The following is a 56577-nucleotide window of genomic DNA, read 5'->3' on the forward strand; positions in this document are numbered from 1 at the left end:
CGCGCCCCGGTTGTGCGTCAACCGCTGACGTTCAATCAGCTCTCCGCGCCCGCCGTCCGGTACAGCGCCGCGGTGACCTTGGGGTTGAGCAGCAGCACCAGCCCGGCCAGGCCGGCCAGGCCGACCACCACCCCGATCGCCGCCATCACGCCGCCGGCCCCCCACATGAACCAGGCCACCGGCAGGCAGAGGGTGTGGATCAGCACCGCCGGGGAGCGGCCCCAGCGGCGCAGCCGCAGCAGCGCCCGCCCCGCCAGCAGCGGCAGCACGCCGAGCAGCAGGATCACCACCCCGCCGTACTCGGCGAGCCCCTGGTTGCGGGTGGTCTCGACCAGCGCGGCAACGATGATGTAGGCGCCCGAGAGCACCAGTGCGGCGCCCTCGGCGACGGTCAGAGCCACCCCGGCCAGCAGCGAGGCGGGGCGCGCGGGGGACGCGGCGGGAGCGGTGGTTTCTGCGGTCACTGAAGCAGGGTAACCGCCGGGCCGCTCCGACCGAGCCGTAGGCTGATGCCCATGCGAGCGCTCCTGGTCGTGAACCCGAAGGCCACCACCACCAGTGGCCGAACCAGGGATGTCCTCACCCATGCGCTGCGCAGCGAGCTCAAGCTGGAGGTCGCGGTCACCGGCTACCGCGGCCACGCCCGGGACCTGGCCCGGTCCGCCGCCGCGAACGGCACGGTGGACCTGGTGGTGGCGCTCGGCGGTGACGGCACGGTCAACGAGGTGGTCAACGGGCTGCTGGCGCACGGCCCGAGCGAGAAGCTGCCGCGGCTGGCGGTGGTGCCGGGCGGCAGCACCAACGTCTTCGCCCGGGCGCTCGGGCTGCCCAACGACCCGGTGGACGCCACCGGCGTGCTGCTGGACGCGCTGGACAACGGCCGGCAGCGGGCGATCTCGTTGGGCAAGGCGATGACCGACGGGCTGCCGGACCGCTGGTTCACCTTCACCGCCGGGCTGGGCTTCGACGCGGGCGTGGTCGGCCGGGTGGAGGAGCAGCGCCGGTCGGGTCGCCGGTCCACGCACGCGCTGTACGTGCGCGAAGCGCTCCGGCACTACGTGACCGAGCGCGAACATCGCAAAAACGGCCCGGTCACGCTGGAAATCCCGGGCCGGGCACCGCAATCCGGACTGGTGATGTCGATAGTCTCGAACACCTCGCCGTGGACGTTCCTCGGCAACCGCCCGGTGCTGCCCTCGCCTTCCGCCTCCTTCGAAACCGACCTTGACGTCTTCGGCATCACTCGAATGACAGCGTTCGGAACCGCTCGGACGATCCGTCAGATTCTGCGCCCGCACACACCTTCGGAACAGTCGGGCAGGCCGCCGGGGCCGACCGGGAAACACGTCGTCTCCTACCACGACGTCCGGCACTTCACCTTGGTTTCACAGGAACCGGTCCCGTTTCAGGTCGATGGGGACCACCTTGGAGACAGGAGCCGCGTCAGTTTCACAGGCGTACGACGGGCACTGCGTGTGATTGTGTGACCAGAAGGGTCCCCTACCCTTGTTCTCGAACGTTCGAGCCCCCTTCACCCCATAGAAGTACCGCCTGTGAGGTAGGCGACACCGAAGAATCAAAAATTCCTCCTCGAAGGGGGTTGTATCCGAGCCTGAGGTTTGCGAACCTCTACATGGCGATCGGGACGCGACGCAGCGGGACTGCGAAGCGACCCCCCGCTGATCCGACTCGGCTTCCGGCTCGTGATCGCGGGATTCGCCCGAACCCCCTCAGCACAGACGCCAGGCCGTAGAGGCCGTAGGGCCCTATTGCCGTTGCGGGATTCGTGAAAGCGTTCACATTCACAAGACGTTTCGATAGTGCTGGTGGGCCCCCGTCCACCGGCAGGAGGAGTTGGACGACCATGGACTGGCGCCACCGCGCTGTCTGCCGCGAAGAGGACCCGGAGCTGTTCTTCCCGATCGGGAACACCGGTCCTGCTCTGCTGCAGATCGAGGAAGCCAAGGCCGTCTGCCGCCGCTGCCCCGTCATGGAGCAGTGCCTGCAGTGGGCGCTCGAGACCGGCCAGGACGCCGGCGTCTGGGGCGGCATGAGCGAGGACGAGCGTCGTGCGATGAAGCGCCGCGCCGCCCGCAACCGCGCCCGCACCGCCTGAGCGATCGCGACACAGTCGATCGCTCCGTGAGGACCAGCAGTTCGGCAGTACCGATCAACACATGATCACAGGCTTCGGCCGCGACTTCGTCGAAGCCTTCCGCAGGAGCAACCGCGCCCTGGCAGCACTGCCGGTGCGGACCGCCCCGACTGCGACTCACCCCGGTCCGGCTACTTGCCACTGCTCACGCAGAGCAATAGTGTGGACCTGCGACGCTCACCGTAAGCGATAGAGCTGGGCGTCACACCCAAAGAGCCCCCGTTCCGGCCGACTCCCCCCGACGGCCGGAACGGGTTGAGAGGCCCCGCCGACCCTCCCCCCCGGTCGGCGGGGCCTCGTTTCTCCGTCTCCCACCCGCCGTGCCGAGGGGTCTGCCGCTCCAGGGCTAGCGGACCGGGATCTCCAGCACCACCCGGGTGCCGCCGCCCGGCGCGGCCACCATGTCGAAGGTGCCGCCCAGCTCCCCGGTGGCCAGGGTCCGCACGATCTGCAGGCCCAGGTTGCCCGCCTGCTGCGGATCGAAGCCCTCCGGCACGCCGCGGCCGTCGTCCTGCACGGTGATCATCAAGTACTCGTCCGGCCTGGCCCCCTGGGTCCAGCCGTCCGACCGGCCCTTGCCACCGGCCGGCGCCCGCCCGCGCAGCGCGCTCACCGAGACCGTGCCGCCGGCCCGGCCGCCGAACGCGTGCTCCAGGGCGTTCTGCAGCAGCTCGGTCAGCACCATCGCCAGCGGCGTGGCCACCTCGGCGGAGAGGATGCCGAAGCTGCCGGTGCGCTTGGCGGTGACCTGGCCGTCCTGGGACAGCTCCATCACCATGGCCAGCACCCGGTCGGCGATCTCGTCGAAGGCGACCTGCTCGTCCAGGTTCTGCGAGAGCGTCTCGTGCACGATGGCGATCGAGCCGACCCGGCGCACCGCCTCGTCCAGCGCGGCCCGGGCCGAGTCGTCGCCGAGCCGACGGGACTGCAGGCGCAGCAGCGCGGCGACCGTCTGCAGGTTGTTCTTCACCCGGTGGTGGATCTCCCGGATGGTGGCGTCCTTGGTCATCAGCTCCCGGTCGCGGCGCCGCAGTTCGGTGACGTCGCGGCAGAGCACAAGCGAACCGGTGTGCGTTCCCTTGGGCTTCAGCGGGATCGCCCGCAGCGTCACCACGCCGCCCTGGGCCTCCACCTCGGCCTGCCGGGGCGCCCAGCCGCTGGCCAGCTTGACCAGTGCCTCGTGCACCGCGCCCCGCGAGGGCGGCGCCAACTCGGCCGTGGTGCGGCCCAGGTGACCGCCCACCAGATCGGTGGTCAGGCCCAGGCGGTGGTAGGCGGAGAGCGCATTGGGGCTGGCGTAGGTGACGATGCCGTCCGCGTCCAGCCGGATCAGCCCGTCCCCGACCCGCGGGGCGGCGTCCATGTCCACCTGCTCGCCGGGGTACGGGAAGCTGCCGGCGGCGATCATCTGTGCCAGGTCGGAGGCGCTCTGCAGATAGGTGAGTTCCAGTCGGCTCGGGGTGCGCACGGTGAGCAGGTTGGTGTTGCGGGCGATCACTCCGAGCACCCTGCCCTCCCGGCGGACCGGGATCGACTCCACGCGGACCGGCACCTCCTCGCGCCACTCCGGGTCGCCCTCCCGGACGATCCGCCCCTCGTCGAAGGCGGCGTCCAGCAGCGGGCGGCGGCCGCGCGGGACCAAGTGGCCGACCATGTCGTCCTGGTAGGAGGTGGGACCGGTGTTGGGCCGCATCTGGGCCACCGAGACGTAGCGGATGCCGTCCCAGGTGGGGATCCAGAGCACCAGGTCGGCGAAGGAGAGGTCGGAAAGCAGCTGCCACTCCGACACCAGCAGGTGGAGCCACTCCACATCGGCACCGGTGAGGGTGGTGTGGCGGCGGACGAGTTCGTTCAGCGAGGGCACACCGCCGAGGGTAGCCAAACCCGGGCGCGGCCGAGGTCACGGCAGTTGGTTCCAGACCAGTTCCGGTAGTGCTGCCCGGCCCCTGCGGCCCCCGGTCCGGGGCCCGCAGGGGTTCAGCGACGGACCGACGGCCGGCCGGTGAGCACCTCCACGGCGGCCAGTCCGCAGGCGCGGGCCGCGCCGTGGGTGGCGATGTGCAGCGCCCCGACCGGTTCGGCCTGCGGCACCCCCATCTCCACCACCAGCGCGTCCGGCCGGGCGTTCAGCAGCAGGCGCAGTGCCGCTGACATCCAGTCGTGCCGGTGCACGTCGCGGACCACGAGCACCAGCCGCCGGCCCGCCGCCCCGGCCAGCAGCTCGGCCACCAGCGCGTCCAGCCGGTCCGCGCCCGCCTGCTCCGGGCCGACGGCGCGGGTGCGGGTGCCGGGGAACCGCTCGGCCAGCATCCCGGCCACGCCCCACGGCGTGTCGTCGCCGACCGCAATATTGGACTCCGGCGAGAACGAGGCGACGAACGGGCGGTCGGTCACCGGCTCGAAGGGCCGTGCGGGATCGGCGGTCACCTTGAGGGCCCGGCGGGCCGCCCGCAGCCCGATCGACAGGTCCGGCTCGACCAGGGCGGCCCGGGCCGCCGACTCCGAACGGCTCCGCCGCGCCCAGTCGCCCAGCGCCCGCACCCGGCCGGCCGCGTCGGCCAGCCGCTCCCGGGACAGCCGGCCCTCCCGGACCGCCGCCACGACGGCGTCGCGCAGTCGCAGCACGGTCTCCTCGTCGCACAGCCCGCCGCCGACGCAGATCGCGTCGGCGCCCGCCACCAGCGCCAGCACCGCGCCCTCCACGACGCCGTACCGGTCGGCGATGGCGCCCATCTCGACCGCGTCCGTGACGATCAGCCCCCGGTAACCGAGCCCGCCCTCGCTCTCCGGGGCCCGCAGCAGCCCGCCGAGCACCGCCTTGCTCAGGGTGGCCGGGTGGTCCGGGTCGAGCGCAGGGACCATGATGTGCGCGGTCATCAGCGCCTTGACGCCGGCCTCCACCGCCGCCCGGAACGGCGGCAGGTCGCGGGAGCGCAGCAGCTCCTCGGCCACGTCGATCAGCGGCAGCCCGCGGTGCGAGTCCACGTTGGTGTCGCCGTGGCCGGGGAAGTGCTTGGCGCAGGCGGCGACCCCCGCCGACTGCAGCCCGGCCACCCAGGCGGCGGTGTGCCGGGCGCACAGCTGCGGATCGGCGCCGAACGAGCGCACCCCGATGACCGGGTTGCCCGGATTGGAGTTGACGTCGGCGGTCGGCGCCCAGTTGAAGTTGATGCCGCATTCGGCCAGGGCCCGGCCCAGCTCGTGCGCCACCTCCCGGGTCAGCGCCGGGTCGTCGACCGCGCCGAGCGCCAGGTTGCCCGGCCAGGAGGAGCCGGAGCCGACCTCCAACCGGGTGACGTCGCCGCCCTCCTCGTCGATCGCGATCAGCAGCTCCGGGTTCTCCCGTCGCAACCCGGCGGTGAGCGCGGCCAGCTGCGCGTGGTCGGTGACGTTGCGCCCGAACAGGGCGACCGAGCCCAGGCCGGCGGCGATGTGCCGGTGCACCCAGGCGGGCGCGGTGCGGCCCTCGAACCCGGGCTGCAGGACGGTGAGCGCGTCGCGGTGCAACTGGTCGCTGTCCGGGACGCTCGGGATGAGGATGCTCAACGGTCAGCCCTTCACTGCGCCGTCGGTGAGACCGCCGACGGCCTTGCGCTGGAAGATCAGGAAGATGATCAGGACCGGGACGGCGAAGAGCGTGGCGGCCGCCATGGTGGCGCCCCAGTCGTCGCCGAAGGTGGTCTGGAACGAGGTGAGCCAGAGCGGCAGGGTCTGCGCGGTGCCCGGACCGGTGGCCTTGTTCAGCACCAGGACCAGGGGGAGTTCGTTCCACGCGGTGATGAAGCCGAAGAGCGAGGTGGACATCAGGCCGGGGGCGAGCAGCGGGAAGATGATCCGCACGAAGGCCTGCGGGCGGGTGCAGCCGTCCACCATGGCGGACTCCTCCAGTTCCTTCGGCACCGCGGCCATGAAGCCGCGCAGCGTCCAGATGGTGAAGGGCAGCACCATCATCAGGTAGAAGGCGGTCAGCGGCACCAGGCTGTTCAGCATGCCGTCGTCGCGGACGATCATGTAGATCGAGATCGTCATGACCTCCCAGGGCGCCATCTGGGCCATCATGATCACCAGGACGAAGGCCTTGCGTCCCCTGAACCTCATCCGGGTGACCGCGAACGCGGCCAGGGTGGCGATCAGCAGCGAGCCCGCCACGGCGGCCAGCGTCACGGTGAGGCTGTTGCCCACCATGGTCCAGAACCGGTCGGCGCCGGTGGCCCGGGAGAAGTGCTCCAGGGTGCCGTGCAGCGGCAGGAAGACGGGGGTCCTGCTGATGATGTCGCGGTCCTGCTTGAAGGCCGTGGTGACCATCCAGTAGACCGGGAACGCGAAGAACACGAAGAGGACGACCGCGACGGCGTTGGGCCAGCCGCGGCCCAGGACGGAGCGCCTCACAACTCCTCCTCCTGCCTGAGGACGATCCGGAAGTAGTACGTCATCAGCCCGCCCAGCATCACGATGGTGAGCACGGCGATCGCCGCGCCGGTGCCGTAGTGCTGGTTGCCGATGCCCTCGACGAAGGCGTAGACCGGGAGCGTCTCGGTGAGCCGCTCGGGGCCGCCGGCATTGATCGCGAAGACCTGGGTGAAGCACTTGAACACCCAGATGACCTCCAGGAAGGTCGTGGCGAGGAAGAACGGCCGCAGGCTCGGGAAGATCACCTGGGTGAAGACCTTGGTCGCTCCCGCGCCGTCCATCCGGGCCGCCTCGTACAGCTCCTTCGGAATGGTCGTCAGGCCGGCGTAGGTGTTGAAGGCCACGAACGGGATCGAGCCCCAGACGATCAGCAGCACGATCACGAAGAAGGTCGAGAGCTGGGAGCCGTACCAGTCGTAGGTGGCCATGCCGTGCCATCCGAGCTGGTCCAGGAACCAGTCGACCACGCCGTAGCGGGAGTCGAAGAGCCAGGTGTAGACCGTGGTGCTGGCCACGAACGGCATCGCCCAGGCCAGGATCAGGCCGATCGAGAGCAGCAGCCGCATCGTGCCGCCCAGCCGGTTCAGCAGCAGGCCGACCAGGGTGCCCCCGGCCATGATCAGCACCACGTTGACCGCGGTGAAGGCCACCGACCGGCCGGCGGTGTGCCAGAACTCGCCGCTGGTCAGCTGGGCCCGGTAGTTGTCCAGGCCGTTCCACTCGGTCAGGTGCAGGATCAGCTGGCGCTTGTTCAGGTTCTGGAACGACAGCAGCAACGTCTCGGTCAACGGCCAGACGAGCAGCACCAGCGTCGCCGCGACCGCCGGGAGCAGCAGCAGGTAAGGAGCGGTGCGGCTGAGCGGGCCGCGGCCGGCGACCGGTGCCGGCCCCTCGGGGGCGTCACCGCCGGTCCCCGGCCCCGGGGCCGTGACCCGCGCCGGTTCCGACTGAACAGCCATCGGTTCTCTCTTCCTCGCGCCGGGCCCTGGGGGCGGCCGCGCACAGGGCGGCGGTGCCACCGGCCGCCTCGCGGGCCGGTGGGCGCACGCCGCCGGGGTCTTACTGGCTCTGGCCGAGACGCTTGGTGATCTCGTCGTCGTACTTCTTGGCGGTGCTGTCGTAGTCCGCGCCCTGCAGGACGGCCGCCAGGAAGCCCTTGATGGGGTTCGGGTCGTTCTCGACGTTGGCCCAGCTCGCGATGTTCGGCGTGGTGGCGCCGTTGGCGGAGGCCTGGACCACGGCCTTGGCCACGTCGGTGGAGGCCAGCGAGTCCAGCGAGGTCTTGTTGGGGACGTCGCCGGCGGCGGCCATCTGGCCCTCGTACTTGTCGGAGAGCGCGATCTTCAGGAAGTCCCTGGCCAGGGCCTGCTTCTTGCTCGCCTGGGCGATCGCCAGGTTGGAGCCGCCGAGGAAGACGCTGGACGGCTTGTCGGCGGTCTTGCCGGGCAGCGGGAAGAAGCCCACCTGGTCGGCCGGCATGTCCTTGGGCGCCGGCGCCTCCCAGCCGAGGCCGATCATCGAGCCGATGGTGCCCTTGGGGAAGAGGGTGGACTGCTGCGGGGTCGCCTCGTCCTTGTCCTTGGGGGCGGTGGAGTAGCCCTGCAGCTTCCGGAAGGTGGCGAAGGCGTCCTTGGCCTCCGGTGACTCCAGGTTGCCGACCCACTTGGAGCCGTCCTGCTTGGCGAGCCCGCCGCCGTTGCCGGCCACCAGGCCGAAGTAGGTGTACCACTCCTCGCCGGGCAGGTAGACCGGGTCCTGCACGCCGGCGGCCTTCAGCTTGTCGAGGTCCGCGTAGTACTCGTCCAGGGTCTTCGGGGTGCCGCTGATGCCGGCCTTCGTCCAGAGCGCCTTGTTGTAGATGACCACCCGGTTGGCGAAGTACCAGGGGGCGGCGTACTGCTTGCCGTCCTGCACCGCCGAGGCGTTCAGGTTGGCCGGCCAGTCGTTGCCGCCCAGGTCCGCCTTGAACGGGGTCAGGTCGGCCAGCCCGCCGGTGGCCGCATAACCCGCGGTCTGGGTGTTGCCGATCTCCAGGACGTCCACCGAGCCCTCGGAGAGCGCGGTGGTGACCTTCTGGCCGATGCCGTCCCACTTCTGGATCTGGATGTCGAGCTTGGCGCCCGGGTACTGGGACTCGAAGTCGGCCTTGATGCCGTCCTGCCAGGCCTGCGGCGCCGAACCGTCCATCAGCCAGACCGTCAGGGTCTTGCCCTTGTAGTCGCCCGAGCCGCCCGCGGTGCTGTCCGTCCCGGCCGAGGAACCGCAAGCCGCCACACCGACGACCATTGCCGCGACGCCGACCGCCGCGATGAGCTGACGCTTCACGCCATCCTCCTGAGGGATGCCCGGTTGCCCCCATCGGCGGCCGACGACATAGCCCCCCGAACCAGTCGAAAGCGGCGTCGCGCACCCGTGTGATGGGCAGGGATTCATGAGCCGGCCTGCAGTGGTGTAGACCAGATGCCTGGAGCTTGGCCTAGACCAATTGGACGTGTCAACGGCTGCACGAGCATTCCGGACGAGCCGTTACCAAGCCGACACCGCGCACCGTTCATCGTGCGATGAGGTCCCCGCCGCCCTGGCATACGTGCAACGATGTGTGCCGTTAACGAGGTAGTGGGGTCGGAACGGACCCCGCGAGAAGCGGAGAAGCGGCTCATGAGCAGCGACGGGGGCACCACGGCCCAGCTCCCCGAGGCGGGGGGTTTGCCCGCGCAGGCCGGCAACGGGGGCGAGCCCGCGGCAGCGCGCGTGCCCAAGTACTACGGGCTGAAGCGCCACCTGCTCCAGCTCACCGAGACCCAGCCGGCCGGCACGCCGGTGCCGCCGGAGCGGGCGCTGGCCGCGCAGTTCGACACCTCCCGCACCACCGTGCGGCAGGCGTTGCAGGAGCTGGTGGTCGAGGGCCGGCTGGAGCGGATCCAGGGCAAGGGCACCTTCGTGGCCAAGCCGAAGGTGGCCCAGGCGCTCCAGCTGACCTCCTACACCGAGGACATGCGGGCCCAGGGCCTGGAGCCGACCTCCCGGCTGATCGAGGTCGGCTACATCACCGCGGACGACCGGTTGGCGCCGCTGCTGGACATCCGCCCCGGCGGCCGGGTGCTGCGGATCGAGCGGCTGCGACTGGCCAACGGCGACCCGATGGCGATCGAGGTCGCGCACCTGTCGGCCAAGCGGTTCCCGGCGCTGCGGCGCAACCTGGTCAAGCACGACTCGCTGTACGCCGCGCTGCGCGAGGTGTACGGCGTGGTGGTGGCCGAGGCCGAGGAGACCATCGAGACCACGCTGGCGAGTCCGCGGGAGGCCGGCCTGCTCGGCTCGGACGTCGGCCTGCCGATGCTGCAGCTCTCCCGGCATTCCTTCGACGCCGAGGGCGCGCCGGTGGAGTGGGTCCGCTCGATCTACCGCGGCGACCGCTACAAGTTCATCACCCGGCTGCAGCGGCCGAACTGAGCCGACGTCACGGATCCCCGGAGTCCGCGGACTCCGGGGATCCGTGACGTGGACTCAGGGGATCCGGTGACGTGGGCTCAGGCGGCCTTGTCGTGGTGGATGCGCAGCGGCCGCAGGTGCTGGACCGTGTCCTCGTCGCGCACCTGGTCACGGGTGAGCCGGACGCCGATGTGGTAGTCCTGCACCAGGGTCCAGCCCAGGAAGCCGGCAGCGACCGTGCACAGCACGCCGGCGGAGCTGAGCGCGAGACCCGGCGTGGCGCTGCGCGGCGGGCCGCTCCAGTGGTTGGCGTACAGGCCGAGGCTGATCGCGAACAGCACCAGGGCCAGGACGTTGACGCCCGCGTGGACCCGCCCGACGGCCATGGCGCTCGACGAGCGCGGGACGCCCAGGAACAGGTCGGCGAAGCCCGGCAGCGCGGCCAGCAGCGCGCCGCCGACCCCGGCGATGTTCATGGCGATCGCGAAGTTGAGCCAGAACTGCTGTCCGTTCGAGGCGTACACGGCGAAGCCCACCAGGGTGCCGGTGTAGGCGGCCACCGGATAGGCGACGAGCATGGGGTGGACCGGATGGCCCGCCACAGTGGCCTTGCTGTACATGGGGCCTCCCTCGGGGAGATCACGGCCTACCTCCAGCCTCCGCCGGTCACCGGGGCGAGGCAACCCGGCCCCGGGCGATCCGCGTGTCCCCCGCGCCCGGGCCCCCGGGACGGCGTCGCTCCGCCCCGACCGCCGCGCATCGGCGGCTTCGCGCCTCCCGGCCACTTCCCGTCCCGACCACATCAGCAAGGTCACAAGCGGCCGAGCCGGACCGATAGCCTGGACGGGCAGCGCTCGACGGCTGACAGGAGGTCGTAAGTGGACTACGCCCGGATGCGAGCGATCGCGGACGAGCTCATGGCTCATGCGCCGGAAGACGTCTGGGCGACCGAGATCAGCGGTGACGAGATCATCATGATGATGAGCCCCGCCAATCTCCACGAGCTCATCGTCTACCGCCTCGCCAAGCGCCTGGACCGCCAGCTGGAGCGCTCGGGCACCGGCCTCATCGCCCACGGAGGGGCGGACATCGAGGACCCGGAATCCGGCGTCAAGCGCCGCCCCGACGTCATGGTCTTTCCCGAGAGGGCCCTCGAGTCGGGCGAGGCGGTGCATCCCCGCGAGGTGGTGGCGGTGGTGGAGGTCGTCTCCAAGTCGAACCCGGAGAACGACTACGAGGGCAAGATGCGGGACTACCCGACGATGGAAGTGCCCTACTACCTGATCGTCGACCCGCGCACCGGCACCGGACTCCTCCTCTCCGCCCCCCACCAGACCCCGGAAGGCCGCCGCTACAGCACCCGGCGGGAGTTCGCCTTCGGGGAGACCGTCCAGGTCGGCAAGTGGGAAGTCGACACCGCCGACTTTCCGGTCTACTGACGCCGAACCACACCCGCCCCGAGGCCGGCCACCTGGATGGCGAACCACCAAGCTCCATCGGCGCGTTGACGGGCCCGCGCGCCGGCCGACCGGGTGGACCGCGACGTGCGCCGAGGTGACGGAACCATGCGTTCGCGCAGTGACCCGCCGGGCCCCCGACCGCCCGCTACTCCCCCGCCGCCGCAGCCAGCGCCGCCTCGATGCGCTTGTTGCTGGTGAGGGTGACCGAGAACAGCGCCGTGGAGGCCAGCAGCAGCCCGCCCACCAGGAACGGCGCACGGAGGCCGAACCCGTTCGCCAGCCCACCGCCGATCAGGGCACCGATCGGGGCGGCGCCGATGGCGAGCAGGCGGCGGCTGGCGCCGACCCGGCCGGCCAGCTCGAGCGGGATCAGGGCCTGCGAGACGGAGGGCGCCAGCACCATGGTGGCCGCCATAGCCGCGCCGAGGAGGGCCAGTGCGAGGCCCGCCAGGTACGGGTCGCCGCTCAGCCCCACCCCGCCCAGCGCGACGGCTTCCAGCAGGGCGGTGGCGGTCAGCGCGCCCCCGGTGCCGAGCAGCCTGCCGAGACGGCCGGCCAGCGCGGCACCGGCCAGGCCGCCGACCGCCTGGGCGGCCAGCAGCACGCCGTAGGCGAAGTCGCCCAGGTGCAGCATCTGGCGGGCGAAGAGCACCAGCACGGCGTCCGCCCCCACGAAGGCCACGTTGCCGATGGCCGGCCGCAACGCCAGGCCCAGCAGCACCTTGTCCTTGAACAGGAACACCGCGCCCGCCTTGGCTTCCGCCCAGAGCGACGGCCCCTGGGGCTTCCGCTCCGCCGGCGGCTGGACGGGCAGGGTGCGGATCAGCAGCGAGCTGGCCAGGAAGGACAGCGCGTCCAGCCCGAACGGCAGCGAGCCGGCCAGCGCGAACAGCGCACTGCCGGCCGGCGGACCGGCGAAGTCGGCGGCCACGGTGCGGGCGCCCATCTGGCGGCTGTTCGCCTGCTCCAGCAACTCGAGGTCACGACCGAGCAGTTGCGGCAGGTACGCGGAGCCGGCCGAGTCGAAGAAGATCTGCCCGACCCCCAGCAGCAAGGCGATCCCCACCAGCAGCTGGATGCTGAGCAGGTGCAGCACGGCGGCCAGCGCGGGTATCGCGAGCAGCACCGCGCGCAGCAGGTCGGTGACCCACATGGTGCGGCGCCGGTCCCAGCGGTCCACCAGCGCACCGCCGATCAGCCCGAAGAAGAGCCAGGGCAGCAGTGCGGCCGAGCTGACCAGGCCGAGGGCCATCGGGTCGTGGGTCAGGGTGGCGGCGAGCAGCGGCAGGGCGGCCAGGTAGACGCCGTCGCCGAGGGAGGAGACGGCGCTGGCGGCCCACAGGCGGTGGAAGGCGGCGGGCAGCTTCGGCCGGGCGGCGGGAACGCCGGGCGTGGCGACGACGTCAGGTGTGAGTTGGATGTCAGTCACTTGTGGTCCTCAGGGCGGAAGAAGGCGACCATCAGTTCGGCAGCGGGCTCACCGGGGTCGGCGGCTGCGCTCAATTCGGCGCTGAGGGCGTCGAGTCGGCGGCAGAACTCCTCGAAGACCGCCTCGCTGACCCGTACGTGCTGCAGTCGCGCGGTGCGCGGCCCGGGCGGAGCGGCCTCCAGGTCGGCGAGGCCGTGCCGCATCACGATGTCCGGTTCGCCCGGCGCGGGGTCGGGCAGTGAGAGGCCGCGCGAGGTGCGGGCGTAGTACCGCTCGGTGACCCCGCGCACCTTGCGGGTGTTCACCACCTCGACCAGCCCCGCCCTCTCCAGCAGCCGCACGTGGTAGCTGGAGCTGCCCTTGGCCAGTCCCAGCTTCTCGGCCAGCTGGGTGATGGTCGCGGGCCCGTCCCGCAGCACACCGAGGATCCGGTGGCGCACCACGTTGTTGATGGCACGCAGTTGCTCGTCGGTGGAGAGGTGGAGGGTGCCCTCGCCGGGAACCGCGGAGGGATCGTCGTCAGTCATGAGCCACAATGGTCAACGTTTCTTGACCATTCGTCAATCCCCTGATCGGAACGCCACCCTGCCGACTCGACGCAGCCGCCCGGATGCGGCTCGCTCCGCGAGATTCCTTGTTTTCTCCCGTGACACCGGGGCATGGAGTGCCATACATTCCCGTGCAGTCCACAGTCGATCACCAACGGTGCTGCTCGGCGGGCGCGTTGAGCGCTGCGGCGCTGCTGGGATCCCCTGCCATCCGCCGGAGTCGCGAATGTCCACCGATCCTGACGTTCCATCAGCACCCCCGGGCGCGCTGCCCGTGGTCACGCCGGCCCGCGTGCTCGCCGGGATCGCCCTGGCCGTGCCGGTCGTCGCCCTGCTCTGGGTCTCCTCGTACAGCCGGATGACGCCCGCGCTCGGCGGGGTGCCGTTCTTCTACTGGTACCAGATCCTCTGGATCCCGGTCTCCGCGCTCTTCACCGGCTCCGCCTACCTGCTGCTCAACCACGACGCCAAGCAGCGCAAGGCCGCCGCCGTTCGCGGGGGCGGTGAGCCACGATGACGCACGGCGTGAACACGGTCGCCCTGGTGGTGTTCGTGCTCTTCTTCCTGCTGGTCACCGCGGTGGGCTTCCTCTCCGCCCGGTGGCGGCGCGCCGAGAACGCCCTCGACCTGCACGAATGGGGCCTGGGCGGGCGCAGCTTCGGCACCTGGATCACCTGGTTCCTGCTCGGCGGCGACCTCTACACCGCGTACACCTTCATCGCGGTGCCCGCCTCGGTCTACGGCACCGGTGCGAGCGGCTTCTTCGCCGTGCCGTACACGATCATCGCCTACCCGCTGGTCTTCCTCTTCCTGCCCCGGCTCTGGTCGGTGGCGCGGGCGCGCGGCTACGTCACCCCCGCCGACTTCGTGCGCGGGCGGTACGGTTCGCGCGGGCTGGCGCTCGCCGTGGCCCTCACCGGCATCCTCGCCACCATGCCGTACATCGCGCTCCAACTGGTCGGCATCCAGGCGGTGCTGGACACCCTGGGCGTGGGCGGCGGGGCGCACTCCAACTGGTTCGTCAAGGACCTGCCGCTCTTCGTCGCCTTCGCCGTGCTGGCCGCCTACACCTACTCCTCGGGCCTGCGGGCGCCGGCGCTGATCGCGTTCGTCAAGGACACCCTGGTCTACATCGTGATCATCGTCGCGGTGATCTACCTGCCGATGCGACTGGGCGGCTACGGCCACATCTTCGACGCGGCCGCGCAGAAGTTCAGCACCAAGAAGCACGGGCAGCCGATCGGCGCCCTGGTGACCGGGCCCAAGGCGCAGTGGTCGTACGCCACCCTGGCGCTCGGCTCCTCGCTGGCGCTGTTCATGTACCCGCACACCGTCACCGGCGTGCTGGCCGCCAAATCGCGCAACACGGTGCGCCGCAACATGGCGATCCTGCCCGCCTACTCGCTGATGCTGGGCCTGCTGGCACTGCTCGGCTTCCTCGCCATCGCGGCCGGCGTGGGCAAGTCCAACCCGCAGCTGGCCGTGCCGGAGCTGTTCGCCAAGCTGTTCCCGAGCTGGTTCACCGGCGTCGCGTTCGCCGCGATCGGGATCGGCGCGCTGGTGCCGGCCGCCATCATGTCGATCGCCGCGGCCAACCTGTTCACCCGCAACATCTACAAGGAGTTCATCCGCCCCGCCGCCACCCCCGAACAGGAGACGAAGGTCGCCAAGTACGTCTCGCTGCTGGTCAAGGTGGGTGCGCTGGTCTTCGTGCTGGGCATGGACAAGCAGCTGGCGATCAACATGCAGCTGCTCGGCGGCATCTGGATCCTGCAGACCTGCGTCTCCGTCGTCGCCGGACTCTTCACCCGCTGGTTCCACCGCTGGGCGCTGCTGGCCGGCTGGGCGGTCGGCATGCTCTACGGCACCTGGAAGGCCTACGGCATCTCCTCCGCCGCCACCCACCACTTCGGCGGCAGCACCGCCAGGATCCCGGTGATCGGCGAGATCGGCTACATCGGCCTGACCGCCTTCGTGCTCAACCTGGCGATCGCCGTGGTGCTCACGCTGGTGCTCAAGGCGGTCGGCACCCCGGACGGCACGGACGAGACCGACCCGGCGGACTACAGCGCGGAGGCGGGCGACCCCGAGCTCGCGGACGCGCCCCAACCGGCCGCGGCGCACTAAGCGCCCCGACGCGCGCCCTGTGATCGCGCCGCCACCGCCCTCAACACTGAGGAGGTGGCGGCGCGATCATATGTACGCCGTCCGGCTTTGTGACCAGTCCGAGCCCGACAGCCGTCTGTACGTCGTCCGGTTTTCTGCGCATTCTGAACATGACGTCGTCGGCGTCCGTCGCGGCGACGTCGCCGAACCCGACGGGGAGCACCGCCCATGCCCGAGCTGAGCACCATCCTCAACGGCCACCCGTGCCAGGACCGGGCGGCCGTCCCGCTGCCGTCCGTGCTGATCGCCACCCGGCACGGCCAGTCCACGGCCAACGTGGAGTTCCAGCTCGCCGACACCACCGGCGCGCTCAGCGTGCCGATCAGCTGCCGGGACGCCGACATCCCGCTCTCCATGCTCGGCCAGGCCCAGGCCCAGGCGCTCGGCCGCTGGTGGGCCGAACTGCCGCCCGCCGACCGCCCGCGCGTCGTCTGGTGCTCGCCCTACGTGCGGGCCGTCGAGACCGCCCGGATCGCCGTCGCGCAGGCGGCCGGCCTGGGCTCGGTGCCGGTCGGCCTCCCGGTCCGGTACGACGAACGGCTGCGCGACCGCGAGCTCGGCGTCCTGGAGATGCTCACCCAGGCCGCCATCTCCAAGCACCACCCCGAGGAGGCCGCCCGCCGCCGCAAGATGGGCGAGCTCTACTACCGCCCGCCCGGCGGCGAGAGCTGGTCGGACGTCGCCCTGCGGGTGCGCGACTGCCTGCGGGACGTCTGCGCGGCGGAGTGCGGCCGCCCGGTGCTGCTGGTCGCGCACGACAACGTGGTGCTGATGCTGCGCTACGTGCTGGAGCAGTTGACCGAGGCGCAGCTGGTGGCGCTGGAGCCGGTGCGGAACTGCTCCGCCAGCCTGTGGCGGGCCGGGCAGGGGCGGCTGCGCGGCGAGCTGTGGAACGACGTGGGGCACCTGGCGGCAGGCGGGTCGAAAGGGTCGTCCTGATTGACGATCCGTGATCCGGGCCTCGCAGGGATGAAGGATGGCAATCAGACTACGGTCTGAGTACAGTCTGCGTATGAGCATCGCACACTTGGCTTCCGAGTCGGAGGCCGTCTCCTTCACCGACCTCTCCCGGAACCCCAAGGCTGTCGCTGCCAGAGCCGCAGCACTGGGGAGCTTGCGTGTCACGCACCGGGATTCGCCGGACATGGTGCTCACCACGGCGACTCGGGCGGAGCGCACGGAAGAAAACCTGACGACCGCGTCCCGGCTCTTTCTGGCCTTGATGAAACAGGACGACGGCGCCCGGTCGCTGCTGCTCGCCCTCCCCGAGGTGTTTCCGTGGGCGCGGCACCTCGATGACGAGGAGGTCCGCGAGTTCACCGTGGAACTCCTGGAGGCGTTGTCCGACGCCGCCGAGCTGGGCGCGAGGGACGCGGTCCACCGTGCGATCGTCTCCTGGCGCGCGACCGCTCGCATCAACGCCGACCCCGAGCAACTCAGGGACGCGCGGCGCCCGCTCGATGACGGCAACCTGGGGCCGGTCGAGGTGCACGAATGAGCCCGAAGAAGGGTGACCGGGTCAGCGTTCCACCACTGAGCGGTTGGAACGTCATCTTCGGGACGACGGAGGCCGTCACCGGCTGGGAGGAGTTGTGCAGGGTGGCCCTGCCCAACGCCCACCGGTGCCTGGACGCGCTCCGTGAGGACCCGGCGTCCCGGTCCAACTGGAGCCGTCAGCACCAGCTTCGCGGAAGGCATGCCACCCGCGACTGGAAGGGCTCCGCACTTGAGCAGTGGGAGTACGAGATCACCAGCGGTGGCCGTGTCCGCTACCTGGTCAGCTGGGAGACGTCGACCGTGATCATGGTGTATGCATCCCCTCGTCACCCGAAGGACACCGAGTAGCCGTCACCGCCGAGGGCGCCCCGGGCGGCCGTGGCCGGCCGGGGCGCCCTCGGGTCACCGGGCTCAGTCCAGGTCGAACCGGTCCAGGTCCATCACCTTGGCCCAGGCCGCGACGAAGTCGTTGACGAACTTCGCCTTGGCGTCGTCGCTCGCGTAGACCTCGGCGACGGCGCGGAGCTCGGAGTTGGAGCCGAAGACCAGGTCGGTACGGGTGCCCGTCCACTTGACCTCGCCGGTCACCGAGTCCCGGCCCTCGAAGGTGGTGGCGTCCTCGGAGGTCGCCGACCACTCCGTGCCCAGGTCGAGCAGGTTGACGAAGAAGTCATTGGTCAGCGTCCCCGGGTTGGCGGTGAAGACGCCGTGGGCGGACTGCTGGTGGTTGGCGCCGAGCACGCGCAGGCCACCGACCAGGACGGTCATCTCGGGGGCGGTCAGCGTCAGCAGGTTGGCCTTGTCCAGCAGCAGGTACTCGGCGGGGAGGCGGTTGCCCTTGCCCACGTAGTTGCGGAAGCCGTCGTAGGTGGGCTCCAGGGCGGCGAACGACTCGACGTCGGTCAGCTCCTGGGTGGCGTCCGTGCGGCCCGGGTGGAACGGCACCCGGACGTCGAAGCCGGCGTCCTTGGCCGCCTTCTCGACGCCGGCACCGCCGGCGAGCACGATCAGGTCGGCGAGCGAGATCCGCTTGCCGCTCTGCTCCGCGTTGAACGCGCTCTGGATGCCCTCCAGGGTGCGCAGCACGGTGGCGAGGCGGTCGGGCTCGTTGACCTCCCAGCCGCGCTGCGGCTCCAGGCGGATCCGGGCACCGTTGGCGCCGCCGCGCTTGTCGCTGCCGCGGAAGGTGGAGGCGGAGGCCCAGGCGGTGGCGACCAGCTCGGCGACCGTCAGGCCGGAGGCGAGGATCCGCTCCTTGAGGGCGGCGACCTCCGCATCGCCGACCAGCTCGTGGTCGACGGCCGGGACCGGGTCCTGCCAGATCAGCGTCTCGCTGGGGACCTCGGGGCCGAGGTAGCGGGTGACCGGGCCCATGTCGCGGTGGGTCAGCTTGAACCAGGCGCGGGCGAAGGCGTCCGCGAACTGGTCGGGGTTCTCCAGGAAGCGGCGCGAGATCGGCTCGTAGACCGGGTCCAGGCGCAGCGACAGGTCGGTGGTGAGCATCATCGGCGCGTGGCGCTTCGCCGGGTCGTGGGCGTCGGGGACGGCGTCCGAGGCCGCGCCGTTCTTCGGCTTCCACTGGAAGGCGCCGGCGGGGCTCTTGGTGAGCTCCCACTCGTAGCCGAACAGGGTCTCGAAGAAGCTGTTGTCCCAGGCGGTCGGAGTCGGGGTCCAGGCTCCCTCGAGGCCGCTGGTGATGGCGTCGCCGCCCTTGCCGGTGCCGAAGCCGCTCTTCCAGCCGAGGCCCTGCTGCTCCAGCGGCGCGCCCTCGGGGGGTGCGCCGACCAGGTCGGCGGGGCCGGCGCCGTGGGTCTTGCCGAAGGTGTGGCCGCCGGCGATCAGCGCGACGGTCTCCTCGTCGTTCATCGCCATCCGGCGGAAGGTCTCACGGATGTCGCGGGCCGCGGCCAGCGGGTCCGGGTTGCCGTTGGGGCCCTCCGGGTTGACGTAGATCAGGCCCATCTGGACGGCACCGAGCGGGTTCTCCAGCTCGCGGTCGCCGGTGTAGCGCTCGTCGCCGAGCCAGGTGGTCTCGGGGCCCCAGTAGACGTCCTCCTCCGGCTCCCAGACGTCCTCGCGGCCGCCGCCGTAGCCGAACGTCGTGAAGCCCATCTCCTCCAGGGCCACGTTGCCGGCGAGGACCATCAGGTCGGCCCAGGAGAGGCTGCGGCCGTACTTCTTCTTGATCGGCCAGAGCACCCGGCGGGCCTTGTCGAGGCTGGCGTTGTCCGGCCAGCTGTTGAGCGGGGCGAACCGCTGCTGACCGGCACCGGCGCCGCCGCGGCCGTCGCTGATCCGGTAGGTGCCCGCGCTGTGCCAGGCCATCCGGATGATCAGCGGGCCGTAGTTGCCGTAGTCGGCCGGCCAGAAGTCCCGGGAGGTGGTGAGGACCTCGGCGATGTCCCGCTTCACCGCGGGCAGGTCGAGGGCCTTGAACGCCTCGGCGTAGTCGAACTCCGCACCCAGCGGGTTCGCCTCGGCCGGGTTCTTGGCGAGGATCTTCAGGTTGAGCTGTTCGGGCCACCACTGGCGGTTGCCGCCACCTTGCGTGGGGTGCGGGGCGCGCCCGTGCACGACCGGGCAGCCACCCGTGCCCTCAGCCTTCGCTACGGCGTCGTGGTTCTCAGACATCGGAATCCTTCCGGACCAGGCGGATGCGGGTATGTCTTGAAAGTGCTGCGTCTCTTGACCGGTGTGTCTCTTGGCTATCTTCAGAACCGATCCTACGATGGACAGAGTCTAAGTCAAGATCCGACACACCTTCGGATCCGATCAGACCCCGGACACCCATTGGTAAACTTCGGGCGTCCCCCGAACCGAATAGGTGAAACCCATATGAGCGACCTGCTGGAGCGACTGCGTGGGCGTGGCTGGCGGCTGACTTCCCAGCGGCGCGTCGTCGCCGAGGTCCTCGACGGCGACCACGTGCACCTCACCGCCGACGAGGTGCACGCCCGGGCGACCCAGCGGCTGCCCGAGATCTCCCGCGCGACCGTCTACAACACCCTCGGCGAGCTGGTCTCCCTCGGCGAGGTCATCGAGGTCTCCACCGACGGCCGCGCCAAGCGCTACGACCCCAACGCGCACCAGCCGCACCAGCACCTGGTCTGCTCCGGCTGCGGCACCATCCGCGACGTGCGCCCGCTCGGCGACCCGCTGGCGGACCTCCCGGCGGACCAGCGGTTCGGCTTCACCGTCTCGGAGGTCGAGGTCACCTACCGCGGGCTCTGCCCCTCCTGCGCATGACACCACAGCAGTCAACGTAGCGGCCCGGAGCGCAGCTCCCCCGGGAAAACCCGAAGTTCGCCGGAAAATCCCCTCCCCCTGCTGAGGCATCGTCACCTCCGCCCGGGCCGAGGACCATTGACGCCGAGTAGATACTGAGTGTAGATACTGGGTTATGACAGTTCCCCTCGCCTTACTCGGGCTGCTGGAACGGGCGCCCAGCCACGGCTACGACCTCAAGCGCGACTACGACAACCTGTTCGGGCGCGACAAACCGCTGCCGCCCGGCCAGGTGTACTCGACCCTCGGGCGGCTGGCCCGGGACGGCAAGGTGGTGATGGACGAGGTCGGTCCCGGCACCGGCCCCGACCGCAAGCGCTACGTCATCACCGACACCGGCGCGGTCGAGCTGCACTCCTGGCTCGCCGAGCCCGCCGACCCCGAACCGCACCTGCAGACCGTGTTGTTCACCAAGGTGGTGCTGGCGCTGCTGCTGGAACGCGATGCCGCCGGCTACCTCGACGCCCAGCGCGCGTCCCATCTGCGCCGGATGCGCGAGCTCACCGAAGTGCGGCGCGGCGGCGCCCTGGTGGACCGCCTGCTCGCCGACCACGGCCTCTTCCACCTGGAAGCCGACCTGCGCTGGATCGACCAGACCGCCGCCCGGCTCGGCCAGCTCGCCGAGGAGGTGCTGCGATGACCGGCATCGTGCTGGAGGCCCGCGGGCTGGAGCTGTCCTTCGGGCCGACGCCCGCCCTGCGGGGCGCCGACCTCGCCGTCGAGGCCGGCGAGATCCTGGCCATCATGGGCCCCAGCGGCTCCGGCAAGTCGACCCTGCTGCACTGCCTGGCCGGCATCCTCACCCCCGACGCCGGGGAGATCGAATTCGCCGGCCGGCGGCTGGACACGATGAAAGAGGCACAGCGCAGCGAGCTGCGCCGGGACCGCTTCGGATTCGTCTTCCAGTTCGGCCAGTTGGTGCCCGAGCTGACCGCTGAGGAGAACGTGGCGCTGCCGCTGCTGCTGGGCGGCCGCAAGCGCGCCGCCGCGCTCGCCGAGGCCCGCAGCTGGTTCGGGCGGCTCGGGCTGGACGGCCTGGAGGCCCGCCGTTCCGGCGAGTTGTCCGGTGGCCAGGCCCAACGCGTCGCGCTGGCACGGGCCATGGTCACCCGGCCGGACGTCATCTTCGCCGACGAGCCGACCGGCGCGCTGGACTCGCTCACCGGCGAGCAGGTGATGGACCTGCTGGTCTCCACCGCCCGCGAGCACGGCACCACGGTCGTGGTGGTCACCCACGAGCCCCGGGTGGCGGCCTGCGCGGACCGTGAAGTCACCGTCCGGGACGGCAGGGTGACCACCGCCTTCATGGAACGGATGGCTTCGTGATCAGCCTGGGCATCCGGTTGGCCCTGGCCGGCGGTCGGGAGGCGCTGGCCCGGCTGGTCGTCATCGCCTGCGCCGTGGCGGCCGGGGTCGGCCTGCTGCTCGGCATGCTGGCCGCGATCAACGGCGTGCACAGCCAGGACAACCGCTACTCCTGGCTCAACAGCGCGCACTCCACCGACACCCCGCGCAGCGGGGTGGACCCGCTCTGGTGGCGGCTCAGCGGCGACGCCTACCAGGGCGAGCGGATCGGCCGGGTCGACGTGGCCGCCACCGGCACCAACTCACCGGTTCCACCCGGGATTCCGAGGCTGCCCGCGCCCGGCGAGTACTACGCCTCGCCCGCACTCGCCAGGCTGCTGGCCGACCTGCCGGCCGACCAGCTGGCCGACCGCTACCCCGGCCACCTCGTGGGCACCATCGGTTCGACCGCCCTGCCGGGCCCCGACTCGCTGGTCATCGTGGTCGGCCGCACGCCAGCGGAGGTCAAGGCCGCGGACGGTTCTCATGAGATCACCTCGATCACGACCACCCCGTCGACCGACTGCGACGACTGCCCGGTCGGCCCCAAGGGCAGCTCCGTGATCCTGATCCTCTCGGTGACCGCCGGGGCCCTGGTCTTCCCGGTGCTGATCCTGGTCGGCATGGCGACCCGGCTGTCCGCTGCCCGCCGGGAGTACCGGTTCGCGGCGATGCGGCTGGTCGGCGCCACCCCGCGGCAGGTCTCCGTGATCGCCACCGCGGAGGCCGCGCTCGCCGCCGCGGCCGGCGTCGCGATCGGCTTCGCGGTCTTCCCGCCGATCCGGCTGGCACTGGTACGGATGGACTTCACCGGTACGCCGTTCTTCCTCAGTGACCTGTCGCTCAACCTCTGGGACGTGCTGCTGGTCGTCCTCGGGGTGCCGGTCGCGGCCGCCGTCGCAGCCGGGATCGCGCTGGCCCGGGTGCGGGTCTCGCCGCTCGGGGTGGCCCGGCGCGTCACGCCCCCGCCACCCAGGGCCTGGCGGCTGCTGCCGATGCTGCTGGGCGTCGCGGAACTGGCGTTCTTCATCGGCCGACGGCCGAACACCTCGGCCGGCCAGTCGATGGCGTTCACACCCGGCATGGTACTGATCCTGGGCGGGCTGGTGTACGCCGGACCGTGGCTGACCATGGTGGGCGCACGGCTGATGGTGGGACGCAGCAACGACCCGGCCGTGCTGATCGCCGGACGCCGGCTGGCCGACGACCCCAAGGCCGGCTTCCGCTCGGTCGGCGGGCTGGTGCTGGCGCTCTGCGTCACCACCGGATCGGTTGCCATCATCACCGCGATCACCGCCGAACGCGGGCTGCCCGAGATCTACACCGCCGGCGCCGGCGCGGCCGTCGACCACACCGTGCTCGGCTCCTACCTGACCGGGTGGGGGGACGATGGAAGGCCGACCGGTGCGGAGAAGCCGCTGCCGGCGTCGGTGACGACGCAGTTGCGGGCGATTCCCGGGGTAGCCGGGGTGACCGTGATCCACGCCGATCCGCTCGGCACCCCCGACCCCACGGAACACCAGGGGCCCGTCGGCGCGGCACGCCAGGGCGGACTGGCCTCCTGTGAACAGCTGGCCGGCACCCCGCTGTTCCACACCTGCGCAGCGGGAGCCCAGACCGCCACCACGGCGGCCGATTTCGACGGTTTCGGGGTGGACATCGGGAGCAACTGGCCGCGGCAGTGGCCGACTTCCAGCGTGCCGGCCGCACAGCTGGACGGCCTGCCGGTGCTCGACGTGGTGGTGGGAACGACGGGCTCCGCCGCCACCGTCGAGCGGGTCCGGACGCTGCTGGAGGGCACCTACCCCGACCGTGCCATGGCCCCGTGGACGCTGAGCGAGTACCGCACGCAGGCGCAGGGCCAGTTGAGCTCGTTCCAGCGGCTCGCCAACACGGTCACCCTGGCCAGCCTGGTGGTCGCCGGGTGCAGCCTGGCCGTCGGTGTGGCCGGCGGACTCAGCGAGCGCAGGCGGCCGTTCAGCCTGCTGCGACTGACGGGTGTGCAGTTGGGGGTGCTGCGCCGGACGGTGCTGCTGGAGAGCGCGATGCCGCTGCTGGTGGTGTCGGGGGTGGCCATCGGCATGGGGTTCCTGGCGGCCGAGCTGTTCCTGAAGGCGCAGTTGGGCTACTCGGTGCGCTCGCCCGGTGCGATGTACTGCGTGATGGTGGTCGGCGGGCTGGCGGCGTCGCTCGGGGTGATCACGTCCACCCTGCCGCTGCTGCGGCGGATCACCGGGCCCGAGGCCGCGCGCAACGACTGAATCCCGGTGCGGGTGACGGCAGCCGCGGGGGAGCTGCCGTCACCGCGTTCCGCGGTCAGGGCTGCGGTGGCCGGCCGGCCGCCCGGGCGGCGTTGTCCACGATGGACCGGAGCGCCGCCAGGTGGTCGGCCAAGGCGGTGCGGCCGGCCTGGGTGAGCGCCAGCCAGGTGCGCGGGCGCTTGCCGACGTACCCCTTGCGCACCTTGACGTAGCCGGCCTCCTCCAGCGCCGAGACGATCCGGCTGACGCTGGCGTCGGAGATCCCGCAGTAGTCCCGGACCGCACCGAACTCGGCTTCGTGGCAGCCGGAGAGGAAACCGACCAGGGCGAGCCGGGTGGGGTGGTGGATGACCTCGTCGACCCCGCTCATGCCCGGGCCGCCCGTGCCCGCTCACGAGCGCTGTGGAACCACAGGTAGCCGCCGAGCACCAACCCCGAGACGACGGCACCGAGCTGCCAGCCGAACGGGATGGCGACCAGCCAACTCGCCCCCCAGAGCAGCATGCTGACCAGATGGCCGCGCAGCCGCTCCTTCCGGTACGGGTGCTCCTTGGGCAGCACCAGGACCCCGCCGGGCCGGGCCGCCGCCGCGTGCACGGCGACGAACGCCACCGCGACGACGATGACCAGGGCCGACAGCCAGACCGCCGGATGGTCGGCGGCGAGTTGGAAGGGCGCCGCGATGTAGCAGGTGGCGCCCAGGATGCCGCGGGCCGGTGGGTACCAGGCCGGCGTCGGGCGGGGCGCGACGGCGGCGGCGCGGGCCTGGCGGTAGACGCCGAGCGCGGCGGCAGCGGCTGACGGGTCGTCGGAGACTGACATCGGTATCCCCCTTGTTGCGGCTCGTGCTGATGGCTCATCAGCCGGGCATCTACTTTTGCAGTGCGAAAGTAGTTTTGGCAAGCCTGATGATCTTTGCTCGTTCATGCTCGCCAGTACCGCGCTATTGACGCTAACGCGCAGCGACGGTGCACTGGTCGCGCACCGAACACCGTCCCCCCACGGAAGGAGCCCGGCGTGCCCTCAGTCCGCCGCACACTCCGCGTTCTGCTGACCTCCGCCTGCCTGGTCGCCGCGCCACTGCTGGTGAGCCGCCCGGCCTCGGCGGCCGCCGCCGGCCACGCCCCCGCACCGCCCGCCCGCACCCCCGCACTGGCCGCCACCCCGCCGATGGGCTGGAACGACTGGGCCCACTACCAGTGCGGCATCACCGAGCAGACCATCACCGGCAACGCGGACGCCCTGGTCAGCAGCGGCCTGGCCGCCAAGGGCTACACCACCGTCACCGTCGACGACTGCTGGATGGCGAGCAGCCGCGACGCCGGCGGCCACCTGGTCGCCGACCCGGTCAAATTCCCGCACGGCATGGCCTGGTTGGGCAGCTACCTGCACAGCCGCGGCCTGAAGTTCGGCATCTACGAGGACGCCGGCTCCAGCACCTGCGGCGGCTACCCCGGCAGCGGACGGCCGCAGGGCGGCGGCGCCGACCACTTCGCCGAGGACGCCGCCGACTTCGCCTCCTGGGGTGTGGACTACCTGAAGCTGGACGGCTGCAACCTCTACACCGCTCCCGGCCAGACCCAGGAGCAGGCCTACCACCAGGCCTACGACGCCGAGGCCGCCGCGCTGGCCGGCAGCGGACGGGCGATCACCTTCTCGGAGTCGGCGCCCGCCTACTTCCAGACCGGCGAGTGGGGCAACCCGAGCTGGTTCTCGGTGCTGGGCTGGGTCGGCGGCGACGGCCAACTCTGGCGCGAGGGCTGGGACATCGCCACCTATGACGCGAGCAGTCCGGGCACCTCGCGGTGGAGCTCGGTGCTGGGCAACTACGGCTACAACCGCTGGATCGGCCGCTACGCCAAGCCCGGCAACTGGAACGACCCCGACTTCCTGATCGCCGGCGACCCGGGGCTGACCGACGACGAGGCCCGCAGCCAGGTCGCCCTCTGGTCGATGATGGCCGCGCCGATGATCCTCTCCTCGGACGTCGCCCACCTCTCCCCCGCCGGGCTCGCCGCGCTCGGCAACCCCGACCTGATCGCCCTCGACCAGGACAGCCTGGGCGAGCAGGCCGGGGTGGTCGCCACCAACGGCTCGACCGACGTACTGGCCAGGCCACTCGCCGACGGGGACCGGGCGGTCGCGGTGCTCAACCGGACCGGCAGCGCGCAGTCGGTGTCGGCGCCCCTTGCCTCGGTGGGCCTGCCCGGCTGCACGGTGAGCGCCAAGGACCTGTGGACCGGGGCGAGTTCGACCGCCTCCGGCTCGCTCACCGCCACCGTGCCCGCTCACGGCACCGCCGTCTGGCGCCTCACCCCGCACGGCTGCGCCGCCCCCGCGCCCACCGGCCAGTTGACCGGCAATGGCGCCAAGTGCGTTGACGATTCCGGCAGTTCCACGGCGGACGGCAACCCGGTGATCCTCTACACCTGCACCGGCAACCCCAACCAGCAGTGGACCCGCCAGTCGGACGGCACCATCCGGACGCTGGGCAAGTGCCTCACCGCGTCCGGCACTTCAGCCGGCTCCTGGGTCACCCTGAGCACCTGCGCCGGTGCCGGCGCCCAGACCTGGACCGCCCAGCCGGACGGCACCTTGGTCAACGCCGGCTCCGGCCTCTGCCTCGACGTCTACGGCGGCGGCACCGCCGACACCACCCGCCTGGACGCCTGGCCCTGCGGTGATCACCAGGCGAACCAGGCCTGGTCGCTTCCGGTCTGACGCGCCACGCCCCGAACGCCGGCCGCGGGTGTCCACGCCCGCGGCCGGCCGGTGCCCGGGAGTCAGCCCGCGCCCCGCGCCAGGTCGCAGCCGAACGCCCGGCGGTAGGCCAGCGGCGTCGTTCCCACCCAGCGGCCGAAGTGGTGGCGCAGGGTGGCCGCGTTGCCGAAGCCGACTCGGGTGGCGACGGCCTCCACGGGGTGGTCGGTCTCCTCCAGGAGGCGCTGGGCGTAGAGGACGCGTTGGCCGATGAGCCAGCGCAGCGGAGTGGTGCCGGTCTCCTGCTGGAAGCGGCGGGCGAAGGTGCGGGGAGCCATGTGGGCGCGGGCGGCCAACTGGTCGACGGTCCAGTCGCGGTCGAGCTCCTCGCGCATCCAGTCGAGGACCGTGCCGAACGAGGTGGTGGACGGCCGGTCCGGGAGCGGGCGGCTGATGTACTGGGCCTGGCCGCCGTCCCGGTGCGCCGCCACCACCATGCGGCGGGCGATGCCTCGGGCCACTTCGGCGCCCTGGAGCTTGCGGACCAGGTGGAGGCAGGCGTCGATGCCGGCCGCCGTGCCCGCCGAGGTGATCACCGGGTCCTCGTCGACGTAGAGCACGTCCGGCTCCACCGTGGTCAGCGGGAACCGCTCGGCGAGGTGGTCGGTGTAGCGCCAGTGGGTGGTGCTGCGCCGCCCGTCCAGCAACCCGGCCGCGCCGAGCAGGAAGGCGCCGCTGCAGATGGAGAGCACCCGGGCGCCGCGCTCCACCGCCTCACGCAGCGCCCCGCACAGCTCGGACGGGTACTCGGCCCGGATCCCGGCGGCCGTCACCACCACCAGGTCGGCGGTGGCCAGCCGCTCCACGCCGTGTGGCACGTCGACGCTGAAGCCGGCGTGGGTGCGCAGCGGGCCGGGCCGCTCGGAGGCGAGCGCGAAGTCGTAGACCGGCAGCCCCTCTTCGCTCCGGTCCAGCCCGAAGACCTCGCAGGCCACCCCGAGTTCGAAGGGGTGGACCTCCTCCAGCACGACCGCGACGACGTCCCGCAACATGCCCGCCAGCCTAGCGCGCCACTGGCAGCAATTCGACGGACCATGGCGTTCCTGCCACTCGTGGGGCTCCCCGGCGAACGGAAGAGTGGCGGCATGACCTCTTCCACGCTGGCGAGCGCACTCGCCGTACTCGGCCTGGCCACCGGAACCGGGCTGCTCGGCTACCTGGTCGCGGGCGACGTGGACCGCACCACCCGGCCCGGCCGCGACGACGTCCACCGCCCGGACGGCCCTCCGGCCGCCCCGGCCCGGTCCGACCGCCCGCACCCGGCTCCGGCGGCCCCGCCCAACCCCGATCGGCTGCGCGGAACCCTCCCCGCCGCCTCCGAGCTGGACTTTGGCACACTTGTCCGATGGACTTCCGGATCCGCCGCGCGACCGAAGCCGATCTGCGTCCGGCGGGTGAGGTGACCGTCGAGGCGTTCGTCGGCGACGGCCACGTCGACCCCGACGGCCGCTACGCGGCCCTGCTGCGCGATGCCGCCCGCCGCGCCGCCGAGGCCGAGCTGCTGGTCGCCGTCGACGCCGCCGACCAGGTGCTGGGCTGCGTCACCTTCGCGGTCGGCGGCACGGAGTGGGCCGACATCGCCACCCCGGGCGAGGGCGAGATCCGGATGCTCGCCACCGCGGCCGCCGCCCGCGGCCGCGGGGTCGGCGAGGCCCTGGTGCGCACCACCGTGGCCCGCAGCCGGGAGCTCGGCCTGACCGGCATGGCGTTCTCCACCCAGCCCCGGATGACCGCCGCCCACCGCGTCTACGAGCGCGTCGGCTTCCGCCGCACCCCCGAGCGCGACTGGCGGCCGGTGCCGGAGGTCGACCTGTGGGTGTACACGATGAGCTTCTGACGGGCCGCCGGTCAGTGCTCGGCCGGCTGTTCGGCCTTCGCCGGGCCGCCCTTGACCGGGCCGCCCTTCGCCGGGCCGCCCTTGGCCGGGGGCTTGGCCGGCGCGGCGTTCCGCTGGACCAGGATGACCCGCAGGTTGGGCAGCCTGGTGGTGCTGACGGTGTGGAACTGCCTGAGCTCCTTCTGCACCTTGTCCGTGATGGCGCCCCACGGCCGGCCGTCGTTGCTGCCGACCAGCACCCAGATCCGCTGGACCCCCGCCATGCAGGGCGTCGGGTCGTAGCACTCGATCGCGCCGAAGCCCTTGGCCTGCTGCGGCGTCCTCTGCATCAGGATGTCCTTCGGCGCGGGCTTGCCGCGGAGCTCGTAGGCGATGGCACGCCGGGTCGAGGTGCCCGGCTCGAAGATCATCCCGTCGCCCGGCCGCAGCCCCGCGCTGATCACCCCGGCCGCCCCCCGGGTGTCCTGCTCCCACCCCAGGTCGTTGCGGACGGTGGACTGGGCCGGCCAGGAGACCGCCGCCGCCGCGAGGAACACCAGCACCAGGGGCAGCACTCCGCTGAGGATCCGCGGCGGCGTCCGCGAGGCGGTCAGCGGCGAGACCAGACCCGGCACCCGGCCCACCGCGGCCGCGCAGAGCAGCGCCCAGCCGGGCACCGTGAAGAGCAGGTAGCGGTCCAGGAAGAGGTGCAACCAGGAGGCCGTCGCCGCGGTGGCGGCCACCGGCAGCAGCACCCAGCAGGCCAGCAGCCCGACCGGCTGACGCAGCGCCAGCAGTCCGACCAGGCCGAGCAGCCCGACGACCAGCATCGACCAGCCGAGCGTTCCGGAGCCGGCCAGCTTGCCCGGCAGTTCGCCCAGGTCGTGCCAGTCCTTGGTGTTCCAGGCGATCTGGCCGCTCTGCCGCGCTCCGAGGATCACTCCTGGGCTCAGCAGCAGCAGCGCCGCCCCGGTCGCCACCGCCCAGCGGCGCGGTAGCACCCAGCGCAGCCGGCGCTGCCGGCCGCGGTTGGCCGTGGAGAGCACCAGCGTCAGGTGCCCGGCCAGCAACGACAGGGTCACCAGGTGGGTCAGGCCCATCCCGACCACCGAGAGGGTGTAGCCGGTCCAGGAGCGCACCGTGGGCCCGTGCCACCAGGTGGGCCGCCCCGGCCGGACCGGCAGCGAGGCGGGGTCGACCAGCGGACTCTGCACCATCCGCACCAGGGTCAGCGTGCTGAGCACCGCGGCGAGGACCGCGAAGGCGTAGGGACGGGCGTCCTGGCCGTACCAGGTGATCGCCGGGCAGACGGCGAAGAGCAGACCCGCCAGCACCCCCAGGCGGGGGTTGAAGAGCCGCCGGCCGAGCAGCGCGACCCCGGCGGCGGCGCCGGTGACGGCGAAGGCCGAGGGCAGTCGCAGCGCGGCCTCGGAGTCGCCGAACACACCCGTCCACAGGTGCAGCAACGCGTAGTAGGGCGCCAGCACCAGGTCCATGTGCGATATCAGGTCACCCAGCTGGCTCCAGGTCAGCTGGGCCGCCCACCAGCTCGCGTGCTCGTCCCGCCACAGCTGGCGGTCCCCTATGCCGTAGCAGCAGAGCACCAGCGCCAGTACCGCCGGCCCGGCGGCGGTGGCGAGGGCGGACCGCCAGGCGGGCGACTCGGCCGCACCGGTCCGCCGGTCGCGCCCCCGGCGACCGGCGGACCAGTGCTGCTCCGGAGCGGTGCGGTCGGACGCCTCCATGCGAATCGCCATCGTTACTGCTTCACCCAGATCCGGTAGTAGCCGGTGCCGCCCGTCGTGTGGAAGGGCACCCGGCCGAGCAGACGGTAGTGCGGGCTCTGACTGATCGCCTGGACCACGACCTTGTCCTCGTCCGGCGTGGCCACACCGTCGAGCACGATCAGGTCGAACCAGCCGTCGGCGATCGCGGCGCGGTAGCCGTCGTCACCGGAGTGCAGCTTGCCCGCCCTGTCGACGTAGCCGATGCCGTAGGTCGAGGTCCACTGGTCCTGCCGGGTCTGTGCCCGCAGGTAGTAGACGGGCACGTTGTCGGCCGAGGCCAGGTAGCGGCCGTGGCTGTTCACGTGCTGCTTCAGCACCGCGATCATCTGGGTGGAGTTCGGCCAGGTCTCGAAGCGCCAGACGGACTGCGACAGGCCCAGCGAGAGGGTGATCACCCAGAGCAGGATGCCGAGTTGGGGATGCCGGAAGTGCGACCCGACCAGCCGGGAGAGCCCGATCCCGGCCATCGGCGCGGCGAAGAGCAGGCCGAACCCGAGGTGCTTGTAGAGCGCCACGGAGGTGTGCAGGTGGATCTGGTAGGCGGGGGCCAGCAGTGCCGTGCCCACCAGGAGCAGGCCGAGCAGCCAGCGGCGCCGCGGCCCGGGGCCGGTGGCGTTGCGCACCAGCGGTGACTCGTTCATCCGGCCGCGGACCGCGTAGGCGACCATGCCCGCGCAGGCGGTGGCGAACATCAGCCCGCCGTACTCCACGCACTGCCGGACCAGGTCCATGGTCTTCTCGTTGCCGTGGGCGCGGTTGGTGGTGGTGGCCTGGACGCCGGAGAGCACATTGGTGAACCGGAGTCCGAGCCAGAGCAGCACCGCCATTCCGGCCGCCAGCAGCGCCCCGCGGAGCAGCGGCTGGCGGATCTTGTTGCGGTGCCCGGTGAGCAGCGCCAGCACCGCCAGCGTCGGCAGGTAGAGCGCCGAGGCGTACTTCAGTCCGACCGCGAGCACCGCGACCGGGGCGGCGAACAGCACCAGGGCGGCCGGCGCCCGGTCCGTGCGGATCACGATCCAGGCCGCGAGGGCCAGTAGCAGCACCGCCGGCGCGTCGTAGGTGGCGAAGAAGCCGAGCACCACGGTGGACTGGGTGACGGCGAAGAGCGCGGCGGCGCCGAGCGCGACCCGCTCGTTGAACATGCGCCGGCTGAACGCGTACAGCAGGGAGGTGGCGCCGAGCATGCAGAGCAGGCTGAACAGGCGCACTCCGAGCATCCCGAAGTGGTTCTCGATCACCGCCGCGGCGATCGGGTAGAGCACCGGGGAGCCGGAGAAGTAGGTGTTGTAGTCCTTGGGCAGCGCCAGGCCGTGGAGGAAGTGGTCCAGCTCCATGTGCCCGGCGTACATGTACAGCGCCTCGTCCTGGAACGCCGTGTTGGACAGGCGCACCGAGAGCGCGGTCTGCAGGAGCAGGATCGCCAGCAGCAGCAGCCGGCTGACCCAGGTCCGCCGGCGGCCCGGGTCGATCGCCCAGCTGGCCTCGGGGATGGGGGCGAGCGTGTAGCCGGGGCCGTCGTCACCGCGGCGCGGTTCGTCGGCCACCGGGTCGTCGGCCGTGTCCCGCCCGGGCTGAACCGGCGGGGCACCGCCGCCCGTCCTCCTGGCTGAGGACATGTCGAGTCGCATCGTCGGCGAGTCGACCGCGTGGTCGTGCCCCCCGGGTGCGGCCTGCCGCTTGGCGGTGAACCAGGAGCCGCCGGAATCGGGCCGTCGCAGCGGCCCGTCTTCCTGGTGCACCGGGAACTCGTCGAGGTGCTCGGTGGAGGAGGTCATCAGGGGTTTCTCACGTCGAAGCCGTAGCGTCCGTCGGACACCGCGCGCTTGAAGGCGGCCAGGGCCTGGGGGTCGCTGTCGACCTTCCAGTCAACTTCCTTGTTGTAGTCGAACCAGATGAAGCCCAGGCAGTCCGGATGCGCGATCACTCCGGCGGCCAGGTTGGCGATGTCGGCCGGCTTGCGGGCCCCGGGCTCGGAAGCCGTCTCGGAGATCAGGAACGGCTTGTCGGTGAACTGCCGTACCTCGGTGAGGGTGGGGATGTAGAGCTGCTGGAAGGTGCCGGCCTCCAGGTGCGTGTAGTACGCCACGATCCCCACCCAGTCCACGTAGGTGTCACCCGGGTAGTACGGCTGCAGCTGCACGTTGGGCATCGGGTTGATGCTGTTGGGGCTCCAGACCCAGATCACGTTGCCCGCACCGAGTTGGGCGAAGACGTCGTGCACGTGGCGGTAGGCGGCGACGAACTGGTCGGGGGTGGCGTGCTTGGTGCCCCAGGCGTACCAGCCGCCGTTCATCTCGTGGGCGAAGCTCAACGCGACCGGCACGTCGAGGTTGCGGATCGCCGCCGCGTAACCCCTGATGTAGTCGTCGGACTTGCCCGCCGCGATGTCGGCCAGGCTGACGGTGAACGGCTCCCAGGCGATGTACGACACGGCGCCGGCGTCCCAGGCGTTCTTGGCGCCCTTGGCATCGAAGTTGTCGCCCCAACCGGAGTACGACTCGATCAGGTTGGGCTGCTTGCCCACCTGCTGCGCGAAAGCGGTGATCGAGTCCATCGAGGTGGGAGCGCCGTCGGCGGAGACGCCGAGGTACTTGTGCGCGGGCTTGAGCAGCGGCCGCACGTCGTAGGGCAGCGCGGCCGGTCCGGCGGACGCGGACGCCGGGGCGGCGGACGGGGCCGCACCCGGGCTGCTCGGGTCCGGGCCCGGGCCGACCTGCTTCTCGCCGATCAGCGACGCGCAGCCGGTCAGGCCGAGCGCCAGACCGAGGGCCGCCAGCGTACGAGCGATCCGGTGCACGGTCGGGCGGTTCACCCGGTCACCTCCTGGGAGCGCGGCTGGATCAGGATCCGTCCGACCGTGACCGCGTAGAAGAGGCCGGAGGAGAGCACCAGCGCGAAGTCCGGCGGGTGCAGGGTGAACATCCGGTAGACCGCGGCGACCACCCAGACCAGCGCGGTGGTCCCGCCCCAGCCGATCAGCCCGATCCAGAACCGCAGTTGGCGGTTCTTGCGGGCCCCGCTGGAGCCGGTCGGCCGCCAGCCCTGCGGCCGGCGCCGGAGCAGGTCCCAGATCGCGAAGAAGTGCGCCCAGCCGAACATCATCCGGGTCGCCCAGGCCTCCAGGCGGTACGGCGCGCGGTGCCACAGCGGGAAGATCAGCGTCGCGTACACCAGGCTGGGGATCACCAGCAGCAGGTGCTTGACCTGCAGCAGGTCGGGCCGGCAGAGCAGCAGCATGATCGGCAGCAGCGGCATCGCGAAGGTCAGCAGCGCCGTGTGGATGTAGTAGAGGAAGCCGGAGACGTAGCACAGCCGGGTGGTGAGGCTCAGCTTGGTGTGCCAGAACTTGTGGCTGGTCAGCAGGCTCATCGAGCCCATGCACCAGCGGTACTGCTGGTTCTGGAAGGCCCCCAGGCTGTCCGGGCAGACACCGGTGGACAGCGCGACCGGCACGTACTGCAGGTCCCAGCCCAGGGCGCGCAGGTCGAAGCCGGTGTGCACGTCCTCGGAGTGGGCGATCAGCGTGGTGCCGCCGTTCTCCTCCAGCGCGGCCCGCCGGTAGACCGCGCAGCTGCCGACGCAGATGGCACCGTCGTTGCGCTGCCGGGCCACCTGGACGGTCCGGTAGAAGAGCTCCTGGATGGCGCCCGCGCCGCGCTCGATCCAGTTCTGCGAGTCCAGCACCCGGAAGTACTGGGGCGACTGCACGATGCCGAGGCCCGGGTCGCGCTCGAAGTAGGGCAGCAGCTCTTCCAGCAGGTCGTGGCGGGGTGCGAAGTCGGCGTCCAGGATCAGGATGTAGGTGCCGTCGCTGCGGCCGAAGCCGTAGTGCAGGTTGCCGGCCTTCTTGAACCAGCCGCGGTTCTCGCGGGTGCCGTACTGGAAGCCGAAGTCGGCGGCCATCGCCTCGACTTCGGGGCTCGCCGCGTCGTCCAGGACGTACGGCGTCACCAGGCCCGGGTACTGCTCGCGGAGCTTGCGGACGTGGATCCAGGTGTTGTGCAGGGTCTCCAGCGGCTCACCGCAGACCGGCAGGAAGACGTCGACGGTGGGGTACCGCTCCGGCTTCCAGGAGCGGACCAGCCGGCGGTGCTCCTTGACGTCGAAGTTGGGCGTGAAGCTGTTCACCCGCAGCGACACCAGGTAGTAGACGACGGTGAACAGCAGGAAGGGCAGGCAGAGCCAGAACCAGACCGAAGCCTGGAAGAGTTCCACCTGACTGACCACCAGGCAGCCGAAGCTGATCACCGAACAGAGCGTGAGCACCCACTGGTGACGGATGGTGTAGCTGTACTTCTCCCGGTTGGTGGGGGGTTCCGGCAGCAGTCGGCTCGGCGTGGGCTCCGGCAGGGCCGATCCACCGCGTCGCCGCGTCCCCCCGCCACCCCGGCGCCTACGGCCGGTACTGGTGGCAACGCTCACCGCGGACCTCTCTCCTGACTCGCTCGTCTCGCCGCCGCTCGGCCACGGTGCACCCAGGGCTGACGAAGCCTCCCAAAGCCGGGAATCCTATCCGACCCCCCGACAGCCGGACGCCGGGTCAGTTGCCGTTCTTGGCCGTGGCCCGGGCCAGCAGCTGCTGCCGCGCGTAGTCGGCGAAGGACGGTCCTGCGGCGGTGGCGTCCGGGTCGGTCATCGCACCGCCCTGCTTGATGCTGCCGGACACCGTGAAGTACGCATAACGGCCGACCGAGGCGTGCGTCTCGGTGCAGCCGGAGGCGATGCAGAACTGCGGGACCCCCTGGCCGGACAGGCCCTGGATCTGGCCGGTCCGCTTGGCCATCGCCTGGTCGGCCACGTCCTTGGTGTCGAAGACGGCCACGCCGACCGTCACCGCGGCGTCGCCCGAGACGTAGGTGGCCCGCACCAGTTCGTGGCAGGCGGTGTCGCCCAGGGCGAGCCCCAGCCCGCCGGTGGTGGCCTTCGAGCACGGCTGGGTGATGCCGGTCGCCTTGCGGGTCCAGGTCTTGCCGTCGGCCGTGCGGGTCTGGTCGGCGAACAGGGTGGCGGCATCGATCGGCGCCTTGTCCGTGGCCGAGCTGGAGATGAACTTCTCGGCGTCCGGGGTGGCCGGGGCCGGGGCCGGGGCGGTCGCCGTCGGCGTCGGATGGTCGTCGGCCTGCTTCTTGCCGTGATCGTTCATCAGGAAGGCCGTCACGCCGCCGCCGACCAGCACGAGGGCGAGGACGCCCGCACCGGCCCAGATCCAGCGGCGCCGCCGGGACTCCGCCTCGTGGCGGTCGGCCATCGCCTCCCAGTCGGGCTGGACCGGCTCGGCTCCCGGACCGGCGTTCGGGACCGGCTGCTGGTGGGCCGCGGCGGGCCAGGGACCGGTCGGCTGCGCCTGCTGGGGGAAGGGCGGTTGACCCGGCGTCGGGCCGGGTGTCGACGGCGGCTGCGGCGGACCGTAGGAGGCGGGTGGCGGACCGAACCCACCGCCCGGGGCGGTCGGCTCCGGCCCCGGTCCCCCGAGCCCTGGCTGGGCGGGCTGGTGCGGCCAGCCGGCCGGCGTCTGGTTCCCCTCGCTCATGAGCCGAAATCGTAGGCCATGGGCCGCTGCCGCAGTCGGCCGGTAATCAATCCGTGCCCCGGCAGCGCTCGAAAAGCTTGGCTCCGTCACCGGTCCGACACGACGCGCCATACTACATCTGGGGGTCAGCTTCGAACGCACCACTAGATGTATGCTCACTTCCGCTGTCGACGCAGGGGAACCCGGTGCGAGTCCGGGACTGCCCCGCAGCGGTGTGCGGGCGCCTGCCCGCGAGTCCGAGGGCCTGCCGACGGTGTGCCACCCGGCCTTCCCGCCAAGGCCTTGCAGCACTGTTCCACCGTCCGGGCCTCGCGGGTGGGCCAGGGGGGCGATGCGCGCCTGCCGATCCGGCGCGTCGGCCTGCCCTGCCTCCGTGAGCCCGGACGCCCCAGTCCGCCGCCGCCACAGGAGAGAGTGCGCCTTGACCGTCGCCGCCTCAGTTTCCCTGCCCTCACAGGGGCTCGCCGACGCTGCCCAATCCGACCCCGGTGCGGAGCTGCTGCGGCTCCTCACCAGCCGGAGCGCCGACCTCCCCCAGGTGGACCCCGGCCACGTCGCCGCCGCCGCGCTGCGCGGCCGCCACGCCGGCTCGGACTTCGCCGAGCTGCGCGGGCTGGCCGTGGACGCCGCCGCTTCGATGATCGCCGAGGACCCGCAGTACTCGAAGCTGGCCGCCCGGCTGCTGGCCCAGGAGATCATCGACGAGGCCGCCTCCCAGGGCGCCGTCTCGTTCGCCACCTCGATCGCCGTCGGCCACGCCGAGGGGCTGATCGGCGACGCCACCGCCGACCTGGTGGCCAAGCACGCCGCCGCCTTCGACGCGCTGGTCGACCCGGAGGGCGACGACCGCTTCGAGTACTTCGGACTGCGCACCGTGCAGTCCCGCTACCTGCTGCGCCACCCGATCACCCGCAAGGTGGTCGAGACCCCGCAGTACTTCCTGCTCCGGGTGGCCGCCGGCCTGGCCGTGGGCGACAGCGAGCAGTCGGTGGCCGAGGTCGCCGAGCTCTACCGCCTGATGAGCCGTCTGGAGTACCTGACCAGCTCCCCCACGCTGTTCAACTCCGGTACCCGCCACCCGCAGATGTCCAGCTGCTACCTGCTGGACTCGCCGCTGGACAACCTGGACTCCATCTACGAGCGCTACGCCCAGATCGCCCGCCTCTCCAAGCACGCCGGCGGCATCGGCCTGTCCTACAGCCGGATCCGCTCCCGCGGCAGCCTGATCCGCGGCACCAACGGCAAGTCCAACGGCATCGTGCCGTTCCTGCGCACCCTGGACTCCTCGGTGGCCGCGGTCAACCAGGGCGGCCGGCGCAAGGGCGCGGCCTGCGTCTACCTGGAGACCTGGCACGCGGACATCGAGGAGTTCCTCGAACTGCGCGACAACACCGGCGAGGAGGCCCGCCGGACCCACAACCTCAACCTGGCGCACTGGATCCCGGACGAGTTCATGCGCCGGGTGAACGCCGACCAGGACTGGTCGCTCTTCTCGCCGGCCGACGTGCCGGAGCTGGTCGACCTGTGGGGCGCGGAGTTCGACGAGGCCTACCGCAAGGCCGAGTTGGCCGGCAAGGCGGTGCGCACCATCCCGGCGCAGACCCTGTACGCCCGGATGATGCGCACCCTGGCGCAGACCGGCAACGGCTGGATGACCTTCAAGGACGCCTCCAACCGGGCCGCCAACCAGACCGCGCTGCCGGGCCGCACGGTGCACTCCTCCAACCTGTGCACCGAGATCCTGGAGGTCACCGACGACTCCGAGACCGCGGTCTGCAACCTGGGCTCGATCAACCTGGGCGCCCACCTCGCTGACGGCGCGTCGGCCGACGACCTGCTGAACGCCATGGACTGGGAGCGGCTGGACGCCACCGTGCACACCGCGGTGACCTTCCTGGACCGGGTCGTCGACATCAACTTCTACCCGACCAAGGAAGCCGGCACCTCCAACTCCCGCTGGCGGCCGGTGGGCCTGGGCCTGATGGGCCTCCAGGACGTCTTCTTCAAGCTGCGCCTGGGCTTCGACTCCGCCGAGGCCAAGCAGCTGTCCACGCTGATCGCCGAGCGGATCATGCTGGCCGCCTACCAGCGCTCCAGCGAGCTGGCCGAGCAGTTCGGCCGGCACGAGGCGTACGGCGAGACCCGCGCGGCCCGCGGCCAACTGCACATCGACCACTTCGAGGCCGCGGCGCCGCAGTGGGCCGACCGCTGGGCCGAGCTGCGGACCCGGATCGCCGCGACCGGTCTGCGCAACTCGCTGCTGCTGGCCATCGCCCCGACCGCGACCATCGCCTCGATCGCCGGCGTCTACGAGTGCATCGAGCCGCAGGTCTCCAACCTGTTCAAGCGCGAGACCCTGTCCGGCGAGTTCCTGCAGGTCAACCCGTACCTGGTGAAGGACCTCAAGGAGCTGGGCGTCTGGGACCAGCAGACCCGGGACGCGCTGCGCGACGCCAACGGCTCGGTGCAGGAGCTGGGTTGGCTGCCCGAGGAGGTGCGTTCGCTGTACCGCACCGCCTGGGAGCTGCCGCAGCGCGCCCTGATCGACCTGGCCGCCGCCCGGCAGCCGTACATCGACCAGAGCCAGTCGCTGAACCTGTTCATGGCCGCCCCGACCATCGGCAAGCTGAGCTCGATGTACGCCTACGCCTGGAAGGTCGGTCTGAAGACCACCTACTACCTGCGGTCCCGCCCGGCCACCCGGATCGCCCAGGCCGCCTCCGGCTCGGCCCGCACCGCCGCCCCCGCCCTGCCCGTCAGCGGCTCCGCCGCGGGCGCCCCCGCCCTCACCCAGGCCGAGCAGGACGCCATCGCCTGCTCGCTGGAGAACCCCGAGTCCTGCGAGGCCTGCCAGTGATGTCCGACGACCGCAAGATGCTGCTCGACCCCGGCTTCGAGCTGACGCTGCGTCCGATGCGCTACCCGTCGTTCTACGACCGGTACCGGGACGCGATCAAGAACACCTGGACCGTGGAGGAGGTGGACCTGCACTCCGACGTCGCCGACCTCGCCAAGCTGAGCGAGGGCGAGCGGCACCTGATCGGCCGGCTGGTCGCCTTCTTCGCCACCGGTGACTCGATCGTCGCCAACAACGTGGTGCTGAGCCTCTACAAGCACATCAACTCCCCCGAGGCGCGGCTCTACCTCTCCCGGCAGCTGTTCGAGGAGGCGGTGCACGTCCAGTTCTACCTGACCCTGCTGGACACCTACCTGCCCGACCCGGACGACCGCGCGGCGGCCTTCGCGGCGGTGGAGAACATCCCCTCCATCCACCAGAAGGCGCAGTTCTGCTTCACGTACATGAACGCGGTCGACCACCTCGAGTCGCTGCGGAGCAAGGACGACCGCCGGGCCTTCCTGCTCAACCTGATCTGCTTCGCGGCCTGCGTGGAGGGCCTGTTCTTCTACGGCGCCTTCGCCTACGTCTACTGGTTCCGGTCGCGCGGCCTGCTGCACGGCCTGGCGACCGGCACCAACTGGGTGTTCCGCGACGAGTCCATGCACATGGACTTCGCCATGTCGGTGGTGGACACGGTCCGCGAGGAGGAGCCCGACCTCTTCGACGACAAGATGGCCCAGCAGGTCACCGAGATGCTGGAGGAGGCCGTCGAGGCCGAGCTGCAGTTCGCCCGCGACCTCTGCGGTGACGGCCTGCCGGGGATGAACACCGAGTCGATGCGGCAGTACCTGGAGGCCGTCGCCGACCAGCGCCTGGCCCGCCTGGGCCTGCCGATCCGCTACGGCTCGACCAACCCGTTCGGCTTCATGGAGCTGCAGAACGTCCAGGAGCTGACCAACTTCTTCGAGCGCCGGGTCTCCGCCTACCAGGTCGCCGTCGAGGGTTCGGTCTCCTTCGACGACGACTTCTGACGGGCCGCCGGCAGCGCGTCGAACGAAGGGGCCGCCGTCTTCCGTCCGGAAGGCGGCGGCCCCGTGCCGCACCGGCTCAGCTCACTCGTTGGGGACGGTGGCGTACCGGGGCGTGCCCTCGGCCATCTGCCGCAGCGCGTCCTTGCGGGCCCGCTTGGAGAGCCGGTCGATGTAGAGGTAGCCGTTCAGGTGGTCGGTCTCGTGCTGCAGGCAGCGGGCGAAGAAGCCGGTGCCCTCCACCCGGACCGGGTTGCCGTCCTTGTCCTGGCCGGTCACCGCCGCGTAGGCGGGGCGGGCCAGTTCGGCGTAGGCGGTGGGCACCGACAGGCAGCCCTCGTTGCCGTCGTCCAGCGCGCGCCGGCCCACCGGGAGCTCCTCGATGACCGGGTTGACGACGTGGCCGATGTGCCGCACGTTGTCGTCGTCCGGGCAGTCGTAGACGAACACCTTGGCGTCCACGCCGATCTGGTTGGCCGCCAGGCCGACGCCCTCGGCCGCGTACATCGAGACGAACATGTCGTCGATCAGCGCGGCCAGGTCGGCGTCGAACTCGGTGACGGTCTTGCACTCGCGGTGCAGCACCGGGTTGCCGACCACGGTGATCGGGCGGGCGGTGCCCTTGGTCAGGTCGGGCTCCTCGCCGATCACCCGGGCCGGGGCGGCCGGCTCCTGGTGCTCGTGGGTGTGCTCGTCGTGCTGCTCGGCCATCGGTCCGCTCCTGTAACGCGTGCTCGGTGCTGTGCTCAAACCTGAAGGAGGGTCCAAGCCTACGGGCCCGGTCAGCAGACCTCTTCCACGTCCCGGTAGGCCCGGGTGGTCGGGGAGGCCGCCACCCAGCGGTCCAGCAGCAGCCGCACCAGGCCGGCCGGCGCGGCGATGCCGCACTCCCGCTCGGTCAGCCAGCCGCCGGCCCCGCTGCCGTGGCTCAGGTGGCTGAGGTGGCCGGGGTGCGCGGCGTCGCCGTCGTCATGCGGATCGTGGTGCTCGGTGTAGCCGTCGTCGGTGGCCATCCGGCTCTCCGAGCAGGCCCGGCACAGCAGCCGCACCGAGGAGGTCCAGTCCTCGGCCGCGTAGCCCGCCTCGGCCACCAGCCGCTCCAGGGCGTCCCGGTCGGCCTCGGTGGCGGCCTGCAGCAGCACCACGTAGGTCGGCACCGGGGAGGGCGCCCACAGTTCGATCTCGTCGAAGACCGGGAACGCGGCCCCGCCCGCCACCCGCTCGCCGTGCGGGGCGCCGTCGTGCAGCACCACCTCGCCCCAGCGGCGGCCGGAGGAGGGCAGCGGGATGGAGAGCACCTCGACCCTGGCCGGATCCAGTCTGCGGCCCCAGACCACCTCGGACTCGCCCTCCGGCGAGAGCCGCACCGGAGTGGTGCCCAGGTCGAGGCGGACCGGCCCCTCGGCGGCCGGGCCACCCGGCAGCTTCAGCCCGTAGGCCTGCCAGGCCCGACGGGCCAGCGGCCAGTCCTGCAGGGCCGTGGCGGTGATGCCCAGGTTCCACCAGTCGGGGGCGCCCTGGTCGCGGTCGAGCAGCGCGACCGCGCGCAGGCCGGCGACCCGGGCCTGCTCCCAGTCCCGGCGGAACTTGTGCAGCAGGGCCAGGTTGAACCAGGAGTCGGAGAGCCAGGGCTCCAGGTCGGCCGCCATCACCAGGAGGGCACCGGCGTCCTCGTACCGCCCGTCGCCGATCAGCGTGAAGGCCCGGTCGGTCGTCTGCCGCCAGGTGGCGGACGGCCGATGCCGTGCCCGGTGGAAGATCTTCACGTTGCCCTGCCGCCCGTTCGCTCGGTCCCGCTGATTCCTACTGATTCCTGGTCTGTCCGGTGAGCTGCGCTGTCGGCCGGAGCCGAGAGCCGGCGGGCCCCCGGTCCGGTAGTTCCACGCTATGACCGCATCCAACCACGGCAGCGGTGGGGTGCGCTCACTGCACGAGGTTCCCGCTCGGCGCGGGCGAGCGTACCGGCGGTTCACCCGCTCTCGGTACGCGCCACCGTGCACCGGCCCGCACCCGCCGCGCGCAGCCGCTCCAGGGCGGCCACCACCACCGGGTCGTAGGTCCGCCCGGCGCCCTCGCGCAGTTCGGCCAGCGCCGCCGCGTCGTCCGCCGCCGGGCCGACCAGGTCCTCGTGCGCGTTGGCCACCCGGATGATCCGCGCGGCCAGCGGCAGCGAATGGTCGGTCCGGCCGTCCGGGCCGGTCAGCGGGTCGGCCGAGCGCGCCACCTGCTCGGCCACCGGGGTCGGCACCCCGGTGCAGCGGATCACCTCGCTGCCGAGCCGGGCGATCCGCTGCTGGTCGGGCTCCGGCAGGGCGGCCGTCGCCCCGCCCCGCACCGGCTCGACCAGTGACAGCTGACCGATGTCGTGCATCAGCGCGGCGTACTCCAGCAGGGCGAGCTGCCGGCTGCCCAGGCCCAGCTCGCGGCCGAGCGCGCAGGCGGTGTCGGCCACCCGGCGGGCATGGCCCGGCGCGGTGTAGCCGGCCACCTCGGTGGCCCGGGCCAGGGTGGCGATGGTCTGGCCGTAGGTGGCCCGGACCGCCGCGGCCCGGCGGAACGAGGCCTGGGCGAGCAGCAGCGGCAGGCAGAACACCGGCAGCGCCCACAGGCCCACCTCGCCGGCCGCCAGGCTGACCAGCATGCCGGTCGCGGCGATCGCCGAGCCGATCCCGCACAGCGCCCGCACCTGGTCCTCCAGGACGGCGCCGAACCGGCCGCCCGGCTGCTGCAAGGCCGCCAGCACCGCGTCGGCCAGGCCCGCCAGGGCGGCCACCAGCACCAGGAACGCGCCGTAGGCCGGGCCGGCCAGCGGCCACCGGTCCAGCGCGCCGCTGAGGTAGAGCGGCTGGAAGAGGGTGGCGGCGAAGCCCACCGCGAGCAGCCGGCGGGCCGCGCCGTCGGCCCAGCCGACCGCTGCCGGGACGCGGCAGCGCAGCGCACCGCTGACGGCCGCGCGCCGGTGCCGGTGGCGGCCACCGGCCTGCGGGCGGCTCGCGGTGTGCGGGCGGGCGGGGGTGCGGGGCTTGGGCACGGTGGCCCGCCGCTCGCCGCGGCCGCGGTGCCGGGCGGCCCGGCCGGCCGCCCGCAGCAAGGCGCCGGCCAGCGCGCCGACGCCGGTCACCGCCACCACCTGCAGCACCCCGTGGCCGGTCGGCAGCCCGTGCAGCGGGCCGAGCAGCGCATAGGCCAGGCCGGCGGCGGCGCCCAGCGGCGCCTGCCCGTGCTCGCCGGGGCCGCCGGCCCGCACCGCCTCACCGACGGTCACCAGCGCGGCGAAGCTGTACGCCACCTGCGGCTCGGCCAGGCCGCGGGCGACCAGCTTGGCCACGGCCCCCGCGAGCAGCAGCAGCGCGGCCGCGCGCACCAGCGAGGCCCCCGTCACCACCGGGCGGGCCGGCCCGGTCAGCGATCGGGGCGGCAGCGGTCGGGGCGACCCGGTCGGCGGCCGGCTCACCGGTGGGCGGGCCGAGTCGGCCGGCGGGCGGTTCACCGGCCGCCGCCGGCGCTCACCCGGGGCGCCGGCTCCGGCACCCCGAGCGGGATGTCCGGCACGTCGGCGTCCGCCTGGTCGGTGGCCGGGAGCACCGGCTGCCAGCCGTGCCGCTCCACGGCGGCGACCAGGGCGTCCACCATCACCGGGTCGAACTGGCTGCCGGCGCACCGGCGCAGCTCGGCGACCGCCTCCGCGACCGGGCGGCCGCGCCGGTAGGAACGGGTGGAGGTCATCGAGTCGAAGGCGTCGGCGACCGCGATGATCCGGGCGAACTCGGGGATCCGGTCCCCGGCCAGGCCGTGCGGGTAGCCGCGGCCGTCCATCCGCTCGTGGTGGTGCAGGATCGCGGCGTGCGCCTCGCCGAGGAAGTCGATGCCGCGCACCAGCTCGTGCCCGTACTCCGGGTGCACCTCCACGGCCCTGCGCTCCGCCTCGCTCAACGGACCGTTCCGGCGCAGCAGTTCGGTGGCCACCCCGAGCTTGCCGACGTCGTGCAGGGTGCCGGCGAAGTGCAGGGTGCGCAGCCGCTCGCCGGCCATGCCGAGTTGGCTGGCGATGAGCACCGAGGCCCGGCCGACCCGTTCGCTGTGCCCGCGGGTGTAGGCGTCCTTGATCTCCACGGCCTGCACCAGCGCCTCCACGGTGGCCCGGTGGGCGGACCATTCCCGCTGCCCCTGCGCCAGCACCCAGGCCGAGACCGAGAGCGGCAGCAGCGCCAGCACCGCGGCGAAGCCGCCGTACGGCCCTTGCCAGAGCACCGCCATCAGCAGGCCGCCGAGGGCGTGCAACAGCGCCGCCGGGCCGGGCAGCGCGATCGGCGTGCGGCCGCACCGGTCGGTCCGGCGCTCGGCCAGCAGCCTGACCCCGGTCACCAGGGCGCCGTTGACCAGGCAGAAGGCCACCACTGCGGCCAGCGCAGGGAGCAGCTCGGCCGGGTAGCGGGCGCCGAGGAGCAGCCGGGGGCCGCCGAGCCGGTCGAAGAGCACGGCGGCGGTCCAGGCTGCCACGGCCAGCTGGGCGGCGTTGAACGCGCGGCGCAGCCGCTCCGGTTCGGCCCCGGTGGCCATGGCGGGCAGCGCGACCAGCGCCGCGGCGCCCGGCGGCAGCATCAGCACTCCGGCGAAGAGCACCGGCAGGAAGCTGCCCGGGGCCGGGGACGGCTCGGGCCCGCTCAGCGGCGCGGTGCCGCGCAGCCGGGCGCGGAGCCGCTGGACGCCGCGCAGGAACGGCGAGGGCACGCCCTGGGCGATCGACTCCCAGCAGGCGTGCAACCCGGCCAGCAGGGCGACCTTGGGCCAGTCCACCGGCCCGGTCCAGCTGACCGGGGTGGGCAGCAGCACGGCCCCGGCCCCGGCCAGCACCAGCAGCACGTATCCGCGGGCGGGCGCGGTCAGCGGCGCCGGTGTTCGCGCTGGGAGCGCGCGGCCCCCGCGATCGTCAGCGATCTCAGCCTCCCCACCTCACCGGCCCCGCCCTCGGACGGTCCGGACTCGTCCTCGGAGAATAGGACGCGACCGGGGCACCGAGGCCCGGCATGGCGCGATACCCGGCGTGCTGCCACCGACACTCACCCGATCGAGTGACACAAGCGAACTGGCGGGCTATCAGGCCAACTGACGGGCTGTCAGGGCATCGGCGTGGGCGGCAGACGAAGGAACGGGGGCCCCGGAGCGCGTGCTCCCGGACCCCCGTTCGAGGCGCCGTTCCCCGACCGATCGGCCGTCAGTTCACGGCCGTCGGTTCACTCGGTGGGAGTCGTCGCCTGGCCGGCCGTCAGCAGGCCCGACTCGCCGTGGGCCGGCGCCTCCGGATCGACCTCGGCCACCGGCTCGCCACCGCGCTGGGCGGCCCGGATGGTGTCGATCCGCGCCAGCACCTTGGCCCGCAGGTCCGCCGGAGTGGCGTCGCACCCGCAGGACCGCTTGATCAGGGCCTTGATCGCCTGCTCCAGGCCGTACTTCTCCAGGCAGGGCGAGCACTCGTCGAAATGCTCGCGCAGCTTGGCGCAGTCGCCCTCGGGCATCTCGTTGTCGAGGAACTCGTAGAGGTGGTCGAGCACCTCGCCGCAGTCAGTCTCGTGCGGGTTCCCGCAGCTCATGAGCCCGCGCCTTTCGCCTCGCGCCCAGCCCCGCTGCCGGCCGGGACCAGCCCGCGCTCACGGGCGTAGTCCTCCAGCATGCCGCGCAGCTGGCGGCGGCCACGGTGCAGCCGGGACATCACCGTACCGATGGGGGTCCCCATGATGTCGGCGATCTCCTTGTATGCAAAGCCCTCGACGTCCGCGAGGTAGACCGCGATGCGGAACTCCTCCGGGATCGCCTGCAGGGCGTCCTTCACATCGCTGTCCGGCAGGTGCTCCAGGGCCTGGGTCTCGGCCGAGCGCAGACCGGTCGACATGTGCGACTCGGCGCGGGCCAGCTGCCAGTCCTCGATCTCCTCGGCCGCGGTGCGCTGGGGCTCCCGCTGCTTCTTGCGGTACGAGTTGATGAAGGTGTTGGTCAGGATGCGGTACAGCCAGGCCTTGAGGTTGGTGCCCTCGCGGAACTGGTGGAAGGAGGCGTAGGCCTTGGCGAAGGCCTCCTGGAGCAGGTCCTCGGCGTCGGCCGGGTTGCGGGTCATCCGCAGCGCGGCCGAGTACATCTGGTCCAGGTACCCGAGCGCATCGCGCTCGAAGCGGGCGCGCCGGGCCTCCTCGGTCTCGTCGGAGGACACCCGGAAGGTGTCCTCGCCGATCGCCTCGGCAAGCTCGTCTCCAGTCAGGGGCTCGCCGCCCGACGGCTCCGACCCGGCCGGGAAGTCGACCCCGTCGGGACCCACGTGCGGCTCGTCCTCGGTCGCGACGACCGGACCCACCTCCTCGGTGCTGCGGGCACGACCCACCGTGAGCCCGCCCGGAAGCGAGGATATCGGGCTCACCGACTTCTCGCCCGCGACAACCCACTCGGACCACGGGAGGAACGCACTCTCGGCGCTCCGCTCCTCGGGCCGCTCGGGGCACACGATCGAACCCATGTGCGCTGCCTTTCCGCCTGACCACCTGCTGACGATGGGGTAAACCCGGCACCCGGCCCGGGCATTCCCGGCGGATCACCGATACCTCCGGCGCACCACCCGAACGGCCCAGCGGTTGGCGCCGCCGGTTCGACCGCGCCGTCACAATGGCAGGTCGACCAGCCAGTCGGCCACCGAGCGCACCACCAGGGCCAGCGCCTCCTCCTGGCCCAGCGGCGCCTTCCTGGGCACCGCGAAACCGTGCCCGGCGAACGGCACCCCGGCCAGCCGGTGCCCGGCCGGCAGCCCGGGGAACTCCGCCGGCGTGCCGAAGGCGTCCTTCTCCCCCTGCACCACCAGGGTGGGCAGACCGGTGCCGAGCAGTTCCCCGGCCCGGGACTTCTCCGGCCTGCCGGGCGGGTGCAGCGGAAAGGCCAGTGCCAGCACCGCGGCCGCCCCGCTCGCCGCGCCGGTGCGGCAGGCCACCCGGGCGCCGGCGCTGCGCCCGCCGACCACCAGCGGCGGGCCCTCGGCGGCCAGCCGCTCCGCCACCGGCAGCCAGCCGGCGTCCAGCGTCCCCGGGGCCGGGGCGACCTTGCGGCCGGCCACCCGCCAGGGCTGCTCCACCAGCGCCACCGTCACCCCCCGGGCGGGCAGCGCGGCGGCCAGCGCCACCAGGTCGGGCGCCTCGATCCCGCCGCCGGCGCCGTGGCCCAGGCCCAGCACCAGCCGGGCCCGGCCCGCCGCGCGGTGCCAGGTGACGGCGGCGTCGCCCGCCCCGGTCGCCACGATCTCGCGGTCGGCCATCAGAACAGCGCTCCCTCGGCCTCGGGGGTGGCCGGCTCGACCAGTCCCGGGTGGTTGTTGCGGATGCTGCCCACCGCCGAACCGATCCGGCGGGCCAGCAGCAGCCCCGGCTCCGGCGCGACCAGCAGCGAGCGGGCCTCGTCGGAGTCGTCCAGCGCCGGGTCCAGCCAGGCGTCGAAGCCCTCCGGCTGCAGGAAGAGCGGCATCCGCTCGTGGATCGGGGCCAGCAGCGGCTCGGCCTCGGTGGTCACGATGCTGCAGGTGACCAGCCAGCCGCCCGCCTCGTCGGCCGGCCGGGACCGGTCCCGCCAGAACTCGTAGAGCCCGGCCAGCGCCAGCGGAGCGCCGTCCGCCCGGTGCACGAAGTACGGCACCTTGCGCGGCTTGCCCTTGCCCGACTCGGGCTGGACGGTCTGCCATTCGTAGTAGCCGTCCACCGGGAGCAGGCAGCGCCGGGAGGCGAAGGCCTGGCGGTAGGAGGGCTTCTCGTGCACGGTGTCGGCCCGGGCGTTGATCATCTTCACCGCCGTCTCCGGCGACTTCGACCAGGCCGGGACCAGCCCCCAGCGCAGCCGCCGCAGCTGGCGCACCGGCTCCCGCCCGCCCTTGGGCACCCGTTCCAGCACGGCCAGCACCGGGTCGGTGGGGGCCACGTTCCAACTGGGCTCGATGGTCTCGGCCGGGTCCCACTGGCGCACGTCGAACAGCTCGACGATGTCCTCGGGCCGGGTACTGGCAGCGAATCGACCGCACATGCCCGTCAGCCTATGCAACCGGCCGACACCGCCGCGCCCCCGTGCTTCCGCGGGTACCGCCCCGCCCCCGTGCAACCCGCGGCTACCACCGCGCCCCCGTGCAACCGGCGGCTACCACCGCGCCGTCCTGTCGTGCGAGGCTGCGTTCTCACCTCCGGCAGCCGCGACCCCAGGGATCGGAACATGAACCACGGCATCAGCGATGTCTGGCAGCGGGTGCTGGGCACCCAGCAGGCCCCGGCGCACTGGCTGGTGCTGGCCTGCGCGGGCGGTGCGCTGCTGGCCACGCTGCCGCACCCGGTGTGGCGGGTCAGCCGCAACGTGGTGACCATCGCGCACGAGGGCGGCCACGGGCTGGCGGCGCTGCTCACCGGGCGCCGGCTGCACGGCATCCGGCTGCACTCGGACACCTCCGGGCTGACCGTCTCCTCCGGGCGGCCGACCGGCCCCGGCATGGTGCTGACCGCCGCGGCCGGCTACACCGCGCCCCCGCTGCTCGGCCTGGGCGGGGCCACCCTGCTCGCGTTCGGGCACATCACGGCGCTGCTCTGGCTCTGCACCGCGCTGCTGGCGGCGATGCTGCCCCGGCTGCGCAACGCCTTCGGGCTGCTCACCGTGCTGGTCACCGGCGGCGCGTTCTTCGCGGTCTCCTGGTGGGGCGGCGAGCAGCTGCAGGCCTGCTTCGCCTACCTCGGCGTGTGGTTCCTGCTGCTGGCCGGGATACGCCCGGTGCTGGAGCTGCAGGGCAAGCGCCGGCGCGGCGGGGCCCGCGACTCGGACGCCGACCAGCTGGCCCGGCTCACCGGTGTGAGCGGGCTGCTCTGGGTGGCCCTGTTCCTGGTGACGGCGCTCAGCTGCCTGCTGGCCGGCGGCAGCCAGCTGCTCGGCCGCTGAAACCGGTCCACGGGACGGCCCGATCCGCCGCCGAAACGGTTCACCGCGTCCACGCTGCGGTCGGGTGAGCCGTTCGCCGAGCTCACCCACCTAGACTGAACCGCATGACCGAGACCCTGTGGCCCGCCCCCGTCGCGACCACCGCCGTCGACGCGACGATCACCATCCCCGGTTCGAAGTCCGTCACCAACCGGGCGCTGGTGCTGGCGGCGCTGGCCGGCGAGCCCGGCTGGGTGCGGCGGCCGCTGCGCAGCCGTGACTCGCAGCTGATGGCGGACGGCCTGCGGGCCCTCGGGGTGGGCATCGAGGAGCAGGTGAACAACGACTGCGGCGGCATCGGCGGCGGCGAGGCCTGGCGGATCATCCCGGCCGGCACGTTCACCGGCCCGGCCCGGATCGACGTGGGCAACGCCGGCACCGTGATGCGCTTCCTGCCCCCGCTGGCCGTGCTGGCCGACGGCCCGGTGCACTTCGACGGCGACCCCCGCTCGCACGAGCGCCCGCAGCACGGCGTGATCGACTCGCTGCGCGCGCTGGGCGCCCGGATCGAGGACGGCGGTCGCGGCGGCTTCCCGCTGACCGTGCACGGCACCGGCTCGCTGGACGGCGGTGTGGTCGAGCTGGACGCCTCGGCCTCCTCGCAGTTCGTCAGCGCCCTGCTGCTCTCCGGCGCGCGCTACAACCAGGGCGTCGAGGTCCGCAACACCGGCGGCCCGGTCCCCTCGCTGCCGCACATCCGGATGACCGTGGACATGCTGCGGCTGGCCGGCGTCCAGGTGGACGCGCCGGAGGACGGCGGCGAGCCGGACGTCTGGCGGGTCACCCCGGGTGCGCTGCTCGGCCGCGACCTGGTGGTCGAGCCCGACCTGTCCAACGCCGCGCCGTTCTTCGCCGCCGCGCTGGTCACCGGCGGCCGGGTCACCGTGCGGGACTGGCCGAAGCACACCACCCAGCCCGGCGACCAGCTGCGCGACCTCTTCACCCGGATGGGCGGCAGCTGCCGGTTCGTGAACAAGCACAGCGTCGACGAGGGCCTGGAGTTCACCGGCTCGGGCCGGATCCACGGCATCGAGGCCGACCTGCACGACGTCGGCGAGCTGACCCCGGTGATCGCCGCCGTGGCGGCGCTCGCCGACTCCGAGTCGGTGCTCTCCGGCATCGCCCACCTGCGCCTGCACGAGACCGACCGGCTGGCCGCGCTGGCCAAGGAGATCAACGAGTTGGGCGGCGACGTCACCGAGACCGCTGACGGCCTGCGGATCCGCCCGCGCCGGCTGCACGGCGGGGTGTTCCACACCTACGAGGACCACCGGCTGGCCACCGCCGCCGCGGTGCTCGGCCTGGCCGTCCCCGGCGTGCTGGTGGAGAACGTGGCCACCACGGCCAAGACCCTGCCGGACTTCCCGGCGATGTGGACCGAGTTGCTCGGCCAGGCGGCCGGCTGAGCGGGGATTCGACACCATGCGCCGCTACGGCAAGGACGCCGACGAGGACGACATCCGCAACCGCCCGGGCCGCCGGGGCTCCCGGCCGCGGACCAGGATCCGGCCCAAGCACGAGGACGCCGCCGAGGCGATGGTGCTCACCGTCGACCGCGGCCGGCTGACCTGCCTGGTCGAGCCGGGCACCAAGCGGGAGCGGGCGGTCACCGCCATGAAGGCCCGCGAACTGGGCCGCAAGGGCGTCGTGGTGGGCGACAGCGTCAGCCTGGTCGGCGACCTGTCGGGCGAGCCCGACACGCTGGCCCGGATCGTCCGGGTCGGCGAGCGCACCTCGGTGCTGCGCCGCACCGCGGACGACGACGACCCGTACGAGCGGATCGTGGTGGCCAACGCCGACCAGCTGGCCATCGTCACCGCGCTGGCCAACCCGGAGCCGCGGCCCCGGCTGATCGACCGCTGCCTGGTGGCGGCCTACGACGCCGGGATGGAGCCGCTGCTGGTGCTCACCAAGTCCGACCTGGCATCCGCCGAACCCCTGCTGGAGGCCTACGCCCCGCTGGGCATCGCCCATGTGGTGACCCGCCGGGACGAGCTGGCCGACGCCGGCGCCGAGGCGGTCCGCGAACACCTGCGCGGCCGCGCCACGGTATTCATCGGCCACTCCGGGGTGGGCAAGACCACCCTGGTGAACGCGCTGGTGCCCGAGCGGCAGCGGACCACCGGGCAGGTCAACGCCGTCACCGGCCGGGGCCGGCACACCACCGTCTCGGCGCTGGCGCTGCGGCTGCCCCCGCCACCGGGGGTGAAGGAGGGCTCCAAGGCTGCCCTGAACTCGGGCTGGGTGATCGACACACCCGGGTTCCGGTCCTTCGGCCTCTCCCACATCGACCCGTCCCGGGTGATCCACGCCTTCCCCGACCTGGAGCCCGGCACCGTCGACTGCCCACGCGCCTGCAGCCACGACGAGCCGGACTGCGCCCTGGACGCCTGGGTGACCGACGGCCACGCCGAGCCCGCCCGGCTCTACTCGCTGCGCCGGCTGCTCGCCTCCCGGGAGGCCCGGGAGGGGGACTGACGGTGTGCCGGGCGGCGGTCCCGGGCCTTTCGAGTGACAGTAGGGCGTACTGCCGATCGTCCCGAGGCGTCGAGGAGGCGACCCTGTGGCCTGGCTCATGGTGGTCCTCGCCGGCTTGCTGGAGACCGGGTTCGCGGTCAACCTCAAGCTCAGCCACGGCTTCACCCGGCCGGCCCCTACCATCGCCTTCGCCCTCTTCGCGCTCGCCAGCTTCGGGCTGCTCACCGCCTCCCTCAAGCACCTCCCGGTGGGCAGCGCCTACGCCGTGTGGACCGGCATCGGCGCGGCCGGCACCGCGGTCTACGGGATGGTCTGGCTGAACGAGTCCACCGCCACCCTCAAGCTGGTCTCCATCACCCTGGTCATCGCCGGAGTCGTCGGCCTCCAACTGAGCGGAAGCGGTCATTGAGGATCGGTACCGGTCATTGACCTTCGGCCCACCGTGCGGTATGCCCACCATGGGGCGCGTCAGCTCTCAGGAGGTCGTGATGACCGTGGTCGATGAAAGCGCGCACAGCATCCTCGAAGGCATCGAGGTTCCCGAGGGCTTCCGGGTGGAACTCATCAACGGGAACGTCATCGTGTCACCCTCGCGGAAACCGCTGCACTGGAAGATCCAGCGAGATCTGTTCCGCCAGTTCTTTCTGCAATCGGACTGGGAGGTCGGCACTGATCAGACCATCAGACACCCCGACTACACCGACGAGCCCCAGCCCGACTTCTTCGCCATGCCCGCGAGCGCCCCGGTGGACCTGGAGGGCAGCTACCCCGCGGAGCGGATGACCCTGGTGGCCGAGGTCCTCTCCCGCAGCACCAGGGGCATCGACCTGGTCGACAAGGTCGAGCTCTACGCCCGCTTCGGCATCCCGTTCTACCTGGTCGTCGATCCGTTCAAGCGGGAGTCCACGCTGCACTGCTTCCTCGAACACGGCCGCTACGGCAACGCGGTGACCATCGAGTTCGGCCGTGCCATCGCGCTGCCCGAGCCCTTCCGCTTCAGCATCGACACCAGTGCCTTCCCCGCCTACCGGTCCGCCGACGGCTGCTGACCGTCCGGCACGCGAGCCGAACTGTCCAGTTCCGCACACGGCTGGGTACTGTTCGACCCATGGCCGACTACCACGATGACCTCCGCCTCGCCCACGTACTCGCCGACTCGGCCGACTCGGTCACCCTGGAGCGTTTCCGGGCGCTGGACCTGAAGATCGAGACCAAGCCCGACCTGACGCCGGTGAGCGACGCCGACAAGGCCACCGAGGAGCTGGTCCGCTCGGTGCTGCAGCGGGCCCGGCCGCGGGACGCGGTGCTCGGCGAGGAGTTCGGACTGGTCGGCTCGGGGCCGCGGCGCTGGGTGATCGACCCGATCGACGGGACCAAGAACTACATCCGCGGCGTGCCGGTCTGGGCCACCCTGATCGCGCTGCTGGAGGACGGACCGGACGGCGAGCAGCAGCCGGTGGTCGGCATAGTGTCGGCGCCCGCGCTGCAGCGGCGCTGGTGGGCCGCCAAGGGGCTGGGCGCGTACGCCGGGCGCAGCCTGGCCAGGGCCGAGCGGATCCAGGTCTCCCGGGTCTCCCGGATCGAGGACGCCTCGCTCTCCTACTCCTCGCTCAGCGGCTGGGAGGAGCGCGGCCGGCTGGACCCGTTCCTGGACCTCACCCGGGCCTGCTGGCGGACCCGGGCGTACGGCGACTTCTGGTCGTACATGATGCTGGCCGAGGGCGCGGTGGACATCGCCGCCGAGCCGGAGCTGAGCCTGTGGGACATGGCGGCCCCCTGCGTCGTGGTGCAGGAGGCCGGCGGCCGGTTCACCGGGCTGGACGGCATCGACGGACCGAACGGCGCCGACGCGGTGGCCTCCAACGGCCTGCTGCACCAGGAGGCGCTGCGCCGGCTGAGCGTGTGAGGCCGGTCAGGCCGTCATCTCCGGATGGAGTGCGTCCAGGAGGCGGGCGGCCCGCTCGGCGACCTCGGCCGGGCCGTAGTCGGCCGCCCGCCGGCACCAGCTCTCCGCCTGCACCGGCTCGCCCCGCCGCAGCGCCAGCAGGGCGAGCCGCAGCGCGGCCCGGCCGTGCCCGGCGTCGGCGGCCCGGGTGTACCAGATCATCGCCTCCGGCTCGCGGTCCTGACGGGCCAGCAACAGGCCCAGGTTGAAGGCGGCGCTGCGGCTGCCGGACTCGGCGGCCCGCCGGTACCAGCTCTCGGCGATCTCCAGCGCGCCGCGCTCGGCGGCCCGCACGCCGATGCGCACCTGGGCCCGGCTGTGCCCGGCGTCGGCCGCCACCGCGTACCAGTGCTCGGCCTCCTCGCCGGCGTCGCCGCGCCGGTCGAGCAGCGAGGCCAGTCGGAACGCGCCCTCGGCGGAGCCGCCCTCGGCCGCCTGCCGGTAGCGCTCCATGGCCGCGGGCAGGTCGCCGCGCTGCTCCTTGGCCACCGCCAGCTGCAGGGCCGCCTCGCCGTGCCCGCCGGCCGCGGCCCGGGCGTACCACTCGTGGGCCTGCTGCTGCTCGCCGCGCCCGGCGTGCAGCACTCCCAGGTTGAAGGCGCCGTCCACGCTGCCGGCCTCGGCCGCCTTGGAGAACCAGGGCTCGGCGCCCGCCTCGTCGCCGCGCTGCAGCAGCACCACGGCCAGCGCGTTGCAGGCCTCCCGGTGCCCGGCGTAGGCGGCCCGGCGGTACCACTGCTCGGCCTGCGCGTCCCGCCCGGCACCGGCGCAGAGCAGGCCCAGGTTGAAGGCGCCGTTGTGGTCGCCGGCGTCCAGCGCGGCCCGGTACCAGCGCTCGGCGGCGCCGTCCTCGCCACGCCCGGCGTGCAGCGCGCCCAGCGCGTTGGCCGCGTTGCCGTCCCCGGCCTCGGCCGCCTCCTGCCACCACTCGGCGGCCGACGGCAGGTCGCCGGCGTCCCGCAGCAGGAAGCCCAGCGCGCAGGCGGCGCGCGGCTCGCCGTTCTGCGCCGCCTGCCGGTACCAGCGCGCCGCCTCCTCGCGCAGCGCCTGGTCACCGTCGGCGCGCTGCTCGATCAGCACGCCGAGCCGCAGCGCCGCCCGGGCGTGACTGCGCACCGCGGCCGTGCGGTACCAGGTCTCGGCGCTCTCCTTGTCGCCGGCCGCCTCGCGCATCCGGGCCAGCCGGTAGGCGGCCTCCCGGTGGCCGGCGTCGGCGGCCAGCTTGAACCAGCGCTCGGCCCGCACGTCGCGCCGGTGCTCCATCAGGTCGCCCAGCGCGTAGGCGCCGAGCGAGTGCCCCTGGTCGGCGGCGAAGTGCAGCCAGTACTCGGCGGCCTCCTCGTCGCCCTGGTCGCGCAGGTAGAGGCCGAGGGCGTGGGCGGCCGGGGCGCTGCCGGCCACCGCGGCCTGGCGCCACCACTGGCCTGCCTCGGCCCGGTGGCCGCGCTGGTGCAGCAGCACGCCGAGGTTGTTGGCGGCGGCCCGCAGGCCGGCGGCGGCCGCACTGCGCAGGTAGGGCTCGGCCTCGTCGAGGTCGCCGCGGCGGAGCAGCAGCACGCCCAGCTGGCTGGCCGCGCCGGGGTCGCCGGCCTCGGCGGCGGCCCGGTGGCGCTGTTCCAGGGCGGCCGACTCCTGGGCGGCGAGCTCGTTCTCGAAGCTCTGCGGGTCGGTGGGGTCCAGCAGGGCCGGGGCGCTCGGCTCGGCCGGGTCCGGCACGGCGATGCCGGCCGGGGCCGGGTAGCGTCCGCCGACCTGGGGCAGCGGGACCGGTTCCAGGCTCTCCGGGCCGAAGCCGGTGCGGGCCAGGCCGCGCTGGGCCGGCACCGGGGCGGTCTCGGCGGGCGCGGCGAGCGGCTCGGTGGTGCCGTCGCAGCCGGCCGGGCGGGGGGCAGCGTCGGGCTGGTTCCTGCCGATCAGCTTCATGCCGACTCCCACTCCCCCCGAATGCCTGGGCTTCGGCCGGGGGCGCACGTCGACTCACGGCCAGTCAACAGCCGTGCCCCGTCCCCCATGTGGTCCATCGTCGCATCACCTGAACACCCGCGTACACCTGCCCGCGCGATTTTGCCGGGCTAGGCCGAAGCCGGCGGGAATTGCTTCAGCGCTTTGTCGACTTCCCGACACTTGCGTCCCACAAACCCCCGTTGTGCAAGCGTGATAGTGCGAGCGTGTGCCCATAGTACCGGAAGCTGCGCCACCGCTTATCGGTGGCGCAGCTCCCTGGCGCACGGTCAGTCAACGGGCCGTCAGCTCACAGTGACGTCATCCGCGTAGTAGGTGCCCTGTCCGTACCAGCCGTGCACCCAGACCGTCACCGAGGTGACCGCGGCGCCGGTGGTGAACCTGGTGGACAACTGGCTCCAGTCGGGGCCACTCGTCCAGGTCGAGGTGTCCGCACCGGAACCGGTCACCCCGAGGTAGGTGTAGTTGCCGCGCACCCAGCCGGAGAGCGTGTAGGTGGTGTTCGGCTTGACGGTGACGGTCTGCGAGCACTGGGCGTCATCCGTCGCACTGGCGGCGCCCGCCAGGGCGTAGGAGCCGGAGTGCACCGGGCTGCTCACCACCGTCCCCAGGTTGCCGCCGCAGGTCCACGGGGTGAGCGTGCCGGTCTCGAAGCCGCCGTTGACCACCGGGCCGCCGGGTGGCGGGGGCGGGGTGGTGGTGGGGGGTGCGGTGGTCGGCGGGGCGGTGGTCGGGGGTGCCGTGGTGGGGGGTGCCGTGGTGGGCGGGGCGGTGGTGGGAGGTGCCGGGCAGTTGGCCGCCGAGCCCTTGGTGTCGTTCACCGCGTCGTTGAACAGGGTGGCGTTCGGGTCCAGGTCGTAGAGCGAGAACATGAACGTGCCGCCCATGCCGTTGCAGTGCAGGTAGTCGGCCTTGGCCTGGAGCGACTGCGGGTCCTCGCCGGACCAGAAGTCGGTGCCGTCGTAGAAGTAGGCGGCCTGCGCGGCCGGATCCCAGAAGGTGTCGGCTGCGTTGTCCACCACGCCGGACAGTTCCTTGTACATCCGGATCCCGGCCACGCCGCCGGAGTCCGGTGCGCCCGGCGCGGGTCCGGTGGCCGTCTGGAACAGCCCGTGGCTGCTGCCGGCCGGCACGCCCGTCCAGCCCCGGTAGTAGAACGGCACACCCATGTTGAGCTTGCCGGCGGGGAACCCGCCCGGGATGCCGTACTGCGGATCGCCGACCGTGTACGCCTTGATCGCCTCGTCGATGGAGTACTTGGAGCTGCCGGGGGCGATCGGGTTGGACGGGTCGGCGGGGTCGTCGTAGAGCGGGGTCTGGTGGTTGGTCGGCCCGGTGGGCTCCCAACCGCCGTGCATGTCATAGGTCATCGGGTCGCCGAACGTCAGATACTGGCCGATCTTGCCGGTCTCGACGTTGGAGATCTTGTCCTGGCCGGCCGGCAGCGCCGCGGAGAGCGCGTAGGT

At 72.3% G+C, this 56577-nt stretch carries 52 protein-coding genes and 1 riboswitch (1 of these 53 only partly in view); of the genes, 24 read left to right on the top strand and 28 right to left on the bottom strand.

Annotation, left to right across the window (positions count from 1 at the left end):
- Nucleotides 1-35: 35 nt before the first annotated feature.
- Nucleotides 36-464, bottom strand: a complete 429-nt coding sequence (locus LN042_RS21435; protein WP_230052910.1) for a hypothetical protein — start codon at nt 462-464, stop codon at nt 36-38.
- Between the two features lie 51 nt (nt 465-515).
- Between LN042_RS21435 and LN042_RS21440 the strand changes: the two genes are divergently transcribed.
- Both LN042_RS21440 and LN042_RS21445 read left to right on the top strand, forming a co-directional pair.
- Nucleotides 516-1487, top strand: a complete 972-nt coding sequence (locus LN042_RS21440) for a diacylglycerol/lipid kinase family protein (protein ID WP_230052911.1) — start codon at nt 516-518, stop codon at nt 1485-1487.
- A gap of 377 nt (nt 1488-1864) precedes the next feature.
- Nucleotides 1865-2116: a WhiB family transcriptional regulator gene (locus LN042_RS21445; RefSeq protein WP_014138019.1), complete on the top strand. Its 252-nt coding sequence runs from the start codon at nt 1865-1867 to the stop codon at nt 2114-2116.
- 385 nt (nt 2117-2501) lie between these two features.
- On the opposite strand, the gene LN042_RS21450 is transcribed toward LN042_RS21445, so the two are convergent.
- From LN042_RS21450 to LN042_RS21470, 5 genes are all read right to left on the bottom strand, one after another.
- The gene (locus LN042_RS21450; protein ID WP_230052912.1) at nt 2502-4019 is read right to left on the bottom strand and encodes a sensor histidine kinase; all 1518 of its coding nucleotides are present in this window, start codon (nt 4017-4019) and stop codon (nt 2502-2504) included.
- Nucleotides 4020-4132: 113 nt separating this feature from the next.
- On the bottom strand, nt 4133-5701 hold the full coding sequence (locus LN042_RS21455; RefSeq protein WP_230052913.1) for a glycoside hydrolase family 3 protein: 1569 nt from the start codon (nt 5699-5701) through the stop codon (nt 4133-4135).
- Between the two features lie 3 nt (nt 5702-5704).
- Nucleotides 5705-6544, bottom strand: coding sequence for a carbohydrate ABC transporter permease (locus LN042_RS21460; protein ID WP_230052914.1), 840 nt, complete (start codon nt 6542-6544; stop codon nt 5705-5707).
- A complete protein-coding gene (locus LN042_RS21465) occupies nt 6541-7524 on the bottom strand; it encodes a carbohydrate ABC transporter permease (protein ID WP_230052915.1) in 984 nt (327 codons plus the stop codon). The genes LN042_RS21460 and LN042_RS21465 overlap by 4 nt, the downstream gene beginning before the upstream one ends.
- Nucleotides 7525-7624: 100 nt before the next feature.
- Nucleotides 7625-8890: an extracellular solute-binding protein gene (locus LN042_RS21470; RefSeq protein WP_230052916.1), complete on the bottom strand. Its 1266-nt coding sequence runs from the start codon at nt 8888-8890 to the stop codon at nt 7625-7627.
- A 333-nt stretch (nt 8891-9223) separates the two neighbouring features.
- Between LN042_RS21470 and LN042_RS21475 the strand changes: the two genes are divergently transcribed.
- A complete protein-coding gene (locus tag LN042_RS21475) occupies nt 9224-10018 on the top strand; it encodes a GntR family transcriptional regulator (protein ID WP_230052917.1) in 795 nt (264 codons plus the stop codon).
- 77 nt (nt 10019-10095) lie between these two features.
- Here LN042_RS21475 and LN042_RS21480 read toward each other — a convergent pair whose 3' ends face one another.
- Nucleotides 10096-10617, bottom strand: coding sequence for a DUF2231 domain-containing protein (locus LN042_RS21480; RefSeq protein WP_230052918.1), 522 nt, complete (start codon nt 10615-10617; stop codon nt 10096-10098).
- Between the two features lie 258 nt (nt 10618-10875).
- Here LN042_RS21480 and LN042_RS21485 point away from each other — a divergent pair, with 258 nt between their 5' ends.
- Nucleotides 10876-11436: a Uma2 family endonuclease gene (locus tag LN042_RS21485; RefSeq protein WP_230052919.1), complete on the top strand. Its 561-nt coding sequence runs from the start codon at nt 10876-10878 to the stop codon at nt 11434-11436.
- Between the two features lie 166 nt (nt 11437-11602).
- Here the strand turns inward: LN042_RS21485 and LN042_RS21490 are convergent, their stop codons facing one another.
- Nucleotides 11603-12886 carry an MFS transporter gene (locus LN042_RS21490; RefSeq protein ID WP_308191845.1) on the bottom strand — a complete coding sequence of 428 codons (1284 nt, stop codon included), beginning with the start codon at nt 12884-12886 and terminating at the stop codon, nt 11603-11605.
- The gene (locus LN042_RS21495; protein ID WP_230052920.1) at nt 12883-13413 is read right to left on the bottom strand and encodes an ArsR/SmtB family transcription factor; all 531 of its coding nucleotides are present in this window, start codon (nt 13411-13413) and stop codon (nt 12883-12885) included. Before LN042_RS21495 ends, LN042_RS21490 begins: the two co-directional genes overlap by 4 nt.
- A gap of 247 nt (nt 13414-13660) precedes the next feature.
- Between LN042_RS21495 and LN042_RS21500 the strand changes: the two genes are divergently transcribed.
- From LN042_RS21500 to LN042_RS21520, 5 genes are all read left to right on the top strand, one after another.
- Nucleotides 13661-13951, top strand: coding sequence for a DUF3311 domain-containing protein (locus tag LN042_RS21500; RefSeq protein ID WP_230052921.1), 291 nt, complete (start codon nt 13661-13663; stop codon nt 13949-13951).
- Nucleotides 13948-15561, top strand: coding sequence for a monocarboxylate uptake permease MctP (gene mctP / locus LN042_RS21505; protein ID WP_230052922.1), 1614 nt, complete (start codon nt 13948-13950; stop codon nt 15559-15561). Before LN042_RS21500 ends, mctP begins: the two co-directional genes overlap by 4 nt.
- A gap of 207 nt (nt 15562-15768) precedes the next feature.
- Nucleotides 15769-16539, top strand: coding sequence for a histidine phosphatase family protein (locus LN042_RS21510; RefSeq protein ID WP_230052923.1), 771 nt, complete (start codon nt 15769-15771; stop codon nt 16537-16539).
- Nucleotides 16540-16612: 73 nt separating this feature from the next.
- A complete protein-coding gene (locus LN042_RS21515; RefSeq protein WP_230052924.1) occupies nt 16613-17098 on the top strand; it encodes a prevent-host-death family protein in 486 nt (161 codons plus the stop codon).
- The gene (locus LN042_RS21520) at nt 17095-17445 is read left to right on the top strand and encodes a hypothetical protein (RefSeq protein ID WP_230052925.1); all 351 of its coding nucleotides are present in this window, start codon (nt 17095-17097) and stop codon (nt 17443-17445) included. The genes LN042_RS21515 and LN042_RS21520 overlap by 4 nt, the downstream gene beginning before the upstream one ends.
- 63 nt (nt 17446-17508) lie before the next feature.
- Here the strand turns inward: LN042_RS21520 and katG are convergent, their stop codons facing one another.
- The gene (gene katG, locus LN042_RS21525; RefSeq protein WP_230052926.1) at nt 17509-19728 is read right to left on the bottom strand and encodes a catalase/peroxidase HPI; all 2220 of its coding nucleotides are present in this window, start codon (nt 19726-19728) and stop codon (nt 17509-17511) included.
- Between the two features lie 204 nt (nt 19729-19932).
- Here katG and LN042_RS21530 point away from each other — a divergent pair, with 204 nt between their 5' ends.
- From LN042_RS21530 to LN042_RS21545, 4 genes are all read left to right on the top strand, one after another.
- Nucleotides 19933-20343: a Fur family transcriptional regulator gene (locus LN042_RS21530; RefSeq protein WP_230052927.1), complete on the top strand. Its 411-nt coding sequence runs from the start codon at nt 19933-19935 to the stop codon at nt 20341-20343.
- A 154-nt stretch (nt 20344-20497) separates the two neighbouring features.
- Nucleotides 20498-21022 carry a PadR family transcriptional regulator gene (locus LN042_RS21535; protein ID WP_230052928.1) on the top strand — a complete coding sequence of 175 codons (525 nt, stop codon included), beginning with the start codon at nt 20498-20500 and terminating at the stop codon, nt 21020-21022.
- Nucleotides 21019-21708 carry an ABC transporter ATP-binding protein gene (locus LN042_RS21540; RefSeq protein ID WP_230052929.1) on the top strand — a complete coding sequence of 230 codons (690 nt, stop codon included), beginning with the start codon at nt 21019-21021 and terminating at the stop codon, nt 21706-21708. The genes LN042_RS21535 and LN042_RS21540 overlap by 4 nt, the downstream gene beginning before the upstream one ends.
- Nucleotides 21705-23987, top strand: a complete 2283-nt coding sequence (locus LN042_RS21545) for an ABC transporter permease (RefSeq protein ID WP_230052930.1) — start codon at nt 21705-21707, stop codon at nt 23985-23987. Before LN042_RS21540 ends, LN042_RS21545 begins: the two co-directional genes overlap by 4 nt.
- Nucleotides 23988-24042: 55 nt before the next feature.
- On the opposite strand, the gene LN042_RS21550 is transcribed toward LN042_RS21545, so the two are convergent.
- Together LN042_RS21550 and LN042_RS21555 are read right to left on the bottom strand one after the other, a co-directional pair.
- Nucleotides 24043-24357, bottom strand: a complete 315-nt coding sequence (locus tag LN042_RS21550) for a winged helix-turn-helix domain-containing protein (RefSeq protein ID WP_230052931.1) — start codon at nt 24355-24357, stop codon at nt 24043-24045.
- Nucleotides 24354-24809: a hypothetical protein gene (locus LN042_RS21555; protein ID WP_230052932.1), complete on the bottom strand. Its 456-nt coding sequence runs from the start codon at nt 24807-24809 to the stop codon at nt 24354-24356. The genes LN042_RS21550 and LN042_RS21555 overlap by 4 nt, the downstream gene beginning before the upstream one ends.
- Nucleotides 24810-25004: 195 nt before the next feature.
- Between LN042_RS21555 and LN042_RS21560 the strand changes: the two genes are divergently transcribed.
- Entirely contained in the window at nt 25005-26708 is a 1704-nt protein-coding gene (locus tag LN042_RS21560) for a ricin-type beta-trefoil lectin domain protein (RefSeq protein WP_230052933.1), read from the top strand.
- A 62-nt stretch (nt 26709-26770) separates the two neighbouring features.
- On the opposite strand, the gene LN042_RS21565 is transcribed toward LN042_RS21560, so the two are convergent.
- Complete coding sequence (locus LN042_RS21565) at nt 26771-27739, bottom strand: helix-turn-helix domain-containing protein (RefSeq protein WP_230052934.1); 969 nt, start codon at nt 27737-27739, stop codon at nt 26771-26773.
- A gap of 93 nt (nt 27740-27832) precedes the next feature.
- Between LN042_RS21565 and LN042_RS21570 the strand changes: the two genes are divergently transcribed.
- Complete coding sequence (locus LN042_RS21570) at nt 27833-28150, top strand: hypothetical protein (RefSeq protein ID WP_230052935.1); 318 nt, start codon at nt 27833-27835, stop codon at nt 28148-28150.
- Nucleotides 28093-28584 (top strand): GNAT family N-acetyltransferase, encoded by a 492-nt coding sequence (locus tag LN042_RS21575; protein ID WP_230052936.1) that lies wholly within the window; start codon nt 28093-28095, stop codon nt 28582-28584. The genes LN042_RS21570 and LN042_RS21575 overlap by 58 nt, the downstream gene beginning before the upstream one ends.
- A gap of 11 nt (nt 28585-28595) precedes the next feature.
- Here the strand turns inward: LN042_RS21575 and LN042_RS21580 are convergent, their stop codons facing one another.
- The 5 genes from LN042_RS21580 to LN042_RS21600 form a co-directional block, all read right to left on the bottom strand.
- Entirely contained in the window at nt 28596-30320 is a 1725-nt protein-coding gene (locus LN042_RS21580; protein WP_230052937.1) for a glycosyltransferase family 39 protein, read from the bottom strand.
- Between the two features lie 2 nt (nt 30321-30322).
- Nucleotides 30323-32125, bottom strand: a complete 1803-nt coding sequence (locus LN042_RS21585; protein WP_230052938.1) for an ArnT family glycosyltransferase — start codon at nt 32123-32125, stop codon at nt 30323-30325.
- Nucleotides 32125-33162 (bottom strand): glycoside hydrolase family 26 protein, encoded by a 1038-nt coding sequence (locus tag LN042_RS21590; protein WP_230052939.1) that lies wholly within the window; start codon nt 33160-33162, stop codon nt 32125-32127. Before LN042_RS21590 ends, LN042_RS21585 begins: the two co-directional genes overlap by 1 nt.
- Nucleotides 33159-34616, bottom strand: coding sequence for a glycosyltransferase family 2 protein (locus LN042_RS21595; RefSeq protein WP_230052997.1), 1458 nt, complete (start codon nt 34614-34616; stop codon nt 33159-33161). Before LN042_RS21595 ends, LN042_RS21590 begins: the two co-directional genes overlap by 4 nt.
- A 274-nt stretch (nt 34617-34890) precedes the next feature.
- Nucleotides 34891-35880, bottom strand: a complete 990-nt coding sequence (locus LN042_RS21600; protein ID WP_230052940.1) for a hypothetical protein — start codon at nt 35878-35880, stop codon at nt 34891-34893.
- Between the two features lie 145 nt (nt 35881-36025).
- Nucleotides 36026-36146: riboswitch (cobalamin riboswitch) on the top strand.
- Between the two features lie 179 nt (nt 36147-36325).
- Between LN042_RS21600 and LN042_RS21605 the strand changes: the two genes are divergently transcribed.
- On the top strand, nt 36326-38737 hold the full coding sequence (locus tag LN042_RS21605) for a ribonucleoside-diphosphate reductase subunit alpha (protein WP_372495794.1): 2412 nt from the start codon (nt 36326-36328) through the stop codon (nt 38735-38737).
- Nucleotides 38737-39750 carry a ribonucleotide-diphosphate reductase subunit beta gene (locus LN042_RS21610; protein ID WP_230052942.1) on the top strand — a complete coding sequence of 338 codons (1014 nt, stop codon included), beginning with the start codon at nt 38737-38739 and terminating at the stop codon, nt 39748-39750. The genes LN042_RS21605 and LN042_RS21610 overlap by 1 nt, the downstream gene beginning before the upstream one ends.
- A gap of 81 nt (nt 39751-39831) precedes the next feature.
- Here LN042_RS21610 and def read toward each other — a convergent pair whose 3' ends face one another.
- From def to LN042_RS21650, 8 genes are all read right to left on the bottom strand, one after another.
- Nucleotides 39832-40458: a peptide deformylase gene (def, locus tag LN042_RS21615; RefSeq protein WP_230052943.1), complete on the bottom strand. Its 627-nt coding sequence runs from the start codon at nt 40456-40458 to the stop codon at nt 39832-39834.
- 71 nt (nt 40459-40529) lie between these two features.
- Entirely contained in the window at nt 40530-41513 is a 984-nt protein-coding gene (locus tag LN042_RS21620) for a tetratricopeptide repeat protein (protein WP_230052944.1), read from the bottom strand.
- A gap of 203 nt (nt 41514-41716) precedes the next feature.
- Complete coding sequence (locus LN042_RS21625; RefSeq protein WP_230052945.1) at nt 41717-43237, bottom strand: HD-GYP domain-containing protein; 1521 nt, start codon at nt 43235-43237, stop codon at nt 41717-41719.
- Nucleotides 43234-44610, bottom strand: a complete 1377-nt coding sequence (locus tag LN042_RS21630; RefSeq protein WP_372495786.1) for an HD-GYP domain-containing protein — start codon at nt 44608-44610, stop codon at nt 43234-43236. Before LN042_RS21630 ends, LN042_RS21625 begins: the two co-directional genes overlap by 4 nt.
- Before the next feature lie 371 nt (nt 44611-44981).
- Nucleotides 44982-45338, bottom strand: a complete 357-nt coding sequence (rsrA, locus tag LN042_RS21635; RefSeq protein ID WP_230052946.1) for a mycothiol system anti-sigma-R factor — start codon at nt 45336-45338, stop codon at nt 44982-44984.
- Nucleotides 45335-45973, bottom strand: coding sequence for a sigma-70 family RNA polymerase sigma factor (locus LN042_RS21640; protein ID WP_230052999.1), 639 nt, complete (start codon nt 45971-45973; stop codon nt 45335-45337). Before LN042_RS21640 ends, rsrA begins: the two co-directional genes overlap by 4 nt.
- Before the next feature lie 420 nt (nt 45974-46393).
- Complete coding sequence (locus LN042_RS21645) at nt 46394-47038, bottom strand: alpha/beta hydrolase family protein (RefSeq protein ID WP_230052947.1); 645 nt, start codon at nt 47036-47038, stop codon at nt 46394-46396.
- The gene (locus tag LN042_RS21650) at nt 47038-47793 is read right to left on the bottom strand and encodes an SOS response-associated peptidase (protein ID WP_230052948.1); all 756 of its coding nucleotides are present in this window, start codon (nt 47791-47793) and stop codon (nt 47038-47040) included. Before LN042_RS21650 ends, LN042_RS21645 begins: the two co-directional genes overlap by 1 nt.
- A gap of 183 nt (nt 47794-47976) precedes the next feature.
- Between LN042_RS21650 and LN042_RS21655 the strand changes: the two genes are divergently transcribed.
- The 6 genes from LN042_RS21655 (at nt 47977) to hisN (ending at nt 53110) form a co-directional block, all read left to right on the top strand.
- Nucleotides 47977-48687, top strand: coding sequence for a M50 family metallopeptidase (locus LN042_RS21655; RefSeq protein WP_230052949.1), 711 nt, complete (start codon nt 47977-47979; stop codon nt 48685-48687).
- A 104-nt stretch (nt 48688-48791) separates the two neighbouring features.
- Entirely contained in the window at nt 48792-50132 is a 1341-nt protein-coding gene (gene aroA / locus LN042_RS21660) for a 3-phosphoshikimate 1-carboxyvinyltransferase (RefSeq protein ID WP_230052950.1), read from the top strand.
- Between the two features lie 16 nt (nt 50133-50148).
- Nucleotides 50149-51204, top strand: a complete 1056-nt coding sequence (gene rsgA, locus LN042_RS21665) for a ribosome small subunit-dependent GTPase A (RefSeq protein WP_230052951.1) — start codon at nt 50149-50151, stop codon at nt 51202-51204.
- A gap of 85 nt (nt 51205-51289) precedes the next feature.
- A complete protein-coding gene (locus LN042_RS21670; protein ID WP_230052952.1) occupies nt 51290-51613 on the top strand; it encodes a DMT family transporter in 324 nt (107 codons plus the stop codon).
- Nucleotides 51614-51692: 79 nt separating this feature from the next.
- Entirely contained in the window at nt 51693-52253 is a 561-nt protein-coding gene (locus tag LN042_RS21675; RefSeq protein WP_230052953.1) for a Uma2 family endonuclease, read from the top strand.
- Between the two features lie 59 nt (nt 52254-52312).
- Nucleotides 52313-53110, top strand: coding sequence for a histidinol-phosphatase (gene hisN, locus LN042_RS21680; protein ID WP_230052954.1), 798 nt, complete (start codon nt 52313-52315; stop codon nt 53108-53110).
- Between the two features lie 6 nt (nt 53111-53116).
- Here hisN and LN042_RS21685 read toward each other — a convergent pair whose 3' ends face one another.
- Together LN042_RS21685 and LN042_RS21690 are read right to left on the bottom strand one after the other, a co-directional pair.
- Nucleotides 53117-55072 carry a tetratricopeptide repeat protein gene (locus LN042_RS21685; protein ID WP_230052955.1) on the bottom strand — a complete coding sequence of 652 codons (1956 nt, stop codon included), beginning with the start codon at nt 55070-55072 and terminating at the stop codon, nt 53117-53119.
- A gap of 323 nt (nt 55073-55395) precedes the next feature.
- Nucleotides 55396-56577, bottom strand: partial view of a glycosyl hydrolase family 18 protein gene (locus LN042_RS21690; RefSeq protein ID WP_230052956.1) — the 3' portion only. The gene runs 813 nt beyond the window's last position; 1182 of the gene's 1995 nt are visible here — the last part of the coding sequence; the start codon falls outside the window, past its right edge; it ends in the stop codon at nt 55396-55398.

Source organism: Kitasatospora humi, assembly GCF_020907985.1.
Lineage (GTDB): Bacteria > Actinomycetota > Actinomycetes > Streptomycetales > Streptomycetaceae > Kitasatospora > Kitasatospora humi.

Excerpts from the sequence above, each read along its gene's own strand:
- LN042_RS21540 (WP_230052929.1), top strand. The coding sequence starts at position 21,019 with ATGACCGGCATCGTGCTGGAGGCCCGCGGGCTGGAGCTGTCCTTCGGG.
- LN042_RS21445 (WP_014138019.1), top strand. The coding sequence starts at position 1,865 with ATGGACTGGCGCCACCGCGCTGTCTGCCGCGAAGAGGACCCGGAGCTG.
- LN042_RS21520 (WP_230052925.1), top strand. The coding sequence starts at position 17,095 with ATGAGCCCGAAGAAGGGTGACCGGGTCAGCGTTCCACCACTGAGCGGT.
- LN042_RS21645 (WP_230052947.1), bottom strand. The coding sequence starts at position 47,038 with ATGGCCGACCGCGAGATCGTGGCGACCGGGGCGGGCGACGCCGCCGTC.
- LN042_RS21585 (WP_230052938.1), bottom strand. The coding sequence starts at position 32,125 with ATGACCTCCTCCACCGAGCACCTCGACGAGTTCCCGGTGCACCAGGAA.
- LN042_RS21530 (WP_230052927.1), top strand. The coding sequence starts at position 19,933 with ATGAGCGACCTGCTGGAGCGACTGCGTGGGCGTGGCTGGCGGCTGACT.
- def (WP_230052943.1), bottom strand. The coding sequence starts at position 40,458 with ATGGCCGAGCAGCACGACGAGCACACCCACGAGCACCAGGAGCCGGCC.
- katG (WP_230052926.1), bottom strand. The coding sequence starts at position 19,728 with ATGTCTGAGAACCACGACGCCGTAGCGAAGGCTGAGGGCACGGGTGGC.
- LN042_RS21475 (WP_230052917.1), top strand. The coding sequence starts at position 9,224 with ATGAGCAGCGACGGGGGCACCACGGCCCAGCTCCCCGAGGCGGGGGGT.
- LN042_RS21465 (WP_230052915.1), bottom strand. The coding sequence starts at position 7,524 with ATGGCTGTTCAGTCGGAACCGGCGCGGGTCACGGCCCCGGGGCCGGGG.
- LN042_RS21610 (WP_230052942.1), top strand. The coding sequence starts at position 38,737 with ATGTCCGACGACCGCAAGATGCTGCTCGACCCCGGCTTCGAGCTGACG.
- LN042_RS21565 (WP_230052934.1), bottom strand. The coding sequence starts at position 27,739 with ATGTTGCGGGACGTCGTCGCGGTCGTGCTGGAGGAGGTCCACCCCTTC.
- rsrA (WP_230052946.1), bottom strand. The coding sequence starts at position 45,338 with ATGAGCTGCGGGAACCCGCACGAGACTGACTGCGGCGAGGTGCTCGAC.
- LN042_RS21555 (WP_230052932.1), bottom strand. The coding sequence starts at position 24,809 with ATGTCAGTCTCCGACGACCCGTCAGCCGCTGCCGCCGCGCTCGGCGTC.
- LN042_RS21535 (WP_230052928.1), top strand. The coding sequence starts at position 20,498 with ATGACAGTTCCCCTCGCCTTACTCGGGCTGCTGGAACGGGCGCCCAGC.
- rsgA (WP_230052951.1), top strand. The coding sequence starts at position 50,149 with ATGCGCCGCTACGGCAAGGACGCCGACGAGGACGACATCCGCAACCGC.
- LN042_RS21495 (WP_230052920.1), bottom strand. The coding sequence starts at position 13,413 with ATGACTGACGACGATCCCTCCGCGGTTCCCGGCGAGGGCACCCTCCAC.
- LN042_RS21575 (WP_230052936.1), top strand. The coding sequence starts at position 28,093 with ATGGACTTCCGGATCCGCCGCGCGACCGAAGCCGATCTGCGTCCGGCG.
- LN042_RS21650 (WP_230052948.1), bottom strand. The coding sequence starts at position 47,793 with ATGTGCGGTCGATTCGCTGCCAGTACCCGGCCCGAGGACATCGTCGAG.
- LN042_RS21685 (WP_230052955.1), bottom strand. The coding sequence starts at position 55,072 with ATGAAGCTGATCGGCAGGAACCAGCCCGACGCTGCCCCCCGCCCGGCC.
- LN042_RS21500 (WP_230052921.1), top strand. The coding sequence starts at position 13,661 with ATGTCCACCGATCCTGACGTTCCATCAGCACCCCCGGGCGCGCTGCCC.
- LN042_RS21550 (WP_230052931.1), bottom strand. The coding sequence starts at position 24,357 with ATGAGCGGGGTCGACGAGGTCATCCACCACCCCACCCGGCTCGCCCTG.
- LN042_RS21675 (WP_230052953.1), top strand. The coding sequence starts at position 51,693 with ATGACCGTGGTCGATGAAAGCGCGCACAGCATCCTCGAAGGCATCGAG.
- LN042_RS21440 (WP_230052911.1), top strand. The coding sequence starts at position 516 with ATGCGAGCGCTCCTGGTCGTGAACCCGAAGGCCACCACCACCAGTGGC.
- aroA (WP_230052950.1), top strand. The coding sequence starts at position 48,792 with ATGACCGAGACCCTGTGGCCCGCCCCCGTCGCGACCACCGCCGTCGAC.
- LN042_RS21570 (WP_230052935.1), top strand. The coding sequence starts at position 27,833 with ATGACCTCTTCCACGCTGGCGAGCGCACTCGCCGTACTCGGCCTGGCC.
- LN042_RS21480 (WP_230052918.1), bottom strand. The coding sequence starts at position 10,617 with ATGTACAGCAAGGCCACTGTGGCGGGCCATCCGGTCCACCCCATGCTC.
- LN042_RS21655 (WP_230052949.1), top strand. The coding sequence starts at position 47,977 with ATGAACCACGGCATCAGCGATGTCTGGCAGCGGGTGCTGGGCACCCAG.
- LN042_RS21580 (WP_230052937.1), bottom strand. The coding sequence starts at position 30,320 with ATGGCGATTCGCATGGAGGCGTCCGACCGCACCGCTCCGGAGCAGCAC.
- hisN (WP_230052954.1), top strand. The coding sequence starts at position 52,313 with ATGGCCGACTACCACGATGACCTCCGCCTCGCCCACGTACTCGCCGAC.
- LN042_RS21510 (WP_230052923.1), top strand. The coding sequence starts at position 15,769 with ATGCCCGAGCTGAGCACCATCCTCAACGGCCACCCGTGCCAGGACCGG.
- mctP (WP_230052922.1), top strand. The coding sequence starts at position 13,948 with ATGACGCACGGCGTGAACACGGTCGCCCTGGTGGTGTTCGTGCTCTTC.
- LN042_RS21515 (WP_230052924.1), top strand. The coding sequence starts at position 16,613 with ATGAGCATCGCACACTTGGCTTCCGAGTCGGAGGCCGTCTCCTTCACC.
- LN042_RS21600 (WP_230052940.1), bottom strand. The coding sequence starts at position 35,880 with ATGAGCGAGGGGAACCAGACGCCGGCCGGCTGGCCGCACCAGCCCGCC.